Annotated in this window: 53 protein-coding genes and 1 tRNA gene (2 of these 54 only partly in view); 7 read left to right on the forward strand and 47 right to left on the reverse strand. The window is 71.8% G+C overall.

The window, feature by feature from the left end; translation table 11 throughout:
* The 5 genes from carA to pyrR form a co-directional block, all read right to left on the reverse strand.
* Positions 1–1088: the 5' portion of a glutamine-hydrolyzing carbamoyl-phosphate synthase small subunit gene (gene carA, locus AC4BDD_RS04185; protein WP_490691654.1), read on the reverse strand. It extends 70 nt beyond the left edge of the window; the window shows 1088 of its 1158 coding nt (coding positions 1–1088); the start codon lies at positions 1086–1088; its stop codon lies beyond the left edge, outside the window.
* On the reverse strand, positions 1088–1672 hold the full coding sequence (locus AC4BDD_RS04190) for a PH-like domain-containing protein (protein WP_490689604.1): 585 nt from the start codon (positions 1670–1672) through the stop codon (positions 1088–1090). Before AC4BDD_RS04190 ends, carA begins: the two co-directional genes overlap by 1 nt.
* Positions 1669–2970: a dihydroorotase gene (locus AC4BDD_RS04195; protein ID WP_490689605.1), complete on the reverse strand. Its 1302-nt coding sequence runs from the start codon at positions 2968–2970 to the stop codon at positions 1669–1671. Before AC4BDD_RS04195 ends, AC4BDD_RS04190 begins: the two co-directional genes overlap by 4 nt.
* A 2-nt stretch (positions 2971–2972) precedes the next feature.
* Positions 2973–3977 (reverse strand): aspartate carbamoyltransferase catalytic subunit, encoded by a 1005-nt coding sequence (locus AC4BDD_RS04200; RefSeq protein WP_490689606.1) that lies wholly within the window; start codon positions 3975–3977, stop codon positions 2973–2975.
* A 163-nt stretch (positions 3978–4140) separates the two neighbouring features.
* Positions 4141–4746 (reverse strand): bifunctional pyr operon transcriptional regulator/uracil phosphoribosyltransferase PyrR, encoded by a 606-nt coding sequence (gene pyrR / locus AC4BDD_RS04205; protein WP_490689607.1) that lies wholly within the window; start codon positions 4744–4746, stop codon positions 4141–4143.
* A gap of 221 nt (positions 4747–4967) precedes the next feature.
* Between pyrR and bldD the strand changes: the two genes are divergently transcribed.
* Positions 4968–5468, forward strand: coding sequence for a transcriptional regulator BldD (gene bldD / locus AC4BDD_RS04210; RefSeq protein WP_135337455.1), 501 nt, complete (start codon positions 4968–4970; stop codon positions 5466–5468).
* Positions 5469–5579: 111 nt separating this feature from the next.
* Here the strand turns inward: bldD and nusB are convergent, their stop codons facing one another.
* The 15 genes from nusB to rpsD form a co-directional block, all read right to left on the reverse strand.
* The gene (gene nusB, locus AC4BDD_RS04215; RefSeq protein WP_490689608.1) at positions 5580–6011 is read right to left on the reverse strand and encodes a transcription antitermination factor NusB; all 432 of its coding nucleotides are present in this window, start codon (positions 6009–6011) and stop codon (positions 5580–5582) included.
* A 2-nt stretch (positions 6012–6013) separates the two neighbouring features.
* Entirely contained in the window at positions 6014–6580 is a 567-nt protein-coding gene (gene efp, locus AC4BDD_RS04220) for an elongation factor P (RefSeq protein ID WP_352389971.1), read from the reverse strand.
* A 46-nt stretch (positions 6581–6626) separates the two neighbouring features.
* Complete coding sequence (locus AC4BDD_RS04225) at positions 6627–7748, reverse strand: aminopeptidase P family protein (RefSeq protein WP_490689609.1); 1122 nt, start codon at positions 7746–7748, stop codon at positions 6627–6629.
* 126 nt (positions 7749–7874) lie between these two features.
* A complete protein-coding gene (locus tag AC4BDD_RS04230) occupies positions 7875–8780 on the reverse strand; it encodes a Pro-rich N-terminal domain-containing protein (RefSeq protein ID WP_490689610.1) in 906 nt (301 codons plus the stop codon).
* A 216-nt stretch (positions 8781–8996) separates the two neighbouring features.
* Entirely contained in the window at positions 8997–9434 is a 438-nt protein-coding gene (gene aroQ, locus AC4BDD_RS04235) for a type II 3-dehydroquinate dehydratase (protein WP_490689611.1), read from the reverse strand.
* Positions 9431–10519 carry a 3-dehydroquinate synthase gene (gene aroB / locus AC4BDD_RS04240; protein ID WP_490689612.1) on the reverse strand — a complete coding sequence of 363 codons (1089 nt, stop codon included), beginning with the start codon at positions 10517–10519 and terminating at the stop codon, positions 9431–9433. The genes aroQ and aroB overlap by 4 nt, the downstream gene beginning before the upstream one ends.
* Positions 10516–11040 carry a shikimate kinase gene (locus AC4BDD_RS04245; protein ID WP_490689613.1) on the reverse strand — a complete coding sequence of 175 codons (525 nt, stop codon included), beginning with the start codon at positions 11038–11040 and terminating at the stop codon, positions 10516–10518. The genes aroB and AC4BDD_RS04245 overlap by 4 nt, the downstream gene beginning before the upstream one ends.
* Complete coding sequence (aroC, locus tag AC4BDD_RS04250) at positions 11037–12221, reverse strand: chorismate synthase (RefSeq protein WP_490689614.1); 1185 nt, start codon at positions 12219–12221, stop codon at positions 11037–11039. Before aroC ends, AC4BDD_RS04245 begins: the two co-directional genes overlap by 4 nt.
* 169 nt (positions 12222–12390) lie before the next feature.
* Entirely contained in the window at positions 12391–13227 is an 837-nt protein-coding gene (locus AC4BDD_RS04255; protein WP_490689615.1) for a shikimate dehydrogenase, read from the reverse strand.
* Between the two features lie 12 nt (positions 13228–13239).
* Positions 13240–15111 carry an endolytic transglycosylase MltG gene (gene mltG / locus AC4BDD_RS04260; protein ID WP_490689616.1) on the reverse strand — a complete coding sequence of 624 codons (1872 nt, stop codon included), beginning with the start codon at positions 15109–15111 and terminating at the stop codon, positions 13240–13242.
* Between the two features lie 98 nt (positions 15112–15209).
* Positions 15210–15680: a Holliday junction resolvase RuvX gene (gene ruvX / locus AC4BDD_RS04265; RefSeq protein ID WP_490689617.1), complete on the reverse strand. Its 471-nt coding sequence runs from the start codon at positions 15678–15680 to the stop codon at positions 15210–15212.
* Positions 15677–18361 carry an alanine--tRNA ligase gene (gene alaS, locus AC4BDD_RS04270; protein ID WP_490689618.1) on the reverse strand — a complete coding sequence of 895 codons (2685 nt, stop codon included), beginning with the start codon at positions 18359–18361 and terminating at the stop codon, positions 15677–15679. The genes ruvX and alaS overlap by 4 nt, the downstream gene beginning before the upstream one ends.
* Positions 18361–18696: a DUF6167 family protein gene (locus AC4BDD_RS04275; RefSeq protein WP_490689619.1), complete on the reverse strand. Its 336-nt coding sequence runs from the start codon at positions 18694–18696 to the stop codon at positions 18361–18363. Before AC4BDD_RS04275 ends, alaS begins: the two co-directional genes overlap by 1 nt.
* 7 nt (positions 18697–18703) lie before the next feature.
* Positions 18704–19147 (reverse strand): DUF948 domain-containing protein, encoded by a 444-nt coding sequence (locus AC4BDD_RS04280; RefSeq protein WP_490689620.1) that lies wholly within the window; start codon positions 19145–19147, stop codon positions 18704–18706.
* Between the two features lie 204 nt (positions 19148–19351).
* Positions 19352–19963, reverse strand: coding sequence for a 30S ribosomal protein S4 (rpsD, locus tag AC4BDD_RS04285; protein ID WP_197991176.1), 612 nt, complete (start codon positions 19961–19963; stop codon positions 19352–19354).
* A gap of 193 nt (positions 19964–20156) precedes the next feature.
* Here rpsD and AC4BDD_RS04290 point away from each other — a divergent pair, with 193 nt between their 5' ends.
* On the forward strand, positions 20157–20873 hold the full coding sequence (locus tag AC4BDD_RS04290; RefSeq protein WP_490689621.1) for a DUF2470 domain-containing protein: 717 nt from the start codon (positions 20157–20159) through the stop codon (positions 20871–20873).
* A 22-nt stretch (positions 20874–20895) separates the two neighbouring features.
* Here AC4BDD_RS04290 and AC4BDD_RS04295 read toward each other — a convergent pair whose 3' ends face one another.
* The 4 genes from AC4BDD_RS04295 to AC4BDD_RS04310 all read right to left on the reverse strand — a co-directional run bounded on the left by AC4BDD_RS04295 (position 20896) and on the right by AC4BDD_RS04310 (position 25302).
* Positions 20896–22329 carry a replication-associated recombination protein A gene (locus AC4BDD_RS04295; protein ID WP_490689622.1) on the reverse strand — a complete coding sequence of 478 codons (1434 nt, stop codon included), beginning with the start codon at positions 22327–22329 and terminating at the stop codon, positions 20896–20898.
* A 49-nt stretch (positions 22330–22378) separates the two neighbouring features.
* Positions 22379–23002: a vitamin K epoxide reductase family protein gene (locus AC4BDD_RS04300; RefSeq protein WP_490691655.1), complete on the reverse strand. Its 624-nt coding sequence runs from the start codon at positions 23000–23002 to the stop codon at positions 22379–22381.
* A gap of 310 nt (positions 23003–23312) precedes the next feature.
* The gene (gene hisS, locus AC4BDD_RS04305) at positions 23313–24575 is read right to left on the reverse strand and encodes a histidine--tRNA ligase (RefSeq protein ID WP_490689623.1); all 1263 of its coding nucleotides are present in this window, start codon (positions 24573–24575) and stop codon (positions 23313–23315) included.
* Positions 24576–24585: 10 nt separating this feature from the next.
* The gene (locus AC4BDD_RS04310; RefSeq protein ID WP_490689624.1) at positions 24586–25302 is read right to left on the reverse strand and encodes an MBL fold metallo-hydrolase; all 717 of its coding nucleotides are present in this window, start codon (positions 25300–25302) and stop codon (positions 24586–24588) included.
* A 163-nt stretch (positions 25303–25465) separates the two neighbouring features.
* Between AC4BDD_RS04310 and AC4BDD_RS04315 the strand changes: the two genes are divergently transcribed.
* Both AC4BDD_RS04315 and AC4BDD_RS04320 read left to right on the forward strand, forming a co-directional pair.
* The gene (locus tag AC4BDD_RS04315) at positions 25466–26239 is read left to right on the forward strand and encodes a peptidylprolyl isomerase (protein WP_490691656.1); all 774 of its coding nucleotides are present in this window, start codon (positions 25466–25468) and stop codon (positions 26237–26239) included.
* A 188-nt stretch (positions 26240–26427) separates the two neighbouring features.
* Positions 26428–27657: a DUF349 domain-containing protein gene (locus AC4BDD_RS04320; RefSeq protein WP_490689625.1), complete on the forward strand. Its 1230-nt coding sequence runs from the start codon at positions 26428–26430 to the stop codon at positions 27655–27657.
* A 31-nt stretch (positions 27658–27688) separates the two neighbouring features.
* On the opposite strand, the gene AC4BDD_RS04325 is transcribed toward AC4BDD_RS04320, so the two are convergent.
* From AC4BDD_RS04325 to pgsA, 18 genes are all read right to left on the reverse strand, one after another.
* The gene (locus tag AC4BDD_RS04325; protein WP_490689626.1) at positions 27689–28876 is read right to left on the reverse strand and encodes a caspase family protein; all 1188 of its coding nucleotides are present in this window, start codon (positions 28874–28876) and stop codon (positions 27689–27691) included.
* A complete protein-coding gene (locus AC4BDD_RS04330; protein WP_490689627.1) occupies positions 28860–29249 on the reverse strand; it encodes an effector-associated constant component EACC1 in 390 nt (129 codons plus the stop codon). The genes AC4BDD_RS04325 and AC4BDD_RS04330 overlap by 17 nt, the downstream gene beginning before the upstream one ends.
* On the reverse strand, positions 29242–30561 hold the full coding sequence (locus AC4BDD_RS04335; protein WP_490689628.1) for a serine/threonine-protein kinase: 1320 nt from the start codon (positions 30559–30561) through the stop codon (positions 29242–29244). Before AC4BDD_RS04335 ends, AC4BDD_RS04330 begins: the two co-directional genes overlap by 8 nt.
* Before the next feature lie 23 nt (positions 30562–30584).
* Positions 30585–33083: a RelA/SpoT family protein gene (locus AC4BDD_RS04340; RefSeq protein WP_490689629.1), complete on the reverse strand. Its 2499-nt coding sequence runs from the start codon at positions 33081–33083 to the stop codon at positions 30585–30587.
* A gap of 286 nt (positions 33084–33369) precedes the next feature.
* The gene (locus AC4BDD_RS04345) at positions 33370–33924 is read right to left on the reverse strand and encodes an adenine phosphoribosyltransferase (protein ID WP_490689630.1); all 555 of its coding nucleotides are present in this window, start codon (positions 33922–33924) and stop codon (positions 33370–33372) included.
* Positions 33921–35078 (reverse strand): protein translocase subunit SecF, encoded by a 1158-nt coding sequence (gene secF, locus AC4BDD_RS04350; protein WP_490689631.1) that lies wholly within the window; start codon positions 35076–35078, stop codon positions 33921–33923. Before secF ends, AC4BDD_RS04345 begins: the two co-directional genes overlap by 4 nt.
* Before the next feature lies 1 nt (position 35079).
* Entirely contained in the window at positions 35080–36888 is a 1809-nt protein-coding gene (gene secD, locus AC4BDD_RS04355) for a protein translocase subunit SecD (RefSeq protein ID WP_490689632.1), read from the reverse strand.
* A gap of 147 nt (positions 36889–37035) precedes the next feature.
* Entirely contained in the window at positions 37036–37512 is a 477-nt protein-coding gene (yajC, locus tag AC4BDD_RS04360) for a preprotein translocase subunit YajC (protein WP_490689633.1), read from the reverse strand.
* Positions 37513–37687: 175 nt separating this feature from the next.
* Entirely contained in the window at positions 37688–38755 is a 1068-nt protein-coding gene (gene ruvB / locus AC4BDD_RS04365; protein WP_490689634.1) for a Holliday junction branch migration DNA helicase RuvB, read from the reverse strand.
* A 46-nt stretch (positions 38756–38801) separates the two neighbouring features.
* On the reverse strand, positions 38802–39428 hold the full coding sequence (gene ruvA, locus AC4BDD_RS04370; protein WP_490689635.1) for a Holliday junction branch migration protein RuvA: 627 nt from the start codon (positions 39426–39428) through the stop codon (positions 38802–38804).
* On the reverse strand, positions 39425–39997 hold the full coding sequence (gene ruvC, locus AC4BDD_RS04375) for a crossover junction endodeoxyribonuclease RuvC (RefSeq protein ID WP_490689636.1): 573 nt from the start codon (positions 39995–39997) through the stop codon (positions 39425–39427). The genes ruvA and ruvC overlap by 4 nt, the downstream gene beginning before the upstream one ends.
* A gap of 103 nt (positions 39998–40100) precedes the next feature.
* Positions 40101–40850, reverse strand: coding sequence for a YebC/PmpR family DNA-binding transcriptional regulator (locus tag AC4BDD_RS04380; protein ID WP_490689637.1), 750 nt, complete (start codon positions 40848–40850; stop codon positions 40101–40103).
* 62 nt (positions 40851–40912) lie between these two features.
* Positions 40913–41503 carry a pyridoxal 5'-phosphate synthase glutaminase subunit PdxT gene (pdxT, locus tag AC4BDD_RS04385; protein ID WP_490689638.1) on the reverse strand — a complete coding sequence of 197 codons (591 nt, stop codon included), beginning with the start codon at positions 41501–41503 and terminating at the stop codon, positions 40913–40915.
* A gap of 121 nt (positions 41504–41624) precedes the next feature.
* Positions 41625–42473 carry a pyridoxal 5'-phosphate synthase lyase subunit PdxS gene (gene pdxS / locus AC4BDD_RS04390; protein ID WP_236239615.1) on the reverse strand — a complete coding sequence of 283 codons (849 nt, stop codon included), beginning with the start codon at positions 42471–42473 and terminating at the stop codon, positions 41625–41627.
* Positions 42474–42795: 322 nt separating this feature from the next.
* Positions 42796–43335: a hypothetical protein gene (locus AC4BDD_RS04395; protein WP_490689639.1), complete on the reverse strand. Its 540-nt coding sequence runs from the start codon at positions 43333–43335 to the stop codon at positions 42796–42798.
* 264 nt (positions 43336–43599) lie between these two features.
* The gene (locus AC4BDD_RS04400) at positions 43600–44859 is read right to left on the reverse strand and encodes a glycosyltransferase family 4 protein (protein WP_490689640.1); all 1260 of its coding nucleotides are present in this window, start codon (positions 44857–44859) and stop codon (positions 43600–43602) included.
* Entirely contained in the window at positions 44856–45791 is a 936-nt protein-coding gene (locus tag AC4BDD_RS04405; protein WP_490689641.1) for a phosphatidylinositol mannoside acyltransferase, read from the reverse strand. Before AC4BDD_RS04405 ends, AC4BDD_RS04400 begins: the two co-directional genes overlap by 4 nt.
* Positions 45788–46456: a phosphatidylinositol phosphate synthase gene (pgsA, locus tag AC4BDD_RS04410; protein WP_490689642.1), complete on the reverse strand. Its 669-nt coding sequence runs from the start codon at positions 46454–46456 to the stop codon at positions 45788–45790. The genes AC4BDD_RS04405 and pgsA overlap by 4 nt, the downstream gene beginning before the upstream one ends.
* 183 nt (positions 46457–46639) lie before the next feature.
* Here pgsA and AC4BDD_RS04415 point away from each other — a divergent pair, with 183 nt between their 5' ends.
* Complete coding sequence (locus tag AC4BDD_RS04415) at positions 46640–48847, forward strand: elongation factor G-like protein EF-G2 (protein ID WP_490689643.1); 2208 nt, start codon at positions 46640–46642, stop codon at positions 48845–48847.
* A gap of 135 nt (positions 48848–48982) precedes the next feature.
* Entirely contained in the window at positions 48983–50632 is a 1650-nt protein-coding gene (locus tag AC4BDD_RS04420) for an AbeC-like domain-containing protein (RefSeq protein WP_490689644.1), read from the forward strand.
* Between the two features lie 68 nt (positions 50633–50700).
* Here AC4BDD_RS04420 and AC4BDD_RS04425 read toward each other — a convergent pair whose 3' ends face one another.
* The 4 genes from AC4BDD_RS04425 to AC4BDD_RS04440 form a co-directional block, all read right to left on the reverse strand.
* On the reverse strand, positions 50701–51264 hold the full coding sequence (locus AC4BDD_RS04425) for an HIT family protein (RefSeq protein ID WP_490689645.1): 564 nt from the start codon (positions 51262–51264) through the stop codon (positions 50701–50703).
* A 76-nt stretch (positions 51265–51340) separates the two neighbouring features.
* Complete coding sequence (gene thrS, locus AC4BDD_RS04430; protein ID WP_490689646.1) at positions 51341–53320, reverse strand: threonine--tRNA ligase; 1980 nt, start codon at positions 53318–53320, stop codon at positions 51341–51343.
* Between the two features lie 176 nt (positions 53321–53496).
* Positions 53497–54696, reverse strand: coding sequence for a hypothetical protein (locus AC4BDD_RS04435; RefSeq protein WP_490689647.1), 1200 nt, complete (start codon positions 54694–54696; stop codon positions 53497–53499).
* Positions 54696–55271: a DUF4365 domain-containing protein gene (locus AC4BDD_RS04440; RefSeq protein ID WP_490689648.1), complete on the reverse strand. Its 576-nt coding sequence runs from the start codon at positions 55269–55271 to the stop codon at positions 54696–54698. Before AC4BDD_RS04440 ends, AC4BDD_RS04435 begins: the two co-directional genes overlap by 1 nt.
* 211 nt (positions 55272–55482) lie before the next feature.
* On the opposite strand from AC4BDD_RS04440, the gene AC4BDD_RS04445 reads away from it, so the two are divergent.
* Complete coding sequence (locus AC4BDD_RS04445; RefSeq protein WP_490689649.1) at positions 55483–56208, forward strand: 3'-5' exonuclease; 726 nt, start codon at positions 55483–55485, stop codon at positions 56206–56208.
* Positions 56209–56296: 88 nt separating this feature from the next.
* Here the strand turns inward: AC4BDD_RS04445 and AC4BDD_RS04450 are convergent.
* Positions 56297–56348, reverse strand: a tRNA-Val gene (locus AC4BDD_RS04450); it runs 20 nt beyond the window's last position.

Below are 56348 nucleotides of genomic sequence, written 5' to 3' on the forward strand. Positions count from 1 at the left end.
GCGGCTTCGGGGTGGTACTGGACGCTGAATGCGGGGACGTCGAGGCACTGCAGACCCTCGACCACGTCGTCGTTGAGGCAGACGTGGGAGACCTCGGCGCGCCCGTAGGGGGTGTCGGTGGGGCCGTCGAGCGGGGCGTCGACGGCGAAGCCGTGGTTGTGCGCGGTGATCTCGACCTTGCCGGTGGTGCGGTCCTGCACCGGCTGGTTGATGCCGCGGTGGCCGTACTTGAGCTTGTAGGTGCCGAAGCCCAGCGCGCGGCCGAGGATCTGGTTGCCGAAGCAGATGCCGAAGAGCGGGGTCTTCCGTTCCAGCACGCCTCGCATCACGGAGACCGGGTGGTCGGCGGTGGCCGGGTCACCGGGGCCGTTGGAGAAGAACACACCGTCGGGCTGGACCGCGTACACATCCTCGATGGTCGCGGAGGCCGGCAGCACGTGCACCTCGATGCCGCGCTCGGCCATCCGGCGCGGGGTCATGCCCTTGATGCCGAGGTCGATCGCCGCCACGGTGAACCGCTTGGTGCCGATCGCCGGGACCACGTAGCCCTCGGTGGTGGCGACCTGGCCGCTGAGATCGGCGCCCTTCATCTGCGGGGACGCCTGGACCCTGGCCAGCAGCGCCGCGTCATCGGCGATCGCCGGGCCGGAGAAGATGCCGACCCGCATGGCGCCGCGCTCGCGCAGATGGCGGGTGAGGGCGCGGGTGTCGATGCCGCTGATGCCGACGACGCCCTGGGCGGCCAGCTCATCGTCGAGGGAGCGGCGCGAGCGCCAGTTGGACGGCACCCGGGCGGGGTCGCGGACGACGTAGCCGGAGACCCAGATCCGCTGGGACTCGGGGTCCTCGTCGTTGACGCCGGTGTTGCCGACGTGCGGGGCGGTCATGACGACCACCTGGCGGTGGTAGGAGGGGTCGGTGAGGGTCTCCTGGTAGCCGGTCATGCCGGTGGAGAACACCGCCTCGCCGAAGGTCTCCCCCACGGCCCCGTAGGCACGGCCACGGAAGATGCGACCGTCCTCCAGGACGAGTACGGCGGGGGGCACCGTCGTCCTCTTCGAGGGGCTCCCGAGTTGAGAGGTGGTCATCATGCGCCTTCCTGGTCGTGCCGGCCGGCGACCGCGCTGTCGCCGGTGAAAGAGGTGAGGGCGTCCACCCAGGCCGCGTGCTCGGCGGCGCGGTCGGAGCGGAAGCCGGAGTCGATGAGACGGTCGCCGTGGAGCCAGGTGATCACCAGCAGGCCGTCCTCGGCGAGGACCTTGCCCGCGATGCCCTTGTCCAGCCTGGCGCCGCGCAGCGCCTCGGCGGGGATGTGGAAGTCCTGCGCGCCGGGCCGGACGACGACGATGCCGCCTTGGTCCGTCAGGGTGAGCTCGGCGCGGCTGCGGGTGCCGAGACCGTGCGCGACGATCCGGTCCAGCCACTGCCCGGCGGTGGTGGAGCCGTGGTAGCGGCCGGTCAGCCGCAGCCGGGCGGCGCCGGGTTCGGCGGGGGCCTGCGGCAGCTCGGGCAGGTCGCCCTGGAGCGTCCCGCGCCACTTCCAGCCCTCGCGCATCAGCCAGTAGACGAGGCCGACGAGGAGGGCCAGGCCGACGACCCAGCCGATCCGCGCGGCCCAGTCGGTGACCTGCTGGGACTCCTGTGCCGCCGACAGATGGTTCAAAGGTGTCACGTCAGCTTCCCGTCTACGACCGTGGCCCGGCCCCGCAGGAAGGTGTGCGTCACCCGGCCCGGCAGCTCACGGTCCCGGTAGGGGGTGTTCCGGCTGCGCGAGGCGAACTCCGCGGGGTTCACCACACCACGGTATGCCGGATCGAGCAGGGTGAGGTTGGCGGGCTCCCCGACGGCGATCGGGCGGCCGTGCCCGGAGAGGCGGCCGATCACGGCGGGCCGGAAGGACATCCGGTCGGCGACCTGCGCCCAGTCGATGAGACCGGTGTCGACCATGGTGTGCTGGACCACCGACAGGGCGGTCTCCAGGCCCACCATGCCCATGGCGGCGGCGCCCCACTCGCAGTCCTTGTCCTCGTGCGGGTGCGGTGCGTGGTCGGTGGCGACGCAGTCGATGGTGCCGTCGGCGAGCGCCTCGCGCAGGGCCATCACGTCGGCCTCGGTGCGCAGCGGCGGGTTGACCTTGTAGACCGGGTCGTAGGAGCGGACCAGCTCGTCGGTGAGGAGCAGGTGGTGCGGGGTGACCTCGGCGGTGACGTCCCAGCCCTTGGACTTCGCCCAGCGGACGATCTCGACGGAGCCGGCGGTGGACAGGTGGCAGATGTGCACCCGGGAGCCGACGTGCGCGGCGAGCAGCACGTCGCGGGCGATGATCGACTCCTCGGCGACGGCGGGCCAGCCGGCCAGGCCCAGCTCGGCGGAGACGATGCCCTCGTTCATCTGGGCGCCCTCGGTGAGCCGGGGCTCCTGGGCGTGCTGGGCGATGACGCCGTCGAACGCCTTCACGTACTCCAGGGCCCGGCGCATGATCACGGCGTCGTCGACGCACTTGCCGTCATCGGAGAAGACCCGGACGCCGGCGGCGGACTCGTGCATCGCGCCCAGCTCGGCGAGCTTCTTGCCTTCCAGGCCGACGGTGACCGCGCCGACCGGCTGGACGTCGCAGTAGCCGGACTCCTTGCCGAGCCGCCAGACCTGCTCGACGACGCCGGCGGTGTCGGCGACGGGGAAGGTGTTGGCCATGGCGTGCACGGCGGTGTAGCCGCCGACGGCGGCGGCCTGGGTGCCGGTCAGGACGGTCTCGGAGTCCTCGCGGCCGGGCTCGCGCAGGTGGGTGTGGAGGTCGACCAGGCCGGGCAGCAGGATCCGGCCCCGGGCGTCGATGACGGTGGCGCCCTCGGGGGCGTTGAGGTCCGGTCCGACGGCGACGATGGTCTCGCCGTCGATGAGCACGTCCTGCGGGTCGCCGCCGAGGACCTTCGCGCCACGGAGCAGAGTCTTCACGGTGGTCTCGGACATGGTTACTTGCTCTCCTCGGTGGTCACGGGGGTGGCGGCGGGGGCGGCGGCCGGGGTCTCGGCGGGGCCGTCGAGTACGGCGCCGCCGAGCAGCAGGTACAGCACGGCCATCCGGATGGAGACGCCGTTGGCGACCTGCTCGACGGCGGTGCAGCGCGGGGAGTCGGCGACCTCGGCGGTGATCTCCATGCCGCGGTTCATCGGTCCGGGGTGCATGACGATCGCGTGCTCGGGCATCTTGGCCATCCGCTGGCCGTCCAGGCCGTAGCGGCGGGCGTACTCGCGCTCGGTGGGGAAGAAGGCGGCGTTCATCCGCTCGCGCTGGACGCGGAGCATCATCACCGCGTCGGACTTGGCGAGCACCGCGTCCAGGTCGTAAGAGACCTCGCAGGGCCAGGTCTCGACGCCGATGGGCACCAGGGTGGGCGGGGCGACCAGGGTCACCTCGGCGCCGAGGGTGTTCAGCAGGAGCACGTTGGAGCGGGCGACCCGGCTGTGCAGGACGTCGCCGACGATGGTGATGCGGCGGCCGGACAGGTCGTGGCCGACCCCGCCGGCCAGGTGCCGGCGCATGGTGAAGGCGTCGAGCAGGGCCTGGGTGGGGTGCTCGTGGGTGCCGTCGCCGGCGTTGACCACGGAGCCGCCGATCCAGCCGGAGGTGGCGAGCCGGTGCGGGGCGCCGGAGTCGTGGTGCCGGATGACGACGGCGTCGGCGCCCATCGCCTCCAGGGTCAGCGCGGTGTCCTTCAGGGATTCGCCCTTGGAGACCGAGGAGCCCTTGGCGGAGAAGTTGATGACGTCGGCGGAGAGCCGCTTGGCGGCGGCCTCGAAGGAGATGCGGGTGCGGGTCGAGTCCTCGAAGAAGAGGTTGACGACGGTGCGGCCGCGCAGGGTGGGCAGCTTCTTGATCGGCCGGTCCGCGACCCGGGCCAGCTCCTCGGCGGTGTCGAGGATCAGGACGGCGTCGTCGCGGGTGAGATCGGCGGCCGAGATGAGATGACGCTTCATCCGGTTACTCCGTGTTTGTGGCGGGTGGGCTGGTGTCACCAGCCGGCGGCAGTCCCCTGGGCCCGGCGGCCGGGGTGCGGGCCCCGGCGAAGCCGGGGAAGTGCCCCAGGGGGTGGCAGGCGCGGGCACGGTTCCGGGCGCCCCGGTCCGTGCGGGAGGGGCGCTACTGGTCGCCGGAAGGGGAGGTCTCGCGCAGGCCCAGGAGCACGCTGTCGCGGCCGTCCTCCTCGGTGAGCTGCACCTTGACCGTCTCCCGCAGCGACGTGGGGAGGTTCTTGCCGACGTAGTCGGCGCGGATCGGGAGTTCGCGGTGGCCGCGGTCGACCAGGACCGCGAGCTGGACCGCACGGGGGCGGCCGATGTCGTTCAGCGCGTCGAGCGCGGCGCGGATGGTGCGGCCGGAGAAGAGCACGTCGTCGACGAGGATGACCACGCGGCCTTCGATCCCGTCGGCCGGGATGTCGGTGTGGGCCAGCGCTCGGGCCGGGCGGAGCCGCAGGTCGTCGCGGTACATGGTGATGTCGAGAGATCCGACCGGGATCTCTCGGCCGGTGATCTCCGCCAGCTTGGCGGCCAGCCGCCGGGCGATGAAGACGCCACGGGTGGGGATGCCCAGGAGCACCACGTCCTCGGCGCCCTTGGCGCGCTCGACGATCTCATGGGCGATGCGGGTGAGTACCCGGGCGATGTCCGGGCCCTCCAGGACAGGTCGGGCCGCACTGGCCTGCTCTGCCGCTGCCGCCTGGGCTTGCGTGCTGTTTGCGTCCATACGAAACGGACCTCCTTCTCCGCCTCACGGGACGGACCTTAAAGGACGTCGGAATTGCGCCATTCACAGTAGCAGGGTCAACCTCGAAGGCCGTCATCACCCCTGACGGCGGACGCTGAGGTTCATTCGGCTTGACGAATGGAGATTACGCTGCGTAACCTCACAGTGAGTAACAGCCACGCGGCGGAGCCGCATGATTGATACAGCGTCCGGGGAGCTTTATGTCCAGCGAATACGCCAAACAGCTCGGGGCCAAGCTCCGCGCCATCCGCACCCAGCAGGGCCTCTCCCTCCACGGCGTCGAGGAGAAGTCCCAGGGCCGGTGGAAGGCCGTGGTGGTGGGCTCCTACGAGCGCGGCGACCGTGCCGTGACCGTGCAGCGGCTCGCCGAGCTGGCGGACTTCTACGGCGTTCCGGTGCAGGAACTGCTGCCGGGCACCACGCCTGGAGGGGCCGCCGAGCCGCCGCCGAAGCTGGTGCTGGACCTTGAGCGTCTGGCCCACGTGCCGGCCGAGAAGGCGGGTCCGCTGCAGCGGTATGCGGCGACCATCCAGAGCCAGCGCGGTGATTACAACGGCAAGGTGCTGTCGATCCGGCAGGACGACCTGCGCACGTTGGCCGTGATCTACGACCAGTCGCCCTCGGTACTGACCGAGCAGCTGATCAGCTGGGGCGTGCTCGGCGCGGACGCGCGTCGCGCCGTCCAGCACGAGGACGTCTAGCGTCCACTTCACCCATTTCCACCTGCGGATCCCTTCTGCAGAAACGTGCCGCCGGGGGCGGTGGAACCCTTTCGGGTCCACCGCCCCCGGCGGTTTTCCGTTCCCTGTGGACTACTGCTCGCGGCGCAGTCCCGGCTTCAGCTCCTTGAGCCGGCCCAGAAGGCCGTTGACGAAGGCCGGGGAGTCGTCGGTGGAGAACTCCTTGGCGAGCTGCACCGCCTCGTCGATCACCACCGCGTCCGGGGTCCCGTCCTCCCAGATCAGCTCGTAGGCGCCGAGCCGCAGGAGGTTCCGGTCCACCACCGGCATCCGGTCCAGCGTCCAGCCCACCGCGTAGGTGGCGATCAGCTCGTCGATCCGGGCCGCGTGCTCGGCGTACCCCTCGACCAGCTGCATCGTGTATTCGCTCACCGGTGGCTGGCGGGTGTCGGTCCGGGAGTGCCGGACCCAGTCCGCCAGGACCGTCAGGACGTCGGCACCGCGCTGGTCGCCTTCGAAGAGGATCTGGAAGGCGCGCTTGCGGGCCGTGTTACGGGCAGCCACGGTTAGCTGTTCACCCGGCCGAGGTAGTCGCTGGTGCGAGTGTCGACCTTGATCTTCTCACCGGTGGTGATGAAGAGCGGGACCTGGATCTGGTGACCGGTCTCCAGGATGGCGGGCTTGGTGCCACCGGTGGAGCGGTCGCCCTGGACGCCCGGCTCGGTCTCCTGGATGGTCAGCTCGACGGCGGCCGGCAGCTCGACGAAGAGCACCTCGCCCTCGTGCTGCGCGACGGTGGCGGTGAAGCCCTCGATGAGGAAGTTGGCGGCGTCGCCGACGGCCTTCCGGTCGACCATGAGCTGGTCGTAGGTCTCCATGTCCATGAAGACGAAGTACTCGCCGTCCATGTACGAGAACTGCATGTCGCGCTTGTCGACGGTGGCCGTCTCGACCTTGACGCCGGCGTTGAAGGTCTTGTCGACGACCTTGCCGGAGAGCACGTTCTTGAGCTTGGTGCGCACGAAGGCCGGGCCCTTGCCGGGCTTGACGTGCTGGAACTCGACGACAGACCAGAGCTGGCCGCCTTCGAGCTTGAGCACCAGGCCGTTCTTGAGGTCGTTCGTGGAAGCCACGGTTGAGGAATCTCCTGGACTGACGTGGACGACCCCGGGGCACGCGCTACAGCGCGAGCAGCTCCTTGGTCGTGATGGTGAGTAGCTCTGGTCCGCCGTCCGCCTCGGAGCGCACGACGAGCGTGTCATCGATCCGGACTCCGCCCCGTCCCGGGAGGTGGACCCCCGGTTCGACGGTGACCGACACGCAAGCGTCCAGTTTACCCATGGCTGAGGGGCCAAGCCGAGGGTCCTCGTCGTTTTCCAGGCCGACGCCGTGCCCGGTCCGCGTGCCGCAGCCCGACCCGTAGCCCGCGGCGTCCAGCACATGGCGCGCCGCCCGGTCCACGTCCCGGTAGGCGGCGCCGGGGGTGAGTGCCTCGCGCCCGGCCCGCTGAGCGGCGAAGACCAGCTCGTAGAGCTCGATCTGCCAGTCGGCGGGCGTGGTGCCGACGACGAAGGTGCGGCCGACCTCGCAGCGGTAGCCCCGGTAGCCGGCTCCGAGCCCGATGCACAGGAAATCGCCTTCCTCGACACGCCGGTTGCTGGGGGTGTGGCCGCGCCGGCCGGCGTTCGGCCCGGCGCCGACCACGGTGGGGAAGGCCGGGCCGTCGGCCCCGTGGTCGATCAGCCGGCGCTCCAGCTCCAGCGCCAGATGGCGTTCGGTGCGGCCCACCAGGATCGATTCGAGCAGCTCACCGAGGGCCTGGTCGGCGATCTCCGCGGCGATCCGCAGACAGGAGATCTCCTCCTCGTCCTTGATCATCCGCTGCTGTTCCACGGCCCGTCCCAGGTCGGCCAGGCGCAGCCGGGGGGCGGCCACCCCCAGCGCCCGGTGCCGGGCGACGCTGAGCTGGTGCTCCTCCACCGCCAGCGAGTCCGCCCCGGCGGCCTGGGCCAGGCCGGCCGCGGTGACGGCGGCGTCGGCGTCGGTGTCCTCCGCGCCCAGGGCCATCACCCGCAGCGCCTCGTCGGCGCGCTCGACACCGGGCTCCCCCACCGGCTCCCCGGGGCACACCAGGACGTCCCTGGAATCCGCGGCGGGCCCGACCAGCAGCGCCGCGCCGAGGGGCGCGGCGCCGCTGAGATATCGCACATTCGCGGGGTGGGTGACGAGCGCGGCCTCGACACCCGACACCGCGCACCGCTCACGGAGCAGGGCACGTCGGGTCGCGTACACCTCGGACATGTCCCCGAGGGTACGTAAGCGGAGGCGCGGCGGCCGGTTGAGCGGGGCCGGATGGGCGGTCCTCGGCCAGGGCGGGCGCCCGCGGGGTGCCCCCTCGGCTCGCTCGCTCGCGGTGAACGCGGGCGCCTACCAGGTGGGCGGGCTGGCCAGGGAGCGGGCGACCACGTCGTCCAGCACCCGGGCGGTGGTCTCCACGTCGTAGCCGGAGTTGTCGATGATCGGCAGCCCCGATCCGTACCAGCCGGCCATCCGGCCGTGGATCCGGGCGACCTCCTCGTCACTGAGCCGGCGGTTCCCGCTGCGGGCGGCGTTCCGCTCCAGGACGATCTCCAGGCCGGGGAGGATGACCACCGGCAGCAGCCCGGGCCCCACATGCCGCTTCCAGCCGCCGAGGCCGACCACCGGGCGGTCGGGGAAGACGGCGTCGTCGAGGATGCAGGAGATGCCGTTGGCGAGGAAGTTGCGGGCGGCGAAGCCGCAGGTACGGCGGGCGAGGCGGTACTGCGCCTCGGAGTTGTCGTTCCAGCCGGACTGGGGGTTGGCGAATCCCGAGCGCACCCATTCCCGGACGTCGTCCAGGCTGATGTGCGCGGTCGGGACGCGGCGGCGGTCGGCCCAGTGGCGGGCGACGGTGGTCTTCCCGGCACCGGCCGGCCCGATCAGCAGCACCGCGACGGCCGCCTGGGAGGCATCGGCCACCGGGGCGCCGGCGGCGGGGTGGGGCGGCATCTGCACCGGCCCGCCGGGCGGCAGCTGGACGTGCCCGGTGGCCATCGAGGTGTCGACCGACGGCGCCCCGGTGTGATGGACCGGCGGGACGGCGTGCTGGGCCGGCGGGACGGGGGCCGCGCCCGGCTGGACCGGCGGGACGGCGTGCTGGGCCGGCGGGACGGGCGCCTGCCCGGGCGGCGCCGGCACGGGCTGGGCGGTGGGCGGCGCCGGATGGTGGCTCGCCTCGTGTGGCCAGCCGGCACCGGGTTGCTGCCCGGGCCCGTGGGGCGGTGGCAGCGGGGCTCCCACTGCGTGCTGCATCCGGTGGCACTCCGTCTCGTGCGGGACTTCTACAGGCAGGGTGGGTGCCCGGCCACGGCCGTGGCCGGTCCTGACGAACCGTACCCCCGACCACCTCCGGCGGACTTCCGTCCGGAAGACGCCCCAGGGGCCGCACCCGGCTTCCGGCCGCCTGCCACTGTATACGGCATGGGCCCGGGCGAGCTGAGAGCAGCCCCTCGATGCGGACGGCCGCCGTCAGTCGGACGGTTCGGCGGCCAGGGCGTGCAGCGCCAGCCGGTAGGAGCCGATCCCGAATCCCGCGATGGTGCCGCTGGCGACGGCGGCGATGACGGAGGTGTGGCGGAACTCCTCCCGCGCGTGCGGGTTGGAGATGTGCACCTCGATCAGCGGCGCGGTGCGCTGCGCGGCGGCGTCCCGCATGGCGTACGAGTAGTGCGTGAAGGCACCGGGGTTGATCACGACCGGGATCCGGCCGTCCGCCGCCTCGTGCAGCCAGCGGACGATCTCGCCCTCGTCGTTGGTCTCGCGGACCTCGACCTCCAGGCCGAGCTCCTTGCCGAGCGCGGTGCACTCCTGGACCAGTCCGGCGTAGGACGTGGCGCCGTAGACGTCCGGCTCGCGGCTGCCCAGGCGGCCGAGGTTCGGCCCGTTGAGGACGAGCACCCGCCTCATGCGGAGACCTCCCCGTACGCCGCGAGCAGCACCGCCGGGTCGGGGCCCTCCAGGACGGTCGGCTTGGCCAGCCCGTCCAGGACGATGAAGCGAAGCAGATCGCCGCGCGACTTCTTGTCGACCTTCATGGTCTCCAGCAGCCTGGGCCACTGGTCGCCGCGGTAGGTCAGCGGCAGGCCCACGGAGCCCAGGACGGCGCGGTGCCGGTCGGCGGTGGCGTCGTCCAACCGGCCCGCCAGCCGCCCGAGTTCGGCGGCGAAGACCATGCCGATGGAGACCGCGGCGCCGTGCCGCCACTTGTAGCGCTCGTTCTTCTCGATGGCGTGCGCCAGGGTGTGGCCGTAGTTGAGGATCTCGCGCAGCCCCGACTCCTTGAGGTCGGAGGAGACCACCTCGGCCTTGACCCGGATGGAGCGCTCGATCAGCTCGGCGGTGTGCGGCCCGGCGGGCGTCCGGGCGGCCTCCGGGTCGGCCTCGATCAGATCCAGGATCACCGGGTCGGCGATGAACCCGGCCTTGATGATCTCGGCGAGGCCGCTGACGTACTCGTTGACCGGCAGCGACTCCAGGGCGGCCAGGTCGCACAGCACCCCGGCGGGCGGGTGGAAGGCACCGACGAGGTTCTTGCCCTCGGCGGTGTTGATGCCGGTCTTGCCGCCGACCGCCGCGTCCACCATGGCCAGCACGGTGGTGGGCACGGCGATCCAGCGCACTCCGCGCAGCCAGGTCGCGGCGACGAAGCCGGCGACGTCGGTGGTGGCGCCGCCGCCGACGCCGATGATCACGTCGCTGCGGGTGAAGCCGGTCTGGCCCAGCGCCTTCCAGCAGTAGGCGGCGACCTCGACGGTCTTGGCCTCCTCGGCGTTGGGCAGCTGGATCGCGATGGCCTCGTAGCCCTGCTCGGCGAGGTCCTGACGGACCGCCTCACCGGTCTCGGCCAGCGCCTCCGGGTGCAGCACGGCGACGCGCTTGGCCGCCGTCCCGATAAGACCGGGCAGCTCACCGAGGAGCTGACGGCCGATCAGCACCTCGTACGGGTCCGAGCCCGCGCTCCCGCCGACCTGGACACGGGTGACATCACTCATGCGTTCTTCAGCTCCAGTGCGTCGAGGACGGCTTCGGCGACGTCCTCGGGGGTACGGCCGTCGGTCACGACGACGGCACGGGCCACTTCGGTGTAGAGCGGGCGGCGCTGCTCCATCAGCTCGCGCCAGCGCTGCCGCGGGTTGACCGCCAGCAGCGGGCGCGGGGCGTTGAGGCCGACACGCTTCATCGCCTCGCCGACGCCCACGTCGAGGAAGACGACAGGCAGCCCGGTGAGCAGCTCGCGCGTGCCGGGGTCCAGGATGGCGCCGCCGCCGAGGGCCAGCACGCCCGGGTGGCCGGCGACGGCGGTGCGCACCGCCTCCCGCTCCAGCTCGCGGAAGTACGCCTCGCCCTCGTCGAGGAAGATCTCGGAGATCTCACGGCCCTGGGCGGCGACGATGTCGGCGTCGGTGTCCCGGTAGCCGACCCCGAGACGCGCCGCCAGCAGCTCCCCCACGGTCGACTTGCCGACCCCCATCGGGCCCACCAGGACCGCGACGGGGCCGCTCACCGCGCTCACCGAATGGCCAGGTTGTCGAGGAAGCTCTGTACGTTGCGGCGGGTCTCGGTGACGCTGTCACCGCCGAACTTCTCGGCGACCGCGTCGGCCAGCACCAGCGCCACCATGGCCTCGGCGACGATGCCCGCGGCCGGGACGGCGCACACGTCGGAGCGCTGGTGGTGGGCCTGCGCCGCCTCGCCGGTGGTGACGTCGATGGTGGCCAGCGCGCGCGGGACGGTGGCGATGGGCTTCATCGCGGCCCGCACCCGGAGCAGCTCTCCGGTACTCAGGCCGCCCTCGGTGCCGCCGGCGCGGCCCGAGGAGCGCCGGATCCCGTCCTCGGTGGAGACGATCTCGTCGTGGGCCTTGGAGCCGGGGACGCGGGCGAGGTCGAAGCCGTCACCGACCTCGACGCCCTTGATGGCCTGGATGCCCATCAGCGCGCCGGCCAGCCGGGCGTCCAGCCTCCGGTCCCAGTGCACATGGGAGCCGAGCCCCACCGGCACGCCGTAGGCCAGCACCTCGACCACGCCGCCGAGGGTGTCGCCGTCCTTGTGGGCCTGGTCGATCTCGGCGACCATCGCCTTGCTCGCGTCCGCGTCCAGGCAGCGCACCGGGTCGGCGTCGAGCCGCTCGACGTCGGAGGGCTTGGGGTAGACGCCGTACGGGGCCTTGGCGGCGGCCAGCTCCACCACATGGGAGACGATCTCGATGCCCGCGGTCTCCTTGAGGTAGGAGGCGGCGACCGCGCCCAGGGCGACGCGGGCGGCGGTCTCCCGGGCGCTGGCGCGCTCCAGGATCGGCCGGGCTTCGTCGAATCCGTACTTCTGCATACCGGCCAGGTCGGCGTGGCCGGGGCGCGGGCGGGTCAGCGGGGCGTTCCGCGCCAGCCCGGCGAGGGTCTCCTCGTCGACCGGGTCGGCGGCCATGACCTGCTCCCACTTGGGCCACTCGGTGTTGCCCACCATGATCGCGACGGGGGAGCCGAGGGTGAGGCCGTGCCGGACGCCGCCGAGGAAGGTGACCTCGTCACGCTCGAACTTCATCCGGGCCCCGCGGCCATAGCCGAGCCGTCGCCTGGCAAGGGCGTCCGCCACCATGTCGGTGGTGATCGGCACACCGGCGGGAAGCCCCTCCAGCGTCGCCACCAGTGCGGGGCCGTGCGACTCCCCCGCGGTCAGCCAGCGCAACCTGCTCAACGGTGCTCCTCTTGCTCGCGCCTTACGCGTACGCGGCGCGGCCGGGGTGCGCGGCCCTGGCCCGCCACCTCTGATCCTCCCACGCCCGCGGGACCGCGCCGGACGCGGTCTCAGCTGGTGGACCGGTTGTCCATGGACTGTCGTGCTTGAGGACCCGGGGCGGACAGCCCTAAGCCGCGCGGGCCGCCAGGGCGAGTTCGCCGGCCGCGCGCATCGCCGCGAGCGGCGCGGGCGAGCGGCCGGTCATCTGCTCGACCTGGAGCACGGCCTGGTGCACCAGGAGGTCCAGGCCGCTCACGACGGCGCCGCCGCGGGCCGACCAGGCGGCGGCCAGCGGGGTCGGCCACGGGTCGTAGAGCACGTCGAAGAGCGCGCCCGGGTGGTGCGGGACGTCCCCGGCCAGGCCATCGGTGGCGCCGGCCGGGGTGGTGGCGATGACCAGCGGGGCGGTGAACGCCTGGGCGGCGTCCGCCCAGTCGGCGGTCCGCACCTCCACGCCCAGCCGCTCGCCCCACTGCCGCATCTCGGCCGCGCGGGCGGCGCTGCGGACGTAGGCGGTGACCGGGCCGGCGCAGATCCGGGAGAGCGCGGCGAGCGCGGAGGAGGCGGTGGCGCCGGCGCCGAGGATGGCCGCGCTGTCGACCGTGCGGACTCCGCGTTCACGCAGGGCGGCCACCATGCCGGGGATATCGGTGTTGTCGCCGGTCCGGCGGCCGTCGTCGGTGAAGACGACGGTGTTCACCGCCTCCACGGCCGCCGCGGTGTCGCTGATCTCGTCCAGCAGCGGTATGACCGCCCGCTTCAGCGGCATGGTGAGGGACAGCCCGGCCCACACCCGGGGGTCGAGCCCGGTGATGAAGTCGGGCAGCGCCGCCTCGTCGACGTCGAAGCGGTTGTACGTCCAGTCGGTCAGGCCGAGCTCCGCGTAGGCGGCCCGGTGCAGCACCGGGGAGAGGGAGTGGGCGATCGGCGAACCGAGGACCGCCGCCCGGTGGGTGTACGTCATCTGACCGCTCCCTCAGCCCTTCTTCTGGTTCCTGTACTGGTCGTACAGCTCCTGGAACTCGGCGTAGGTCTTGGTGAACTTCGTCGTCTTGCTGTCCAGCGAGATGAAGTAGTACCAGCCGTCGTGGGTGGGGTTCTGGACGGCTTCCAGGGCCTCCGCGCCGGGGTTGCCGATCGGTCCCGGCGGCAGCCCCTTGTAGAAGTACGTGTTGTACGGGTGATCGTAGTTCTTGATCTCGTCCAGGCCGATGTCGGTCTTGCTCTGGTTCTTGATGTAGTTGTACGTCGAGTCGAACTGGAGCTTGCCGAAGGTCTGGGAGTTGTCGGGCTTGAGGCGGTTGTAGACCACCTCGGCCATCTTCCGGTACTCGTCGTGGGTGACGCCCTCGGCCTGCACCAGGCTGGCGACGGTGACCAGTTGCAGCGGCGAGTCCAGACCCAGCTCCTTGGCCTTGGCGTCCAGGTCGTACTTCGCGTACTTGGCGTTGGCGGTCTTCACCATCTCGCGCAGCACGTCGGCCGGCTTGGCGTTCTTGCCGACGCTGTAGCGGGACGGGTAGAGGAAGCCCTCCAGCGGATCGTTTATCTGCGGGTTGTCGTCGGCCCAGTCGGGCAGTCCGAGGTTCTTGGCCTCGCGCTTGGCGACGCCCGCGGTGGTGCCCGCCTTGAGCCCGATCTTCTCGTCGATCGCGGCGTAGACCTGCGCGTTGCGCATTCCTTCGTGGATGATCAGGGCGTTCATGCTGGCCCCGCCGGTCATCATCTCCACGGCCGCCGCGGCGGACATCTCGCGGTGCAGGGTGTAGGAGCCCGGCTGGATGGACTTGCCGCTCGCGTTGACGGCGTCGACGAAGGCGGCGCTCGACTTCACCACGCCCTCGCGCTGGAGGATGTTGCCGATCTCGGACCCGGGCGCGGCAGGCGGGATCTCGACCTGGACCTCGCCGAAGCCCTCGCCCGCGTAGTCGGCGGGCGTGCCGAAGTGGTCCTGCCAGAACTGGTAGCCGAAGTAGCCGCCGCCACCGATGAGGCCGACCAGCACCACGGCCACGATCAGGCAGGCCAGACCGCTGCGGCGCTTGGGTTTGTTGTTGCGGCGCTCGCGGCCGCCGCGGCCGGGCTCCTCCGGCTCGTCGTAGCCGTCGGGGTCCTCGTCCAGGGCCAGTGGCCTAAGGGCGCCGGAGGGCCGCTCGGCCTCGGGCGCCTCGGGCTCGGCGGCCACGGCGTGGGCCGTGCCCGGCTCGGCCGCCGCGGCCGGTGCCGGGTGGGCCTCCGGCCCGGTGGCCGCCATGGCGGCCTGGTGCGCCGGGTCGGCGTAGCCGTCCGCCGGCCCGCCCTGGGAGTGGTGACGCGCGTAGGGCGGCTCGGGCGGCGGGTAGGCGTCCGGGGTGGCGTAGAAGTCCGGCTGGCCTCCGGTGTACGGGTCGGTGGGCCGTCCGTACGGGTCGGCGGGGTCCAGGCCGCCGTAGCCGGGGTCCCAGCCCGCGCCGCCGTCGCCGTAGTGCGCCTGGGCGGCCTGCCCGTGCGGCATGCCGTCGCCGTACGGTGCCTGCGGCTGCTGCGCGTACCCGGCCTGCTCGCCGGTCCACTGCTGGTGGTCCTGCTGCTGGTGCTGGTGCGGGTATTCCTGCTGGTAGGGGTCGGGGTGTCCCTGGCTGCCGTAAGGATCCTGCAGCGGGTGCCGGCCGGTCTGGTACCCGGCCGCCGACTGCGGATAGGGCTGCTGGGCGAGCGGGTCGTGGGCGTACGGCTCGTGACCGGCCCCGGCCTGCTGCCCGTCCCATGCCTGGCCTCCGTAGAGCCCCTCCTGCCCGAAGTCGGGCGAGGAGGGGGAATCCCCGGGATGCCACGGTTGGGAGCCGGAGCCCCGGCCATACTCAGTCATCGATCCCCTAGTGCCGCGAGGCGGCAGCCGGGGTGCGTGCGTTCGTGGGCGCGGGCGGTGCGGCTGCCTTGGACGCGCGGAACGTTACCGTATCGCGATCAGATGACCACTTCGACGCCCTCGCCGGGCGGCTCGCCGGACACCCGTTCGGTCTCCAGGGCGTTCTGCAGGATCACCACCGCGGCCGCCTGATCGATCGAGGCCCGGCCCTTCTTGGCGCTGACGCCGGAAGCCCGCATTCCCTGCGTCGCCGTGACGGTCGTCATACGCTCGTCCACCAGCCGCACCGGAACGGGCGCCACCCGTTTGGCCAGGGCCTGGGCGAAGGCGCGGACCTTGGCCGCGGCCGGGCCCTCCCGCCCGCTGAGCGAGCGGGGCAGCCCGACCACCACCTCGATGGGCTCGTACTCCTCGACGATCGCCGTCAGCCGCCGCTGGGCGGCCGGGACGTCACGTCCCGGCACGGTCTCCACGGGGGTGGCGAGGATCCCGTCGGGGTCGCACGAGGCGACCCCGATCCGGGCGTCCCCGACGTCGACGGCGATCCGCCTGCCGCGTCGCCAGCTCATGCCTGCTCGGCCACCAGGCGCTCGACGGCCTCGATGGCCTCGCCGACGGCCTGCGGGTTCTGGCCGCCGCCCTGGGCGACGTCCGGCTTGCCGCCGCCACCGCCGCCGAGCGTCTTGGCGGCGGTGCGGACCAGGTCACCGGCCTTGAGACCGCGTGTCCGGGCGGCCTCGTTGGTGGCGATGACCGTCAGCGGGCGGCCGTTGGCCGTGGTGAACAGGGCGACGACGGCCGGCCGGTCGCCGGCCCCCGACATTTGATCCAGTCGGCCGCGGACGTCGAGGACCAGCTTGCGCAGGTCGTCGGCGCCGGTGCCGTCCGGCACCTGGCCGGTGACCAGGGCCACGCCGCGGACGTCCTTGGCGCCCTCGGCGAGTCCGGCGGCCGCGGCCAGCACCTTCTCGGCCCGGAACTTCTCGATCTCCTTCTCGGCGTCCTTGAGCTTGGCGAGCATGGCGGCGACGCGGTCGGGCAGCTCCTCGGGACGGCCCTTGACCAGCTCGGTGAGCTGGGCGACGACCGTGTGCTCCTTGGCCAGGAAGTTGTAGGCGTCCACGCCGACCAGGGCCTCGATGCGGCGCACCCCGGAGCCGATCGACGACTCGCCGAGCAGCTTCACCAGGCCCAGCTGGGCGGTGTTGTTGACGTGCGTGCCGCCGCACAGCTCCTTGGAGAAGTCGCCGATGGTGACCACCCGGACGCGCTCGCCGTACTTCTCGCCGAACTCGGCGATGGCGCCCTGCTTCTTGGCGTCGTCCAGGCTCATGACCTCGGCCTCGACGTCCAGTTCGCGGGAGAGCACCTCGTTGATCTTCTGCTCGACGTCGGTGAGGACCGTGCCGGGCACGGCGCTCGGCGAGCCGAAGTCGAAGCGGAAGCGGCCGGGCGAGTTCTCCGAACCGGCCTGGGCGGCGGTCGGGCCGAGCGCGTCGCGCAGCGCCTGGTGGGTCAGGTGGGTGGCGCTGTGGGCGCGGGCGATGGCCCGGCGGCGGCCGGCGTCGATGGCGGCGTAGGCGGAGGAGCCCACGGTCACCTCGCCGACCTGCACGACGCCCTTGTGGACGTGCACGCCCGGGACGGGCTTCTGGACGTCGCGGATCTCGATCACGGCACCGGAGTCGAGCTTGATCCGGCCGGTGTCGCCGATCTGGCCGCCGCCCTCGGCGTAGAAGGGGGTGCGGTCCAGGATGACCTCGACCTCGTCGCCCTCGCTGGCGGCCGGAGAGGGGAGACCGTCGACGAGCAGGCCGACGACGGTCGACTCGCCCTCGGTGAGGGCGTAGCCGGTGAAGTCGGTGGCGCCGGACCGGTCGGCGACCTCGCGGTAGGCGGAGAGGTCGGCGTGGCCGGTCTTCTTGGCCTTGGCGTCGGCCTTGGCCCGCTCCCGCTGCTCCTTCATCAGGCGGCGGAAGCCGTCCTCGTCCACGGACAGGCCCTGCTCGGCGGCCATCTCCAGGGTGAGGTCGATCGGGAAGCCCCAGGTGTCGTGGAGCAGGAACGCCTTGTCGCCGGCGAGCACCGTGCCGCCGGTGGCCTTGGTCTCGGTGACGGCGGTGTCGAGGATGTTGGTGCCGGCCTTGAGGGTCTTGAGGAAGGCGGCCTCCTCGGCGAGCGCGACGGTCTCGATGCGCTTGCGGTCGGTGATCAGCTCCGGGTACTGCTCGCCCATGGTGGAGATGACGGTGTCGACCAGGGTGCCGACCACCGGCTCGGTGGCGCCCAGCAGACGCATGTTGCGGATGGCGCGGCGCATGATGCGGCGCAGCACATAGCCGCGGCCCTCGTTGCCGGGGGTGACGCCGTCGCCGATGAGCATCACGGAGGTGCGGATGTGGTCGGCGACCACGCGCAGCGAGACGTCGGAGGCGTCCTCGGCGCCGTACCGGACACCGGTGAGCTCGGTGGCCTTGTCCATGACGACGCGCAGGGTGTCGGTCTCGTACATGTTCCGCACGCCTTGGAGGATCATCGCGAGGCGTTCGAGGCCGAGACCGGTGTCGATGTTCTTGCTGGGCAGGTCGCCCAGGATCGGGAAGTCCTCCTTGCCGGAGCCCGCACCGCGCTCGTACTGCATGAAGACCAGGTTCCAGATCTCCACGTACCGCTCGTCGTTGACCGCCGGGCCGCCCTCTTCGCCGAACTCGGGGCCGCGGTCGTAGTTGATCTCGGAGCAGGGTCCGCAGGGGCCGGGGACGCCCATGGACCAGAAGTTGGGGCCCATCCCCAGGCGCTGGATGCGCTCGGCGGGCACGCCGATGACGTCACGCCAGATGCGCTCGGCCTCGTCGTCCTCCTGGTAGACGGTGATCCACAGCTTCTCCGGCTCCAGGCCGTATCCGCCGTCGGCGACCGGGGTGGTCAGCAGCTCCCAGGCGAGCTTGATGGCGCCTTCTTTGAAGTAGTCGCCGAAGGAGAAGTTGCCGCACATCTGGAAGAACGTGCCGTGCCGGGTGGTCTTGCCGACCTCTTCGATGTCCGGCGTACGCACGCACTTCTGGACGCTGGTGGCGCGCGGGAAGGGCGGCTTGACCTCGCCGAGGAAGTACGGCTTGAAGGGGACCATGCCCGCGGGGACCAGGAGCAGCGTCGGGTCGTCCGCGATGAGCGACGCCGACGGCACGACGGTGTGCCCGCGCTCTTCGAAGAAGCGCAGCCAGCGGCGGCGGATTTCAGCCGACTCCATCAGTGGTCCTCTTTTCCGGTGGTGCGGTGGTGGGTGGGATAGGTCTGGGAGAGCCGGCCGCGGCCACGCGGGCCGGGCAGCTCAGGAGTCCGCGGGCCGGGGGCGGGCGGTGCGCTCAGCCCCAGGGCGTCCCGGAGTGCCGCCTCGCGGTCGGCCATGCCCTCACGGACGTCGAGCGCGAAGAGCTTGACCCGCCGGCCCGCCAGCACCGCGCGGTCGGCGGCCTGGGCCGCCAGACTCTCCGGGGTGAGCTGGTTGAGCTTGCGGTTGACCTTGGTGGTGGCCCAGACGCCGGCTGCGACGCCGGTGCTGAACCAGAAGGTGCGGCGGAACATCCGACTCTCAGCCCTTCGATGCACGGTTGCGGCGGCCGCCCCGGCGGGCGGACGGCAGGGTCTTGCCGACGATGACGGTGCGGCGGGTCTCCGGCTCGGGCTCCGGCGCCTTCTTGCCGATGGCGCGGCGCACGCCGTATCCGAACGCGGCGACCTTGACCAGCGGGCCGCCGAACGCGGAGGACACGGTGGAGGAGAGCGCGGAGGCGTTCGCGGTGACCTCCTGGACGTCCGCGGCGATCGAATCCACCCGGGCGAGCTGGGTGTTGGCGGAGCGCACGGTCGCCGACGCCTCGCTGAGCAGCGGGACGGCCTGTTCGGTCACGTCCGCGACCAGCTTGGTGGTCGCCTTGAGCGTCTGCGCGAGCCGGACCAGCGCAAGCGCCAGGAACGACACGAGAATCGCCCAGAAGACGGCCACGAGAATCCCGGCCACCTCTCCACCGGACACGTTGCACCGCTCCTTGCAGATCGTCGTCGCAGGTCATCGATTGGCAGGTATCGACCTTATCGCGCAACGACTGTGCGCCCGTAACCGATAACCCTCCGGTCCACGCCCCAGGGACCAGGGACGCGGACGGCCCGCGGGCCCCGCCCCGACCAAAGGTCGGAGGGAGCCCGCGGGCCGGAACGCGGGGAAGTACCTGCCGCTGGATCAGCGGGCGTAGTACTCGACGACGAGCTGCTCGTCGCAGATCACCGGGATCTCCTTGCGCTGCGGGTCACGGTCCAGGCGGAACGCCAGGGCCTTGAGGTTGACCTGCAGGTAGCGCGGGGTCTCGCCGTCGAGGGCGTAGCCACCCTCACGCGCGACCTGGAAGGGGTGCTTCTCGCGGCTGCGCTCGCGGACCATCACCACGTCGTCGGGACGGACGCGGAAGGACGGCTTGTCGACCTTGCGACCGTTGACCTCGATGTGGCCGTGCACGACCATCTGGCGGGCCTGGTAGATCGTGCGGGCGATGCCCGAACGCAGGACGAGCGCGTCCAGACGGCGCTCAAGCTCGATGATCAGCGCCTCGCCGGTCTTGCCTTCGACCTTCCGAGCGCGGTCGTAGGCGCGCGCCATCTGGCGCTCGCTGATGTCGTACTGGGCACGCAGACGCTGCTTCTCGAGCAGACGGACCTTGTAGTCACTGTTCTGCTTGCGGCCACGGCCGTGCTCACCCGGCGGGTAGGGGCGGGCCTCGAAGTACTTGACGGCCTTCGGGGTCAGCGCGATGCCGAGCGCACGCGACTTCTTGACCTTGGGACGCGACTGGTTCACGTGGAACGAACCTCCATGTAAGTTAGGTGAGCCTTACCTTAGTCGAGGAGAACGCATGATTCGACCTGGGATCCCCCTGCCCAGCGCTGGTCAGAGCGCCAAGAAGGGTCAGCCGCGTCCCGTGGAAGGCGCCCCCCGGCCCACAGCGGCGGAGCGCATACGTACTCTCGTGGCTTGCAAGGCTACGGCGTCCTTGACGATTCCCGGAATCGAGCACAGAGGCGAGCTGGGGGCCGACGAGCCCGCCGCACGCGCCCTCACCCCCGCGGGAGACCTGCTATTGCTGGTCTCCGGGGCCTCCGCGGCCGCCCGGGCGGCCGCCCACGCCCAGGATGATGAACTGGTTTGCGTGATGGAAATCACGGACGTCGCCCCGGTCTCGGTGGTCCGGCGGGTCCGCGCACACGCCTCGATCGCCGGCTGGCTGACCCCGGTGCCGCCCTCGCAGCGCGCGAAAAGCGCCCTGCTGCTCTCCGAGCACCACCCGGTGGGCGAACTGCTGGAGATCGACGGCGGCGACGCCCGCCGGCCGGCCTGGACCCTGCTGCGGGTGGAGGTCGGCGAGGCGTACGTGGACGATCTGTGGGGCGCGCAGGAGGTGGACCCGGACGAGCTGGCGGCCGCCGAGCCCGACCCGCTGGCGCCATACGAGGCCGAGCTGCTCCAGCATCTGCACGCGGCCCACGCCGACCAGGTGCGCGACCTGTGCACGCTGCTCGGCGACCGGGCCTGCGCAGCCGCCGGCGCCACGGCGGTGCCGGTGGCGCTGGACCGATTCGGGCTGCGCGTCCGCTACGCCACCGCGGACGGCCGGTGCTTCGACGCCCGCTTCGACTTCTCGGAGCCGGTGGCCGACATCGTGGGACTGCGGCGGGCGATGCACACCCTCTTCGAGGCGGCGACGCGCTGACCGGCGGCGGCCGTCCGCCCGGTCAGGACGGCTCCGCCTGCTCCGGCCGCCCCGCCTGCTCCGGCCGCTCACCGCGCAGCCGCAGCCGCACCCGCTCGACGACGTCGGCGTACCGCGCCTCGGCGCCGTAGCGGGTGGGGGTGTAGTACCGCTTGCCGTGCAGGGCGTCCGGGGCGTACTGCTGGGCCGCGATGCCGCCGGGCAGATCGTGCGGATAGAGGTAGCCCTGGGCGTGGCCGAGCTTCTTGGCCCCCTGGTAGTGGCCGTCCCGCAGATGCGGCGGGACCGGCCCTGCGAGCCCCTTGCGGACGTCCTCCAGGGCCGCGCCGATGGCCGTGGTGGCGGAGTTGGACTTGGGCGCCAGCGCCAGCGCGATGGTGGCGTGGCTGAGGGTGAGCGCCGCCTCCGGGAACCCGATCAGCGCGACGGCCTGGGCGGCCGCCACCGCCGTCGGCAGGGCGGTGGGGTCGGCCAGGCCGATGTCCTCGCTCGCGGAGATCATCAGCCGCCGGGCGATGAACCGCGGGTCCTCCCCCGCCTCGATCATCCGGGCCAGGTAGTGCAGCGCCGCGTCCACGTCCGAGCCGCGGATGGACTTGATCAGCGCGCTGGCGACGTCGTAGTGCTGGTCGCCGTCCCGGTCGTACTTCACTGCGGCCCGGTCGACCGCCTCCTCCAGGGTGCTGAGGGTGATCTCCGCCTCGCCCTTGGCTATCGCCGATCCGGCGCCGGCCTCCAGCGCGGTGAGCGCCCGCCGGGCGTCCCCGCCGGCGATGCGCAGCAGATGCGCCTCGGCGTCCTCGGGCAGCGTCACGGCTCCGCCAAGCCCCCGCTCCTCGGTGAGCGCCCGGCGCAGCAGCCCGCGCAGGTCCTCGTCGGTCAGCGGCTCCAGGGTGAGCAGCAGCGAGCGGGAGAGCAGCGGGGAGATGATCGAGAAGTACGGGTTCTCGGTGGTGGCGGCGATGAGGGTGACCCAGCGGTTCTCCACCGCGGGCAGCAGCGAGTCCTGCTGGGCCTTGCTGAAGCGGTGGATCTCGTCGAGGAAGAGGACGGTGTCCCGGCCGTACGCCCCGGAGGAGCGGCGGGCGCCGTCGATGACCGCCCGCACCTCCTTCACCCCGGCGGTGATGGCGGACAGCTCGACGAACCGCTTGTCGGTGGCCTGGCTGACCACGTAGGCGAGGGTGGTCTTGCCGATGCCGGGCGGCCCCCAGAGGATCACCGAGGAGGGGCCCACCCGTCGCCCACCACCACCCTTATAGGAAGCTTCGCCTCCCTCTTGCGGCCCCTCGGCGCCTCCCACGAGTCTGCGCAGCGGGGACCCGGGCCGCAGCAGGTGCTGCTGGCCCACGACCTCGTCGAGGGTGCGCGGACGCATCCGCACGGCCAGCGGGCTGCTGGCCGGGTCCTTCTCCTGGCGGTCCTCGGCGGCCGCCGTGAACAGGTCTGGCTCCACTCCGGAAGCGTATGTCAGCGCACTGACATCGCGGTGGCCGCGCGGATCGTCAGGCGGCCCACAGGTCGCTGCCCCAGCGGGTGAGGATCAGCATGCCGATGCTCCCGACCCACACCGCCGGCACGACCCAGTGGAACTCCAGCAGGCCGCGCTTGAGGCCGTCCGGCGCGGGCAGGAAGCCGTGCTTGAGGTTGAAGCCGGTGACGTAGCAGAACATCACGATCGTGGCGACCCAGGCCAGGGAGCACCACAGGCACAGCGCACCGATCTCGTACAGCGACTGGTACTGGAGCCAGGTGCAGAAGCCGACGCCGAAGAGGCAGCCGGCGTTGAAGGTCAGCCAGTACCAGCGCGGGAAGCGGGCCCCGGCCAGCAGTGACATGCCGACGCAGATCACGATCCCGTAGGCGACCAGGCCCAGCATCGGGTTCGGGAAGCCGAAGGCCTCCGCCTGCTCGCTCTTCATGATGCTGCCGCAGGAGACGATCGGGTTGATGCTGCACCCCGGCGTGAAGGTCGGGTCCTCCAGCAGCTTGATCTTGTCGAGGGTGATGACCCAGGAAGCGAGGAGTCCCAGCGCGCCGGTGATCACCAGCAGGAGCGCGAAGACGCGACCGCTCCCGACGGCGCCCCCGGCGCCGTCCTGTGTCTGCTCCGTGTCCACGCCGTCCATCACTGTCGTCGCCATATCCCGTTTTCCGTCACTGCCGGAGCCGCGCGGCCGAACCGCATGTCGGTTGCTGTCGCCCTGAGGGGCAGGGCCATTGTGCCCCAACCAAGGCCGTGTGCGGCCGGTATGGGGAGCCTCCGCCATACTGCCGTGCCCGTCGTTCGGTGGACATAAGACCCGGCGGGAAGTGGGGATCCGGGGCCGGAACCGCCCGGCCGGATGACCGGCGGGTGCGGGGTTGACGACCGGGGCCGTGGAGAGCGCGAGGGCCCGTACCGCCGCGGCGGTACGGGCCCTCGCGATGCCGGTCCGGTCAGCCGAGCTTCGCCCGGAGCTCGCCGACGATGCCGTCGAGCGCGACCGAGGTCTGCTCGCCGGACTCCAGGTCCTTGAGCTGGACCACGCCCTCGGCGAGATCCCGCTCTCCGGCGATCACCGCGAAGCGGGCGCCGGAGCGGTTGGCGCCCTTCATCGCGCCCTTGAGTCCGCGGCCCCCGTAGGCGAAGTCCGTCGCGACGCCGGCCCGGCGCAGCTCGGTGACGACGCCGAACAGGGTCCGCCGGGCCTCCTCGCCGAGCGGCACCGCGTAGACGCTGGTCGTCGCCGGCAGGTCCAGGGTGATGCCCTCGGCGGCCAGGGCCAGCACGGTGCGGTCCACGCCGAGCGCCCAGCCGACCGACGGCAGGGCGGGGCCGCCGATCATCTCGGACAGCCCGTCGTAGCGGCCGCCGCCGCCGACCGCGGACTGCGAGCCGAGGCCGTCGTGGACGAACTCGAAGGTGGTGCGGGTGTAGTAGTCCAGCCCGCGGACCAGCTTGGGGTCGTCCTCGAAGGCGACGCCGGCCGCGGTCAGCAGCTCGCGCACCTGCTCGTGGTAGCTCTTGCACGCCTCGCACAGGTGGTCGCGGAGCATCGGCGCCCCGGTCAGCTGCTTCTGCACCGACTCGCGCTTGTCGTCCAGGACGCGCAGCGGGTTGATGTCGACACGGCGCCGGGTGTCCTCGTCGAGGTCGAGGCCGCGCAGGAAGTCCTGGAGGGCGGCGCGGTAGGCCGGGCGGCACTCCTGGTCGCCCAGCGAGTTCAGCAGCAGCCGGAAGTTCTTCAGCCCCAGCGAACGGTAGGCGTCCACGGCCAGGATGATCAGCTCGGCGTCGAGCGCCGGGTCCTCGGCTCCGATGGCCTCCGCGCCGACCTGCGAGAAGTGGCGGTAGCGGCCCTTCTGCGGGCGCTCGTAGCGGTAGTACGAGCCGGAGTACCAGAGCTTGACCGGGAGGTTCCCGGCCTTGTGCAGATTGGCCTCCAGAGCGGCGCGCAGCACCGAGGCGGTGCCCTCCGGGCGCAGCGCGAGCTGGTCGCCGCCCTTGGTGGTGAGGGTGTACATCTCCTTGGTCACGATGTCGGTGGACTCGCCGACACCGCGGGCGAACAGCTCGACGTTCTCGAAGCCGGGGGTCTCGATGTAGCCGTAGCCGGAGCGCTTGAGGGGCGCCGCGATGGCCTCGCGTACCGCCAGGAAGGTGGCGGAATCCGGCGGGATCAGGTCATAGGTGCCCTTGGGGGCCTGGAAGGTACTCACGAAGGTCTTGTCACATTCCTCGTCGCGGGGCGGCGGTCTGGGCGCCGCCTCCGAGGCCGGCGGCCACCTCCCGCAGGAACGGGTTGGTGGCGCGCTCGCGGCCGATGCTGGTCTGGGGGCCGTGGCCGGACAGCACCACGGTCGAGTCGTCGAGCGGCAGGCACACACGGGCCAGCGACGCGAGCATCTCGTCCATGTCACCGCCGGGCAGGTCGGTGCGTCCGATGGAGCCGGCGAAGAGCAGGTCGCCCGAGAAGAAGACGGACGGGATGTCCGCCTGCTCGGGCAGCCGGAAGGTCACCGACCCCTTGGTATGGCCGGGCGCGTGCGCGACGGTCAGCTCCAGGCCCGCGAGCTCCAGCCGGCTGCCGTCGGTCAGCTCCCGCACGTCATCCGGTTCGCCGACGGTCAGCTCGCCCAGCAGCGGCATCCCGATGGAACGGCCGAGCGCCTTCCCCGGGTCGCTCATCATGTACCGGTCCGCGGGGTGGATCCACGCCGGGACGTCATGGGCTCCGCACACCGGCACCACCGAGGCGACATGGTCGATGTGGCCGTGGGTGAGGACGACGGCGACGGGCTTGAGCCGATGCTTGGCGATGGTCTCCTCGACGCCCTGGGCCGCCTGGTGGCCCGGGTCGATGATCACGCACTCCTCGCCGGCGGCGGGGGCGACCAGATAGCAGTTGGTCCCCCAGGCCCCGGCGGGGAACCCGGCAATGAGCACGATGGCCCTCTCACAGTCGTCGGCAGCGGTATTTCGGCAGTTCCAGAGCCTACCGGCGGAGGTCCGCGCACAGCGAACCCGTATACGGTACGGCCAGGCGATCGACGTACACGCTCGGACGCACGGACACAGACGGATGGCGCAGACGTGGAGGGGCGACCCGGTGGTCAGTAACGAGCAGCGGCGACGGCAGCTGGCGCGGGAGAAGTTCGAACGGCAGCAGCAGCGCCGGGAGGCGGCGCGGCGCAAGGCCCGTCGCCGCAGCGCGGTCATCGCGTCCGGTGTGGCCCTGGCGCTGGCGGCCGGTACCGCGGCGGTCGTCGCCGGCGCGCTGAACGACGACGACGGGTCGGCGACCGCGGCGCCGAGCCCCTCGGCGCCGGCCGAGCCGTCGATGAGCATCGACCGCAAGGCGACGTACACGATGTCCCTGAAGACGGATCAGGGGAAGATCACCGTCGCCATGGACGCGGCCAAGACCCCGCACACGGTCAACTCGTTCAAGCACCTGGCGGACAAGGGCTTCTTCAACGGCACCAAGTGCCACCGGCTGAGCGCCACCAACCCCTTCGTCCTGCAGTGCGGCGACCCGGAGGGCACCGGCATGGGCGGCCCCGGGTACACGATCCCGGACGAGAACCTCGGCGCCCTCGGCAAGCCCGACCCGAAGCGGAAGACGGTCAAGTACCGCGCGGGGACCGTGGCCATGGCGAACACCGGTGCCCCCGACACCGGCGGCAGCCAGTTCTTCATCGTCTACCGCGACAGCGAGCTGCCCCCCGCCTACACGCCCTTCGGCACGATCGACAAGGCCGGTCTCCAGGCCGTGCGGAAGGTCGCCGAGGGGGGCCTGAGGCCCTTCGATCCCAAGGACCCGAAGAACGGCGCCCCGAAGAAGGCCGTCACCATCGCCAAGGCCACCGTCGCGAAGGGCTGACGGGAGGGACTGGGCGAAGGACCGGGAGCGGGACTGGCGAGAAGGACCGATTTCGGTCGCGCTGGATGCGGACAGCCAGCGGGCCGGTCGCCTATGTTGGCGTTGTGCAGGGCGATTGCCCGCCGGAAGACACTGTGGACGATGCCCGTGGGCCGCGCGCCCGCCCGGCATCATGTTGAGGAGGCGCTGTGAGCAGCGACCCATGGGGCCGCGTCGATGAGACGGGGACCGTGTACGTGCGTACGGCAGACGGCGAGCAGGTCGTCGGGTCGTGGCAGGCGGGCTCTCCCGAGGAGGCCCTTGCCTACTTCGAGCGCAAGTACGAGGGCCTGGTCGTCGAGATCGGCCTCCTGGAGCGCCGGGTCAAGACCACCGACCTGTCGACCAAGGACGCGATGACCGCGATCGAGCATCTGCGCCAGCAGGTCGTCGAGCACCACGCGGTCGGTGACCTGGACGCGCTGGCCAAGCGGCTCGACAAGCTCGTCGCCGAGGTCGAATCGCGCCGCGAGGAGCGCAAGGCCGCCAAGGCGAAGCAGTCCGAGGAAGCCCGGCTGGCCAAGGAGAAGCTGGTCGCCGAGGCCGAGGAGCTGGCGGACAGCGACCAGTGGCGGGTGGCCGGCGAGCGGCTGCGCGCGCTGGTCGACACCTGGAAGGGCCTGCCGCGGCTGGACCGCAAGTCCGACGACGAGCTGTGGCACCGCTTCTCGCATGCCCGCTCGGCGTTCTCCAAGCGCCGCAAGGCGCACTTCGCCTCGCTGGACGCGCAGCGGGAGGATGCCCGCAAGGTCAAGGAGAAGCTGGTCGCCGAGGCCGAGGCGCTCTCCGGCTCCACGGACTGGGGGCCCACCGCCGCCCGGTACCGGGAGCTGATGGCGGACTGGAAGGCGGCGGGCCGGGCGCAGCGGGAGGCGGAGGACGAGCTGTGGAACCGCTTCCGCGGGGCGCAGGACGTCTTCTTCCAGGCGCGCGGCGAGGTGTTCGCGGAGCGCGACGCCGAGCAGCGGGAGAACCTGACCCGCAAGGAGGAGCTGGCCACGGAGGCGGAGAAGTTGCTTCCGGTCTCGGATCTGAAGGCGGCCCGGGCGGCGTTCCGCGGGATCAACGAGCGGTGGGAGGCCATCGGCCATGTGCCGCGTGACGCCCGGCCGCGGATCGAGGGCCGGATGCACGCGGTGGAGCGGGCCATCCAGGAGGCCGAGGAGGCCGAGTGGCGGCGGACCAACCCTGAGGCGCGGGCGCGTGCCCAGGGGCTGACCGGTCAGCTGCAGGACGCGGTCGACAAGCTGCGCGGGCAGATCGACGCGGCACGCGCGGCGGGGAACAACGCCAAGGCGGACAAGCTGGCCAAGGAGCTGGAGGGCCGGCAGGCGCTGCTGGACCAGGCGCTCAAGGGCCTGGAGGAGTTCGGCGGCTGACGAACCGGCTGACGATCCGGCGGGAAATCCGCTAGGCGCCGTGCGAGAGCGGCCTCGGTACGACGGTGGTGACATCGGGTACCGGGGCCGCTCCGGCGTTCTCCATCAGGTGCAGCGCGTGCCGCAGCACCTCGCAGGCCTGGATGTGGTTCCCGGACTCCTGGAGCAGTTCGGCGAGCCGGCGGCAGACCAGGACCGCCTCCGGGCCGGTGGACGCGCGCGTCTGGTGGAAGGCCTGTTCCAGCACCTCGATCGCCTCGCGGGTCTGCCCGGTGTCGGCGAGCAGCTCCGCCAGCTCCAGCTGTACGGCGAAGGTGGAGCCGTCGCCCTGGGGCGCCCGCTCCTGGAGGGCGAGCCGCAGCACCGGCAGCGCGTCCCCGTGCCGTCCCACCGAGCGGAGCAGCCTGGCCAGGCGCAGCCCGGTGGCGACCAGGGCGGCGCGCACATCGGAGTCGAGGACCGGGCCGGCCGGCGCGCGCCCGGTGGCACGGGCCCGGTTGCGGGCGATGGGCAGCCGCCCGCTGTCGTTCTCCTGGCAGCGCTGCGGCAGTGGCCGGTTCTTGGATCTGAGCCGCTCTCCGAGGACCCGGTAGCAGGTGTCGAGGTCGATGAGCTCGGGGCCGCCGGGGACGCCGAAGCGCAGGATGTGCAGCAGCTCGCCGGTGAACGCCGTGTGCCGCTCCCCGTCCGGGGCCAGCGCCACCCGGTCGCGCGGCGAGGCGGTGAGGACGTACGCCCCGCCGACGGCGACATGTGCGCTGAGGGCGTCGCCGTCGGCGCTCAGCGTGCGGGCGGCGCGGCCGCTGAAGCAGCAGTCGAGGATGAGGACGCGGTGGCGGGCCCGGGAGGCGCGGATGGCGGCGCGCAGGTGTTCGTACGCGACGGCGGTGTAGCCGGTGTTCTCGCGGGACCCGGCGAGCGCGAGGTACAGGTCGGCGGAGTCGGTGTCGCGCAGGCCGTGACCGGCGAAGTACACCAGCAGGGTGTCGGTGGCCTCGGCCCCGGCCCGGTGCACCGGGTCCAGCATCGCGGAGGGGTCCTGCGGGTCGCGGACCTGGGCGCAGTGCTCCTCGGGCAGCCCCCACAGCATGGTGTCGCGCAGCGCCTCGGCGAGGTCGCGGACATTGGCGGCGACGGCGGGCAGCTGCTCCAGGTGCTGGTACGCGGCAGTGCCGATGAGGACGGCGCGGGACGCGGCGGGGTCAGGCAGCCGGGTCATCGCCGCCGTTGCCCTCGGCACGGTGCGCGGCGAGCAGGTCGACGATCCGGCGTACGGCCTCGGCGTCGGCGGCCATGCCGGCCGGGATCTCCACCTCGATGTCGTCGCGGCGCAGGGTGAGGGCGGGCCGGGCGCGGCGGGCGTCGCGCCACTGGAGCAGGGAGACCGCGAGCGCGCCGCCGGACAGGGTGGAGTCGACGGCCAGTTGCAGGATGTCGAACCCGGTGCCCATGTGGCCGGGCAGGGGCCGGCCGTCGCCGGTAATCCGTCCGGTGACCAGCCGGTCGAGCGCTTCGTCCGCGCGCAACCAGCCCAGCAGCGACCGGAGTTCGCTCTCCCCGGCGGTGATCACGTCCACCTCGAACTCAGCCATCTCCCCCGTGCCTCTCCCGCTCGGTCCGAGCGCTCACCTTCGACAGCAGCGCCAGCGCCTCGCCGCCCGCGCCGAGGCGGGCCAGGCACACGGCCTGCCAGTACTGACTCGCCAGTGTCGTGGGGTCCTCCGCGCCCAGGGCCTTGTTGCACACCTGGGTGACGGTGGCCAGGATCTGCACCGCCTCCTGCACCTCGCCGCGCTGGACGAGGTTGACCGCCTCGCGCAGTCGGGTCCGGGCGCTGGCGACGGACATCGTGCTCATCACCAGCCGCCGGGTGGCGTCGCTCAGGGACACCCCCGGCCTGGGCGCGGGCGTCACGTCACCGGCGAACGGGGTGTCGAGGGGTGTGGCGGAGCCGGCCGGCATCGGGTCGTGGTCCAGGTATTCGGGGTGCGAGGACTCGGGCGCCGGCAGGGGGCGGAGCGCGGTGTCGACGGCCCGCCGGCGGACCCGGTCGCGCAGCAGCGAGGCCAGGGCGGAGGCGGCGCCGGGCGGCGGCCGGAAGGGGTCCTCCTCCTCGACCAGGGGTAACCGTGCGTCCGGGTCCGGGCCGGCGAGCCGGTCGACGAGCTCCGCGAGGTCGGCGGGGAGGTCCGGTCGGCGCTCCCGCAGGCTCGGTACGCCGCCGTCCACGGCGCGTTCCACCAGCACCCCGAGGTCGGACGCGTTGCCGAGCGGGGGTTCGCCGGTGAGCATCCAGTACAGGCACAGGCCCAGGGCGTAGAAGTCGGAAGCCTCGGTCGGCCGGTCGCCGCGGATGAGCTCCGGGGCCATGTACTGCGGCGTGCCCACGAGCGCCTCACGACTGGTGATGGCGGTGTCGCCGCGCAGCCGGGCGAGCCCGAAGTCCTGGAGGACCACGCGTCCGGCCAGGGTGACGTGCACGTTGGAGGGCTTCACGTCCCGGTGCAGGACGCCCGCCGTGTGGGCGGCCCGCAACGCCAGGAGCATCTGCGCTCCGATGTGCCGCGCGATCGCGGGGTCCAGCGGGCCCGCCTCGGTGACCAGCCGGTGCAGATCGAGCCCGTCCAGCAGCTCCATGACCAGGTACGGGGTGCCCTCGTGGACGCCGAAGTCATGGATGGTCACCACCGAGGGGTGCATGATCCGGGCGAGCCCGCGGGCCTCCCGGCGGAAGCGCTCCGGCAGTATGCCGCTCCCCGTGAAGTCCGTCGCGGCCGAAAGGATCTTGATCGCGACCCGGCGCTCCAGGGCGCAGTCCCTCGCTTCGTGGACCGCGCCCATGCCGCCCCTGCCGATCAGCCGTAACAGCCGGTACCGGCCGTCCAGGAAGTCCTGGCCCGCCATCCCCCACCCCCGCGGTGTGCGACTCAGCGCTGGCGTGCCGAGGTTACGCGATAGACGTCGTACACGCCCTCCACTCCGCGCACCGCCTTGAGCACATGGCCCAGGTGCTTGGGATCGCCCATCTCGAAGGTGAAGCGCGAGGTGGCCACCCGGTCCCGGGAGGTCTGCACGGCGGCGGAGAGGATGTTGACGTGCTGGTCGGACAGCACCCGGGTGACGTCGGAGAGCAGCCGGGAGCGGTCCAGCGCCTCGACCTGGATGGCGACCAGGAAGACCGAGGACTGGGTGGGCGCCCATTCGACCTCGAGGATGCGCTCGGGCTGCTGGGAGAGCGAGTCGACGTTGACGCAGTCGGCGCGGTGCACCGAGACGCCGCTGCCGCGGGTGACGAAGCCGATGATGGGGTCGCCGGGCACGGGGGTGCAGCAGCGGGCGAGCTTGACCCAGACGTCCTCCACGCCCTTGACGACGACGCCCGGGTCGGCGCTGGAGCGGCGCTTGGTACGGCTGCGGATCGGCGGCGCGGTCTCGGCGATGTCCTCGTTGGCGGCTTCCTCGCCGCCGAGGGCCTGCACCAGCTTCTGCACCACGCTCTGCGCCGAGACATGTCCCTCGCCGATCGCGGCGTAGAGGGAGGAGATGTCCGGGTAGCGCATCTCGTGGGCGAGGGTGACCAGCGAGTCACCGGTCAGGATGCGCTGGATCGGCAGGTTCTGCTTGCGCATGGCCCGCACGATGGCGTCCTTGCCCTGCTCGATCGCCTCGTCACGGCGCTCCTTGGAGAACCAGGCGCGGATCTTGTTGCGGGCGCGCGGGGACTTGACGAAGCCCAGCCAGTCACGGGACGGTCCGGCACCGGACGCCTTGGAGGTGAAGACCTCCACCAGGTCGCCGTTGTCCAGGGTCGACTCCAGCGGCACCAGCCGCCCGTTGACCCGGGCCCCTATGGTGCGGTGGCCGACCTCGGTGTGCACGGCGTAGGCGAAGTCGACCGGGGTCGCCCCGGCCGGCAGCGCTATGACGTCGCCCTTGGGCGTGAAGACGAAGACCTCGTTGCGGGAGAGGTCGAAGCGCAGCGACTCCAGGAACTCGCCGGGGTCCTCGGTCTCCTTCTGCCAGTCCAGGAGCTGCCGCAGCCACGCCATGTCGTTGACCGCGTCGTCCTTGCCGGCCTTCCCCCGGGGCACGTCGGTGCGCACCTTGGAGGCGCCCGCGACGGCCTCCTGCTTGTACTTCCAGTGCGCGGCGATGCCGTACTCCGCGCGCCGGTGCATGTCGAAGGTGCGGATCTGGAGTTCGACCGGCTTGCCGCTGGGCCCTATCACCGTGGTGTGCAGCGACTGGTACATGTTGAACTTGGGCATGGCGATGTAGTCCTTGAACCGCCCCGGCACCGGGTTCCACCGCGCGTGGATGGTGCCCAGTGCCGCGTAGCAGTCACGGACGGTGTCGACCAGGACCCGGATGCCCACCAGGTCGTAGATCTCGGCGAAGTCGCGGCCCCGCACGATCATCTTCTGGTACACGGAGTAGTAGTGCTTGGGGCGGCCGGTGACGGTCGCCTTGATGCGCGCGGCGCGCAGATCGGCCTGCACCTGGTCGGTGACGACGGCCAGGTACTCGTCCCGCTTGGGCGCCCGCTCGGCGACCAGCCGCACGATCTCGTCGTACATCTTGGGGTAGAGGATCGCGAAGGCGAGGTCCTCCAGCTCCCACTTGATGGTGTTCATGCCCAGCCGGTGCGCCAGCGGGGCGTAGATCTCCAGGGTCTCGCGGGCCTTCTTCTCCTGCTTCTCCCGCTTGAGGTAGCGCATGGTGCGCATGTTGTGCAGACGGTCGGCGAGCTTGATGACCAGCACCCGCGGGTCCTTCGCCATGGCGACGACCATCTTGCGGACGGTCTCGGCCTGGGCGGCCTCGCCGAACTTCACCTTGTCCAGCTTGGTGACGCCGTCGACGAGCAGCGCGACCTGGTCGCCGAAGTCGCGGCGGAGGGTGTCCAGGCCGTACTCGGTGTCCTCGACGGTGTCGTGCAGCAGTCCCGCCATCAAGGTGGCCGGATCCATACCCAGCTCGGCCAGGATGGTGGTCACCGCGAGGGGGTGGGTGATGTAAGGGTCGCCGCTCTTGCGCTTCTGGCCGCGGTGCCAGCGCTCGGCGACCTGGTAGGCGCGCTCGATCTGGCGCAGGGTGGAGGCGTCCGCCTTGGGGTCGTTGCCCCGGACGATGCGCAGCAGCGGCTCCAGCACCGGGTTGTACGGGCTGACGCGCTGCACGCCGAGGCGGGCGAGCCGGGCCCGGACCCGGTTGGAGGAGCCGGCGCGCGGGGCGGTGCCCGAGGCGGGCCGTCCGGAGGCGGAGGGCGGGGTCGCGCTCTTGGTGGCCGGCTCCGGCGACGGTTTCGCCGCACGGCCGGACTCCGCCTCGCGGCGGTGAGCGGGCGCGTCCGCGCTCCCCGGGGCGTCGGCGGCGGTCGGCTCGTCGAGGTGCGCGGCGGTCAGTGGCTGGGCCTCGTCTGGCAAGAGCACTCCTCACTGGGCCCTCCCGGCCGGTGGCGGGCAAGGAGGGAGGTGACCTGACCCTCAAAGGGGTCGGGATGCCATGGTATCGATCCCGCCACATGCGGCGCTCCGCGACCACCTGGCCCGGACTGCGCACCCGGCACCGAGCGGGCGCCCGGGGCCGGTGTGCGGCAGGTACGCCACAGGGCGGGAGCCCGGTGTTTTCCGGGTTCCCGCCCTGTGGGCGATCAGACCGTTCGGCGGGTGATCGCCGGTCATTCGGTGATCAGAGCCGGATCCGCGGTTCTCAGACCGTGATCAGTGCCTCCAGCGGGGCGTCCTTCAGCTCGGTCTCCAGCCGGCGGCGGCCGTCGAGGAAGCCGAGCTCCATCAGCACGGCGAGCCCGGCGACCTGGCCGCCGGCCCGGCGGATCAGCTGGAGCGAGGCCTCGGCGGTGCCGCCGGTGGCGAGCACGTCGTCGATGACCAGGACGCGGTCGCCGGGGGCGAGCGCGTCGGCGTGGATCTCGATCTCCGCGGTGCCGTACTCCAGGTCGTAACGCTGGCCGAGCGTGGCGCCCGGCAGCTTGCCGGCCTTGCGGACCGGTACGAAGCCCAGGCCGGCCCGGACCGCGACCGGCGCGGCCAGTATGAAGCCGCGGGCCTCCAGGCCGACGACCTTGTCGGCGCGGTGCTTGACGCACAGGTCGACCAGCGCGTCGGTCAGCGCGCCGAACGCCTGGGCATCCGCGAGCAGCGGGGTGATGTCCTTGAACATCACGCCCGGCTTGGGGTAGTCCGGCACGTCCACGATCCGGCTGAGCAGCAGCTCACGCAGCTCCTCGCTGCCCACCGCGCTCATCGGCGCTTGCCCGAGGGCCGGCCGCGTCCGCGGTTGCGGGAGGCGGGCTGACGGCGCTGGCCGACGACTCCGGCGGTGGCGGCGTCCTCGTCGTCCGCGCCCTCCGGGTCGTCGTCGGGATCGTCGGCCTCGTCGGCCTGGCCCCCCGCGTCCTGCTCGGTGGCGGAGTCCGCCTTGGCCGAGGCCGAGGCGCGCTTGGCGCGCACCCGCTTGGCCAGGGCCTTCATCTCCGGGTCGCGCTCCTTGAGATCGGCCACCAGCGGGGTGGCGATGAAGATCGAGGAGTACGCACCGGCGGCGAGACCGACGAACAGCGCCAGCGAGATGTCGTTGAGCATGCCCGCGCCGAGCAGACCGCCGCCGATGAACAGCAGCGCGCCGACCGGGAGCAGCGCCACGACCGTGGTGTTGATGGACCGCACCAGGGTGCTGTTGAGGCTGCGGTTGGCGACCTCGCTGTAGGTCCAGCGGCTCTGCTTGGTGAGGTCCTTCGACGCTTCCTTGAGACCGTCGAAGACGACGACGGTGTCGTAGAGCGAGTAACCGAGGATGGTCAGCAGACCGATGACGGTGCCGGGGGTGACCTCGAAGCCGACCAGCGCGTAGACACCGACGGTGATGGTGAGGTCATGGATCAGCGCGATGAGGGCCGCCAGCGCCATGCGCCATTCGAAGGCCATGGCGAGGTAGATCACCACCAGGACCATGAAGATCGCCAGGCCCTTCCATGCCTTGTTGGCGATCTCCTCACCCCAGCTCGGGCCGACCAGCTGCGTGTCGATCTTGTTGATCGGCACGTCGAGCTTCTCGGCGAGCTCCTTCTGGACCGGCGCGGCCTCCTTGGTGTCCAGGTCGCTGATCTGGATCCGCAGCTTGCCGCTGCCCAGCTTCTGGACGACGGCGGTGTGCCCGCCGGACGCCGCCTCCGCGGTCTCCCGGGCCTCCGAGGTGGAGATGCTGGTGTTGGGCGGCGTGGTGAAGACCGCGCCGCCGGAGAACTCGATGCCCATGTTGAGGCCGCGCACCGCCAGGCCGACGATGGCCGTGATGGTGATCAGGATCGAGATGCCGTACCAGATCTTCCGCTTGCCGACGAAGTCGTAGCCGACCTCGCCTCGGTAGAGCCTGGCGCCGAGGTTTCCGAGCTTGGACATCTCACGCCTCCTTCGGGTCGACGGGGGCGGAGGGACGACGCCGGTCACGGCGCAGCGGCGGCTTGGCCCCCAGGCGCTTGGGGTCCAGGCCGGACCAGGGGTGACCGCCGGCGAAGAACTTCTTCCTGGCCAGGATCGTCATCAGCGGCTTGGTGAAGAAGAAGACCACCACGACGTCGAGCAGCGTGGTCAGACCGAGCGTGAAGGCGAAGCCCTGGACCTTGCCGACGGTGACGACGAAGAGCACCGCGGCGGCGAGGAAGGACACGAAGTCGGACACCAGGATGGTGCGCCGGGCCCGCGGCCAGGCGCGCTCCACCGAGGGGCGCAGCGTGCGGCCCTCGCGGATCTCGTCCCGGATGCGCTCGAAGTAGACGATGAACGAGTCCGCGGTGATACCGATGGCGACGATGGCGCCGCAGACGGCGGGCAGGTTCAGCGCGAAGCCGATACCCGGGCCGAGCAGGACCATGATCGTGTAGGTGAGGGCCGCGGAGACCGCGAGGCTCGCCAGGGCGACCAGCGCCAGGCCGCGGTAGTACACCACGAGGTAGAGCACGACCAGGGCGAGGCCGATGGCGCCGGCGATCAGACCGGCCCGCAGCTGCTCGCTGCCGAGCGCCGCGGAGACGGTGGTCTGGTCGACGATGTCGAAGGTCAGCGGCAGGGCGCCGTAGGACAGCACGTTGGCCAGGTCCTTGGTCTCCTGCTGGGTGAAGCGGCCGGAGATGGTGGCGTTGTTGCTGATCGTCTCCGTGACCCGGGGGTCGGAGACGACCTGGCCGTCGAGGACGATGGCGAAGCGGTTCTGGCCCTCGGGCAGCTTGGCGAGCTCGCTGGTGACATCGGCGAAACGCTTCGAGCCGCCGCCGGTGAAGTCGAGCTTGACGATCCAGCCGCCGCCCTGCGGGTCGTAGACCGAAGAGGCGTCGTCGACGTCAGTGCCCTCGACCTTGACCGGGCCCAGCAGGAACTTGCGAGGGTCCTTCTTCGACTCCGCGCAGGAGACGATCGGGTCCTCGTTCCGCGCCGCGGCGGCCTTCTCGCCGGCGAGGGCGCGGGCCTTGTCGGTGGTGCAGTCCAGCGCCGCGAACTGCTTGGCGATGTCCTCCTGGGACGGCTTCGACGGCTCCTGCTTCTTGCCGTCCTTCGCCGCCTTCGGCTTGTCGGAGGCCGTGGGCGTGGCACCCGGCTTGGGCGTCTCGTCGGCCTTCAGGCCCTCGCTGACCGGACGGCCCTGGGTGGTGGCGGTGGGCGTGGGCGTGGCGGTCGCCTTGCCCTTGTCGGCCCCAGCCGCCTTGTCGCCCTGCTTGTCCTTGTCCGCGGCGTCGCGGCCCTTGTCAGCGCCCTTGTCCGCGCCCTTGTCCTTGTCAGGGCCACCGGGCGGTGTGGTCGGGGTGCCCGGGGCGTCCTGAAGCACCGGGCGGAAGAACAGCTGGGCGGTCGTCCCGACCTGCTTCCGCGCCTGGTCCGCGTTGGTCCCCTTGGGGATGTTCACGATGATGTGCTTGGAGCCCTGCGTCTGGACCTCGGCCTCGGACACACCCAGACCGTTGACCCGCCGGTCGATGATGTTGACCGCGGTCTGCATGTTGTCCGAGTTGATCGCGTTGGGCTTGCCGGGCTGGTTCTTGGCCTCCAGCGTGAAGCTGGTGCCGCCCGCGAGGTCGATGCCCAACCGCGGTGTGGTGTGACCGGAGAGGAACATTCCCCCGGTGAGTGCCACGATGGCGATCAGGATCACGACCAGGGCGCGCCCGGGCCTGCCCTGGGTCCCAGAGGACCTGCGACCCTTCTTCGGTGCTGCCACCTTCTCGTATCTCCCTGTCCAACCGCCCGCGTCAGCTTCAGCCGGGCGGCCACGAAGTGTTGTGGGGACGGGCCCCCGCCGGAGCCTAGACCGTCCGGGAGCCGTGACGCACCGAGCGGGGGTGCGACACGGCTCCGGGAGCGGGACTTACTTCGCGTCGGCGTCGCCCTTGCCGTCCTGAGGCTGGGCCTGCTCGGCGTCCGCCTTCGACAGGTCGGTCTTCTTGACCTCGTCCTCGACCTCGTCCGCGACGGAGTCCTCGGCGCCGGTCAGCGAGGAGGCGTCGTCGGGGACGACGGGAGTGTCGGCGTCGGTGTCCTGGTCGGTGGCGGCGTCGGGGTCGATGCCGTGCACGATGCGGTTGTACTCGTCGTCGTCGAGGACGGCACCCACCGCGTTCTTGGCGTAGAAGGCGTGCACACCCGGAGCGACCTCGAGGAGGACCGCGTCGTCGTGGACCTCCTTGACCGTGGCGTACATGCCGCCGATGGTCCGGACGCCGGAGCCGGGCTGCATCTGCTCACGCATCTGCACCGCCTGGCGCTGCTTGTTCTTGGCCGACCGGGTCATCAGGAACATGGCCCCGATGAGCACGATGAACGGCAGGAGAGTCACGATATTCACGGGACGGAATTTCCTTCGCACGACCGCGGGGGTGCGGCCTGATCTACGGGGGTGGGCATGCCGCACAGTGAAGGACGGCATCGGCGGAGTCTAAGCGAGCCCGCGCTCAAGGAACAACGCCCAGCATGGCACCGCAGTTCCTGGCCGGACCAGTCTCCGCGCCGCCACGGATCAGTCACGCTTCGAACAGACCGGTCTGCCCGGCGCCGCCGGAGCCCTGCTGGGGCGGGGTCAGGCCGAGGTGCGCCCAGGCGGCGGGGGTGGCCACCCGCCCGCGCGGCGTACGGGCCAGCAGCCCCTCGCGGACCAGGAACGGCTCGGCCACCTCCTCGACCGTCTCGCGCTCCTCCCCCACGGCCACGGCCAGCGTGGACAGGCCGACCGGGCCGCCGCCGAACAGCTTGAGCAGCGCGGTCAGCACCGCGCGGTCGAGCCGGTCCAGACCGCGGCCGTCGACGTCGTAGACGTCAAGGGCGCGGGCGGCGACCTCGCTGGTGATCACTCCGTCCGCCTTGACCTGGGCGTAGTCGCGCACCCGGCGCAGCAGGCGGTTGGCGATCCGCGGGGTGCCGCGGGACCGTCCGGCGATCTCGGCCGCACCCGGGGCCTCTATGACGAGGTCCAGCAGCCGGGCCGAGCGGTGGATGACCCGCTCCAGCTCGGGCGCGGTGTAGAACTCCATGTGGCCGGTGAAGCCGAAGCGGTCGCGCAGCGGCGGCGGCAGCAGGCCGGCCCGGGTGGTGGCGCCGACCAGGGTGAACGGCGGCAGCTCCAGCGGGATGGCGGTGGCGCCGGGGCCCTTGCCGACGATCACGTCGACCCGGAAGTCCTCCATCGCCATGTACAGCATCTCCTCGGCGGGCCGGGACATGCGGTGGATCTCGTCGAGGAAGAGGACCTCTCCTTCGGTGAGCGAGGAGAGGATCGCCGCGAGGTCGCCGGCGTGCTGGATGGCGGGGCCGGAGGTGATGCGGATCGGAGCGCCCATCTCGGCGGCGATGATCATCGACAGGGTGGTCTTGCCGAGCCCGGGCGCGCCGGAGAGCAGCACGTGGTCGGCGGTACCGCCACGCTGCCGGGCCGCCTTGAGGACCAGGTCGAGCTGCTCGCGCACCCGCTCCTGGCCGACGAACTCCCCCAGGTCCTTGGGGCGCAGCGCGGCCTCGATCGCCTGATCCTCGCCGTCGGCCGATGAGTCGACCAGTCGCTGATCGGTGCCGGCGTCGGTGTCGTCCCAGTTCATGGAGTGTCTTTCGATGCGCGGTGGGCGGGGGCGGAGGGGATGGGGGTCAGCGGGCGCGGTTGAGGCTCTGCAGGGCGGCCCGCAGCAGCTGGGACACCTGCGGCTCGCCGCCCGCGGCGGCCGCGGCCTCGGCCTGCGGGGTCACGGCGTCGACGGCCTCCTCGGCCTCCCGGCCGGCGTATCCGAGGCCGACCAGCGCGGCGGTGAGCTGCTCCCGCCAGCCGGGGACCCGGCCCGCGGCCGCGCCGGCCGCGGCGCGCCCGGTGCCGATGGGCTCGCCGAGCCGGTCCTTGAGCTCCAGCAGCAGCCGCTGGGCGCCCTTCTTGCCGATGCCGGGGACCGCGGTGAGCGCCTTCTCGTCCCCCGTGGACACCGCGAGCCGCAGGGCGTCCGGGGTGTGCACCGCCAGCATGGCCTGGGCGAGCCGGGGGCCGACGCCGCTGGCGGTCTGCAGCAGCTCGAAGACCTGCCGCTCGTCGTCGTCGGCGAAGCCGTAGAGCGTCAGGGAGTCCTCACGGACCACCAGGGAGGTGGCCAGCCGGGCCTGCTCCCCCAGCCGCAACCCGGAGAGGGTGTTGGGGGCGCACTGGACGGCCATGCCGATGCCGCCGACCTCGATGACGGCGGTGTCCGGGGCGAGGGCGGCCACCGGGCCGCTGACGAAGGCGATCATGTGGTGCCTCTCTGGGATGCCCCGTGCCTGAGGCCCAGGGAGCGTCGTACGGGCGCGGCGCGGTGGGCGTCGACCGCCTGCTGGAGGCGGTTGGTCGCCGGGGAGCGCCAGATGTGGCAGATGGCCAGTGCCAGGGCGTCGGCGGCGTCGGCCGGCTTGGGCGGGGCGTCCAGCCGCAGCAGCCTGGTCACCATCGCACCGACCTGCGCCTTGTCGGCCCGGCCGGAGCCGGTGACGGCGGCCTTGACCTCGCTGGGGGTGTGCAGGGTCACCGGCAGGCCGCGGCGGGCGGCGCAGAGCATGGCGACGGCGCTGGCCTGGGCGGTGCCCATCACGGTGCGCACATTGTGCTGGCTGAACACCCGCTCCACCGCGACGCATTCGGGCCGGTGGGTGTCGAGCCACTCCTCGATGCCCCGCTCTATCGCCACCAGGCGCTCCGGGGTGTCGTCGGTGGCGGGGGTCCGCACGACGCCGACGCCGAGCATGCTCAGCGGGCGGCCCGGCACGCCCTCGACGACGCCGATGCCACACCGGGTCAGCCCCGGGTCCACCCCCAGCACCCGCATGCCTCTCCTCCATGGTCGTGACCTGCGAGCAGGCTACCGAGTGCCACTGACAACACGAGGGCCGACGGGACGTGTGTCCCGCCGGCCCTCGCTGTGGCTGTGGTCAGCCGACCTTCTCCATGACCTCGTCGGAGACGTCGAAGTTGGCGAAGACGTTCTGCACGTCGTCGCTGTCCTCCAGCGCGTCGATCAGCTTGAAGATCTTGCGCGCCGCCTCCTCGTCCAGCTCGACCTGCATGGTCGGGACGAAGTTGGCGTCGGCCGAGTCGTAGTCGATGCCGGCCTCCTGGAGGGCGGTGCGCACCGCGACCAGGTCGGTGGCCTCGCTGATGACCTCGAAGGTCTCACCGAGGTCGTTGACCTCCTCGGCACCCGCGTCCAGCACCGCGCCCAGCACGTCGTCCTCGGTCAGCTCGCCCTTGGGGACGATCACGACGCCCTTGCGGTTGAAGAGGTACGAGACCGAGCCCGGGTCGGCCATCGAGCCACCGTTGCGGGTCATGGCGACGCGGACGTCGGAGGCGGCACGGTTGCGGTTGTCGGTGAGGCACTCGATGAGCACCGCGACACCGTTGGGGCCGTAACCCTCGTACATGATCGTCTCGTAGTCGGCGCCGCCCGCCTCGAGACCGGCACCGCGCTTGATGGCGGAGTCGATGTTCTTGTTGGGGACCGACTGCTTCTTCGCCTTCTGGACGGCGTCGAAGAGGGTCGGGTTGCCCTCCAGGTCGGCGCCACCCATGCGGGCCGCGACCTCGACGTTCTTGATGAGCTTCGCGAAGAGCTTGCCGCGCTTGGCGTCAATCACGGCCTTCTTGTGCTTCGTCGTAGCCCATTTAGAGTGGCCGGACATCCGCCTGTCTCCTTCGCGTAACTCTCTTTGGAACGAACGTCTGCGATCCTACCGGGATCTGCTCAGGCTGCGGCCCGCACCATGTCCACGAAAAGCCCGTGCACCCGGTGGTCGCCGGTGAGCTCCGGGTGGAAGGACGTGGCCAGGACGTTCCCCTGGCGGACCGCGACGGTGTGGCCGTCGTAGGTGGCCAGCACCTCGACGTCGCCGCCGACCGACTCCACCCACGGCGCGCGGATGAAGACACCCTCGACCGGGCCGCCTTCGATACCCGCGACGTCGATCGCGGCCTCGAAGGACTCGTTCTGCCGCCCGAAGGCGTTACGGCGCACGATCATGTCCACGCCGCCGATGGTCTCCTGGTCCTCCCGCGCGTCCAGGAGCTTGTCCGCGACCATGATCATACCGGCGCAGGTGCCGTAGACCGGCAGGCCGGATCGGACCCGCTCGCGCAGCGGCTCCAGCAGACCGAAGATCGTGGCGAGCTTGGACATGGTGGTGGACTCGCCGCCGGGTATCACCAGACCGTCGATCTCGGCGAGTTCTTCGGGCCGGCGGACCGGACGCGCCAGGGCGTCTGCCGCGGCCAGCGCGACCAGATGCTCTCGGACGTCGCCCTGGAGGGCGAGGACGCCGATGGTGGGAGTGGACACGGGGTGGAACCTCTCGAACGGATCGAAGCTGTGGCAGTCCGGAAACCGGGACAGCGGTGGACGGCCCGCGGCCTTGAGCCGGGGGCCGTCCGGAGCCAAGGCGCCGCGCGGACGCCTTGGCTCACCAGCCGCGGTTGGCGTAGCGCTCGGCCTCGGGGAGGGTGTCGCAGTTGATGCCGACCATGGCCTCGCCCAGGTTGCGGGAGGCGTCCGCGATGATCTTCGGGTCGTCGTAGAAGGTGGTGGCCTTCACGATCGCGGCGGCACGCTTGGCCGGGTCGCCGGACTTGAAGATGCCGGAGCCGACGAAGACGCCCTCGGCGCCGAGCTGGCGCATCAGCGCGGCGTCGGCCGGGGTGGCCACGCCACCGGCGGAGAACAGCACGACCGGCAGCTTGCCGAGCTCGGCGACCTCCTTGACCAGCTCGTACGGGGCGCGCAGCTCCTTGGCCGCGGCGTACAGCTCGTTGTTGTCGAAGCCGCGCAGCTTGGCGATCTCGTTCTTGATCTGGCGCAGGTGGCGGACGGCCTCCACGACGTTGCCGGTACCGGCCTCGCCCTTGGAGCGGATCATCGCCGCACCCTCGGCGATCCGGCGCAGGGCCTCGCCCAGGTTGGTGGCACCGCAGACGAAGGGGGTGGTGAAGGCCCACTTGTCGGAGTGGTTGACCTCGTCGGCCGGGGTGAGCACCTCGGACTCGTCGATGTAGTCCACGCCGAGGGACTGGAGGACCTGGGCCTCGACGAAGTGGCCGATGCGGGACTTGGCCATGACCGGGATCGAGACGGCGTTGATGATGCCCTCGATCATGTCCGGGTCGGACATCCGGGCCACGCCGCCGTCCTTGCGGATGTCGGCCGGCACCCGCTCCAGCGCCATGACGGCGACGGCGCCCGCGTCCTCGGCGATCTTCGCCTGCTCCGGGGTGACGACGTCCATGATCACGCCGCCCTTGAGCTGCTCGGCCATGCCGCGCTTGACGCGCGCGGTGCCGGTCGCGGCAGCCTCGTCGGGGCGGGGCGTGGTGGGAAGCGTGCTGGACACGGTTTGACCTCACTTGATGACGAAAAAGAGCGCTGAGCGCCGGGCGTCGCTGTCACCCGGACGAGCCAATCGTAGGCTCGTTCGAGGCCCGCTCCTCGATCGCCAACCGGTCCAGGTCGCAGGCGCGACTGTTACACGACAGACAAAACCGTTCGGGAGCCTGCCGCGACAAGGGCCAATCCGGGGCCGGTGGCTCGTGCCCGGGCATCGGCGCAGCTCAGCAACGAGGCCACCACCCGCCAGGTGGTCAGGCCACGCGCTCCACCAAAGCGGCGGGCGGCTCGTCGTCCATCTCGAAGGCCATCGGGAACGGCGCGTGGCCGGCCAGCCGGAACAACCGCACCGTGCGGTGCCTGCGCAGCGCGCGCGCCGAGCGCACCGCGTCGTTGTGGAACCGCCGGGCCATCGGCACCCGGCGCACCGCCTCGGCCAGCTCCCCCAGCGCGCTGTCGCCGCCCGGTTCCTGCTGCACCGCCTCGACCTGCGCCGACTCCTCGAACACCGCCCGCAGGGTCTGGCTCAGTTCGCTCTCGGCGACCTCCCGGTGGTCCTCCTCTGCCTGCCGGGCGGCGTGCGCGGCCTCGTAGAGCACGATCGAGGCCGCGGGATCCAGCACCCCGGCGGTGGCCAGCTCCTGGGTGACGGAGGCGCGGCGCAGCAGCTGGGCGTCGAGTGCCGCCTTCGCCGCGTCCAGACGGCTGTGCAGCCGGTCCAGGCGGCCCGCCGTCCAACTCAGATAGACGGCGACGAGGACGAGGGCGACCGCGATCCAGATCAGAGTGCTCACGGCCCGTAACGGTATCTCCCCTGGACTGCGACCGGACCGCGCCCCCGAGCGCGCGCATGGCCGACATCCCGACCGGTACCGCGCTCAGTGCACCCACCGGCGGAAGGGGGCGTACCGGGGCACTCCCCGCAGAACGGTGAACCAAACGGACGTCCACCCCGCGATCAGGCCGCGGGGTTCACCGTTTGAGGAGATGCCCCGGTGGGCCCCCGACCCCCCACGACGGCAGGCACAAGCGACCGACCGCAGGCCCACGCGCCAGCGCTAATCGCGGGCCATCCCCCACCGCGTACGGGGCCGGCTGCGCTCATCCGCGGCCACCGAGGCCGCCCCGTCGGTCACCGTCTCGTACACCGCGAGGATGTCCGCCCCGACCGTGGACCAGTCGAAGCGGCGCACATGCCGGCTGCCGCGCTCGCTGAGCTCGGCACGGCGCTCCGGGTCGCCGAGCAGCCGCAGCACGGCGGCGGCCAGCGCGTCGGCGTCCTCGTTGGCGAACAGCTCGCCCGCCGCGCCACCGTCCAGGACCTGGACGAAGGCGTCCAGATCACTGGCGAGCACGGGCGCGCCGGCCGACATGGCCTCGACCAGGATGATGCCGAAGCTCTCGCCGCCGGTGTTGGGCGCCACATAGACATCGACGCTGCGCAGCAGCCGCGCCTTGTCCTCGTCGCTGACCATGCCCAGGAACTCCACCCGGCCGCGCATCTCGGGCGGCAGGCTCGCCACCGCCTCCTGCTCGTCGCCGCGGCCGGCGACCAGCAGCCGGGTGTCGGGCCGCTCGGCCAGGATGCGCGGCAGGGCGCGCATCAGCACCGGGAGGCCCTTGCGCGGCTCGTCGATGCGCCCGATGAAGCCAAGAGTCGGGCCCGCCACCCCATCGAGCACGGCACCCGCCGCCCCATCGTGCGCGGCCCCCGCCAGGGCGCGCCCCGCCCCGGCGACCTGCTCGCCGCGCGCCTCCGGCGACTGCCACTCCTTCCGGGGCTCGGCGCGGGCGAAGAAGTCGACGTCCACGCCGTTGGGGATGACCACCGCGTCCCCGCCCAGGTGCTCGACGAGGGTGCGCCGGGCGTACTCGCTCACCGCGATCCGCGCCCTGATCTTCTCCAGCGCGGGCTGCAGGATCGGATAGGCCGCGATCATGGCGCGGGAGCGCGGGTTGGAGGTGTGGAAGGTGGCCACGATCGGCCCCTGGGCGGCCCAGCAGGAGAGCAGACCGAGCGAGGGGGACGCGGGCTCGTGGATGTGGATGACGTCGAAGGCCCCGTCGTGCAGCCAGCGGCGCACCCGGGCGGCGGAGAGGAAACCGAAGTTGAGCCGCGCCACCGAGCCGTTGTACGGCACCGGGACGGCGCGGCCGGCGGAGACGACGTACGGCGGCAGCGGTGTCCCGTCGTCCGCCGGGGCGAGCACGGACACCTCGTGACCGCGCCGGATCAGGTGCTCGGCCAGGTCGCGGATGTGGAACTGGACGCCGCCGGGGACGTCCCAGGAGTACGGGCAGACGATCCCGATCCTCACGCTTTCTCCGTTCCGTCGGCTGCCGGGGCCGGGTTCCGCGAGCCGTCGGGGTCGAGGTCCGCGAGCCACAGCCGTTGGAGCATGTGCCAGTCCTGCGGGTGGTCCGCGATCCCGGAGGCGAAGGCGTCGGCCAGCTCCTGGGTCATGGCCGCGACCTTCTCGGCCCGGGTGCCGTCCTCCGGCACCTCGATCGGCGGGTGGACGCGCCCCCGCATGATCGGGGTGTCGTCGTACCAGAGGGTGACCGGCAGCAGCAGGGCGCCGGTCTGCGCGGCCAGCCGGGCCGGGCCCGCGGGCATCTTGGCCGCCTCGCCGAAGAACGTCACCTCCACGCCGGAGGCGGACAGATCGCGGTCGGCGACCAGGCACACCAGGCCGCCCGCGCGCAGCCGCCGGGCCAGGGTGCCGAAGGCGCTGCCGCCGGTGTGCGGCAGCACCTCCATGCCCAGGCCCTGCCGGTAGGCGACGAACCGGTCGTAGAGCGTCTCGGGCTTGAGGCGCTCGGCGACGGTGGCGAAGGGCACCCCCAGCTTGGTGGTGACCCACGCCCCGGCCAGGTCGTAGTTGCCCATGTGCGGCAGCGCCAGGATGACGCCCCGGCCGGCGGCCAGCCCGTCCACCAGGTGGTGCACGTCGGCGGGGTCGAATCCGTCCTTCATCCGCTGCCGGCTCCAGGCGGGCAGCCGGAAGGACTCCATCCAGTACCGCATGTAGGAGCGCATGCCCGCCCGCGAGAGCTCGGCGAGCCGCTCGGGCGAGGCTTCGGGTACGACCCGGGCGAGATTGGCCTCCAGGCGCAGCACGCCCTTGCCGCGCCGCTTCCACACCTGGTCGGCGATGCGCTGCCCGAGCGCCGCGGCCACCGGTTCGGGGAGTCTCTTGACCGTCCCCCAGCCCAGCCCGTACAGCGCGTCGGTCAGCCGCTCCTTCACCGCGCGTCGCCCCCGTGGACCGCCGGCCGCACCTCGGCATCGGCTTCGGCCGCCTCGCGGCGGACGGTGATCACCCGCTGCACCAGGGTGACGAAGCTGCCGGCGGCCACGATCCACAGGGCGATCGGGAGCAGGATGTCGATGTGCGGTACCCCGAACTTGTGCAGTCCGGCGAAACCGCAGGCCACCAGCGAGATGACCAGCCGCTCGGCCCGCTCTACCAGGCCGTTGACGTTCACCGGGAGCCCGATGGACTCGCCGCGCGCCTTGGTGTACGAGACGACCTGGCCGCTGGCGAGGCAGAAGATGCTCACCGCGCACAGCACGTTGTCGTCGCCGTTACCCGCGTACCACAGCGCCAGTCCGCCGAAGATCGCGCCGTCCGCGACCCGGTCGAGGGTGGAGTCCAAAAAGGCGCCCCAGCGGCTGGAGCGGCCCAGCTGGCGGGCCATGTTTCCGTCGACGAGATCGGAGAACACGAACAGCGTGATGGTGACCGTGCCCCAGAAGAACTCGCCCTGGGGGTAGAAGACCAGCGCACCCGTGATCACACCGCCGGTCCCGACGAGGGTCACCGCGTCGGGGCTGACGCCGAGGCGGATGAGCAGGGCGGCGAACGGTGTGAGAACACGCGTGAAGAAAGCACGCGCGTACTTGTTCAGCATGGCCTTCCCGGAGGGTCGTATCGGGCCGCGTGGTCATGCGGCCACCGGCTGGCCCATCGTAGTCACGCGCGCGGAGCACCATGCGAACGCATCACGATACGCCCGGGTGTGCGCCATATGGACGACTGGTGACGTCGGTGGAAAGCTCGAAGTACCGCAGGTGTCGACCGGGAGGCGAGACACATGGGCGTCAAGACGAGTACGCACCCAGGGGCCGCCGGAGGTGCAGTGGCGGCCGACCGGCCCAGCTCCGTGAGGAACGTGGTGCTGGTCGGCCACAGCGGCTCCGGAAAGACCACACTGGTGGAGGCCCTCGCACAGGCCACCGGCGCGGTGAACCGGGCCGGCCGGGTCGAGGACGGCGGCTCCATCTCCGACTACGACGAGATCGAGCACCGGCAGCAGCGCTCCGTACAGCTGTCCCTGATCCCCGTCGAATGGGACGGGATCAAGATCAATCTTCTGGACACCCCGGGCTACGCCGACTTCGTCGGAGAGCTGAGGGCCGGTCTGCGAGCGGCGGACGCGGCCCTCTTCGTCGTCTCGGCCGCCCAGGACTCCACCGGCATCGCCGGTGCCACCCGCATGGTGTGGGACGAGTGCGCGGCCGTCGGCATGCCGCGCGCGATCGTGGTGACCCACCTGGAAGCGACCCGGGCGGGCTTTACGGAGATGACCGAGATATGCCGGGAGGCGTTCGGCGGCGACGATCCGGACGCCGTGCTCCCGCTGTATCTGCCCCTGCACGGTGAGCCGGGCCCGGACGGTCACGCCCCGGTCACCGGGCTGATCGGACTGCTCAGCCAGCGCGTCTTCGACTACGCGCCCGGAGTGCGCAGCGAGTCGGCGCCCACCGGCGAGCACGAACCGCTCATCGCCGAGGCCCGCGGCAGGCTCATCGAGGGGATCATCGCCGAGAGCGAGGACGAGACCCTGATGGACCGCTACCTGGGCGGCGAGGAGATCGACGTCAAGACGCTCGTGGAGGACCTGGAGAAGGCCGTCGCGCGCGGCACCTTCCATCCGGTGCTGGCCGCCGCGCCCGCCACCGACGGGGCCAAGCAGGGACTGGGCACGGTGGAGCTGCTGGAGCTGATCACCGGCGGCTTCCCCACCCCGCTGGAGCACCCGGCCCCCGCCGTCACCACCCCCGAGGGCCGGCCCTGCCCGCCGCTGGACTGCGACCCGGACGGGCCGCTGGCCGCCGAGGTGGTGAAGACCTCCTCCGACCCGTACGTCGGCCGGATCTCCCTGGTGCGGGTCTTCTCCGGCACACTGCGCCCCGACGAGACCGTCCATGTCTCCGGCCACGGCCTGGAGGACCGCGGTCATGAGGACCACGACGTCGACGAGCGGGTCGGCGCCCTGTCCGCCCCCTTCGGTAAACAGCAGCACACCGTGCCGCACGCCATCGCCGGCGACCTGGCCTGCGTCGCCAAGCTGACCCGGGCGGAGACCGGGGACACCCTCTCCGCCAAGGACCGGCCGCTGCTGATGGAGCCGTGGGTGATGCCCGACCCGCTGCTGCCGGTCGCCATCCGGGCGCACAGCAAACCGGACGAGGACAAGCTCTCCCAGGGCCTGGCCCGGCTGGTCGCCGAGGACCCGACGATGCGCCTGGAGCAGAACCAGGACACCCACCAGGTGGTGCTCTGGTGCCTGGGCGAGGCTCACCAGGACGTGGCGCTGGAGCGGCTGCGCACCCGGTACGGCGTGCAGGTCGACATCGTGCCGCACAAGGTCTCGCTGCGTGAGACGTTCGGCGGCGCGGCGAGCGGCCGCGGACGGCACGTCAAACAGTCCGGTGGCCATGGCCAGTTCGCCATCTGCGAGATCGAGGTGGAGCCGCTGCCGGGCGGCTCGGGCATCGAGTTCGTGGACAAGGTGGTCGGCGGCGCCGTGCCGCGCCAGTTCATCCCGTCGGTGGAGAAGGGCGTACGCGCCCAGGCCGCGCGCGGTGTCGCCGCCGGATATCCGCTGGTCGACGTGCGGGTGACGCTGCTGGACGGCAAGGCGCACTCGGTGGACTCCTCGGACGCCGCCTTCCAGACGGCCGGCGCGCTGGCGTTGCGCGAGGCCGCCGCCGGCGCCCGGATCCATCTGCTGGAGCCGGTGGCGGAGGTGCGGGTGCTGGTCTCCGACACCTACGTCGGCGCGGTGATGAGCGATCTGTCCGGACGCCGTGGCCGGGTGGTGGGGACCGAGCAGGCCGGCGGGGGCCTGACCCTGATCCGCGCCGAGGTCCCGGAGATCGAGATCGGCCGGTACGCGATCGATCTCCGCTCGATCTCGCACGGCACCGGCCGCTTCAGCCGCGCGTACGTCCGCCACGAGCCGATGCCGCAGCAGCTCGCGGAGCGCGTCAGGTCCGCTTCGGACGGCTCCGGCTGACCTGGCACGCCCGCCGGGGCGCCGCCCGCCCAACTCACCCTGGGCGGGCGGCTTCCGATGCCCCGGCGACAGGCGGTGCCCTCCACGGATACCCTGAGACCGCAGCTCAAGCGGCGTGCGGCATTGGGGGCGTTGGTGACGGACGGATTCGATTTCAGTCCCGGGGCGCAGGTCCCGCTCTCGGGGGCGGCGGGGCAGACCGCGGCGACCCAGGCGCTCGCCTCGGCGGCGTACCGGGACAGCCCGGTGGCCAAGCTGCTGGACGCCAACTCCGAGTGGACGAAGTCGGAGGTCAAGGCTCCGCGGTTCTCGCTCTTCGAGCCCAATCTCGGTGAGGCGTTCGCCCGCGCCGTCCAGGTGCGGATGCTCGGCGGCGGACGCGGGCAGCTGATCCAGTCCTTCGGCACCGAGCCGCAGACGGTCGTCGAGCACTGCCTCGCCGCCAATCGCATCCGCAAGCAGCGGGACGCCCGGCTCACCGTGCTCATGGTGGTGTTCGGACTGCTGTTCCTGCCCGGTGTGCTGCTGTGGCTCGGCGGCTTCCAGCTGCGCCGCACCATCGCCGGCGCGCAGGACAAGCGGGTCGGCGCGGCGGGCATCGCGCTGCTGGTGGTGCTCGCCGGACTGGCGGTCATCTTCATGATCAAGCTGCCGTTCAGCGGCTTCTGGTCGCTGTATCTGCGCGCCATGCTGGTGGCCCCGGTGATCGGCTGGTGGCTGGCGAAGCAGATCAGCGAGCGGACCGCGAAGGATCTGCGCGGGCGCTGGGAGGCACTGCTGTCCGGCGGCGGCATCGGCGCCAAGGTCCCCGAGGCGGTGCCCAGCGCGCCCGGCGGGGCCGCCGAGCAGCTGCGCAAGAGCCTGGAGAAGCTCACCGCCGAGCAGTACAGCAACGTCGTCTTCTACGCGGGCGGCAAGGGGATACTCGGCATGGGCACCCGCTGGGGCAGCTGGCAGCTCGCCGAGGACCTCGTCCCGGTCGAGCCGGGCATGGAGATCAACCCCTTCCGCAGCTGGGACGTCATAAAGGCGATCCACGACCGGCTGGCGCTGCTGGAGCGCGGCGCCCTGCACACCGGCGGCTTCCCCGCCCCTTCGGTGCGGCACTGGGTGGTCTCGCCGATCGGCGAGGGTGCCGCGTCGGTGGCGCGCGGCGGCACCACCGAGGCCGAGGGCTTCCAGATAAAGGGCGTCGAGCTCCAGCGGATCTGCGACCAGCAGCAGTTCGGCGCCGGGGACCGGCACTACCTGGGCGTGCAGTTCGTGCTCTGGGACGGGCAGCTGGTGATCACCATGCTCACCACGGTGACCTACCTCCACAACACCCTGCGGATCGAGGTCACCGGACACGCGCTCGGCCCGGTGCACCCGCTGTTCACCACCAAGCCGACGCCCCCGTCGAAGACGGTCAGCAAGACCATCAAGTTCTGGGAGACCAAGTCCGTCCCGCTGCCGCTGGTGGACGCCAAGGAGGTGGTGCGGCTGGCCGCACGCGCCCCCTTCACCTGGTATCCGCCGCTGCTGGACTACCTCGGCGGCAAGCTCACCCTGCCCGAGCCGTTCGGCCTCCGGCACGCCTGGGCGGACAAGCCGTGGCGGCACCGCTTCATGGCGGACGACGCGCTGCGCGCCGCCACCCCCGTCCTGCGCGTGGTGCACGAGGCCGCGATCCGGGTGCTCAAGGAGAACGGCGTCGACACCGAGAAGTTCGGTCAGCGCGCGCTGGTGCTCAGCGGCCAGGTCCAGGACCCGACCCCGAAGAAGGCGGACGAGTACAGCGCGTAGCTCCGCGCCTGGCCGCCACTGGGTGTCCGGTGGGTCTTTGCGGCGTAGCCACGGAGACCCACCGGAAGCTAGCCCTGCTGCGGCCAGGCGGCGGCGAGCATCCGCCGGGTGTCGGCCAGCAACTGAGGCAGCACCTTGGTGTGGCCCACGACCGGCATGAAGTTGGTGTCCCCGCCCCAGCGGGGGACGACGTGCTGGTGCAGGTGGGCGGCGATGCCGGCGCCCGCCGCGGCGCCCTGGTTGAGCCCGATGTTGAAGCCGTGCGCACCGGACGCGGTACGCAGCGCGACCATCGCGGCCTTGGTGAACTCCGCCAGCTCGACGGTCTCGTCGGCGTTCAGCTCGGTGTAGTCGGCGACATGGCGGAACGGGACGACCATGAGGTGCCCGCCGTTGTAGGGGTAAAGGTTGAGCACCGCGTAGACGTGCGAGCCACGGGCGATGATCAGCCCGTCCTCGTCGGACTTCTCCGGGATGCCGCAGAACGGGCAGCCGTCCCCGGCCCCCGGCCCGGTCGGCTTGTTCTCCCCCTGGATGTACGCCATCCGGTGGGGGGTCCACAGACGCTGGAAGGCGTCCTGGGTACCGACTCCGATCTGCTGCTCCGGCTCACTCGTCATGCGGGCCAGCATATGGCGTACGGGCAGAGGAACGGGCCCCGGGGAGCGGCTGAGGCTCCCCGGGGCCCGGCGGACGAGTTGCTGCCGATCAGACCTGGACGCGGTCCTCGACGGCCTTGACGATCTCGGCGAGGGCCTCGTCGACGGGGATGCCGTTCTTCTGCGAGCCGTCGCGGTAGCGGAAGCTGACCGCGCCGTTCGCCACATCCTCGTCACCGGCGATGACCATGAACGGGATCTTGCCGCGCTGCGCGTTGCGGATCTTCTTCTGCATGCGGTCGGAGGAGGCGTCGACCTCCATCCGCAGCCCCTTGGCCTTCGCCTGGGCGGCGAACTCCTGCAGGTACGGCACGTGCGCGTCGCCGATCGGGATGCCGACCGCCTGGACCGGGGCCAGCCACGCCGGGAAGGCGCCCGCGTAGTGCTCCAGCAGGACGGCGAAGAAGCGCTCGATGGAGCCGAACAGCGCGCGGTGGATCATGACCGGGCGCTGCCGCGAGCCGTCCGCCGCGGTGTACTCCAGGTTGAAGCGCTTCGGCTGCTGGAAGTCGACCTGGAGGGTCGACATCTGCCAGGTGCGGCCGATCGCGTCCTTCGCCTGCACGGAGATCTTCGGACCGTAGTAGGCCGCGCCGCCCGGGTCCATGACCAGCTCAAGCCCCTGCTTCTCGGCGGCCTGGCGCAGCGTCTCGGTGGCCTCCTCCCACTCCTGCGGCTCGCCGATGAACTTCGGGGAGTCGTCGCGGGTGGACAGCTCCAGGTAGAAGTCGCTCAGGCCGTAGTCGCGGAGCAGGTTCAGGACGAAGGTGAGGAGGTTGTCCAGCTCCTCGCCCATCTGCTCCTTGGTGCAGTAGATGTGCGAGTCGTCCTGGGTGAAGCCGCGGGCGCGAGTCAGACCGTGGACCACGCCGGACTTCTCGTAGCGGTAGACCGTGCCGAACTCGAAGAGCCGCAGGGGAAGTTCCCGGTAGGACCGCCCGCGCGCCCTGAAGATCAGGTTGTGCATCGGGCAGTTCATGGCCTTGAGGTAGTAGTCCTGCCCCTCGAACTCCATGGGCGGGAACATCGACTCCGCGTAGTGCGGCAGGTGGCCGGAGGTCTCGAAGAGGTTGGCCTTGGTGATGTGCGGGGTGTTGACGAACTCGTAGTCCCCGAGCTCGTGCTGCTTGCGCGAGTAGTCCTCCATGACCCGGCGGATCACACCGCCCTTGGGGTGGAAGACCGCCAGGCCCGAGCCGAGCTCCTCCGGGATGGAGAACAGGTCGAGCTCGGCGCCCAGCTTGCGGTGGTCCCGCTTCTCCGCCTCGGCGAGGAAGTCCAGGTGCGCCTTGAGCTCGTCCTTCGACGGCCAGGCGGTGCCGTAGATGCGCTGGAGCATCGGGTTCTTCTCGCTGCCGCGCCAATACGCGCCGGCGCTGCGCATCAGCTTGAAGGCCGGGATGAGACGGGTGCTGGGCAGGTGCGGACCGCGGCACAGGTCCTTCCAGCACAGCTCGCCGGTCTTGGCGTCGAGGTTGTCGTAGATGGTCAGCTCGCCCGCGCCGACCTCCGCGGAGGCGCCCTCGGCGGCGTCGGCAGCCGAGCCCTTGAGCCCGATCAGCTCCAGCTTGTACGGCTCGTTCGCCAGCTCCTCGCGGGCCGCCTCGTCGGTCACCGCGCGGCGGGAGAACTTCTGCCCGCGCTTCTGGATCTCCTGCATCTTCTTCTCGATGCGCTTGAGATCCTCCGGGTGGAAGGGGGTCTCGACGTCGAAGTCGTAGTAGAAGCCGTCGCGGATGGGCGGGCCGATGCCGAGCTTCGCCTCGGGGAACAGCTCCTGCACGGCCTGGGCCATGACGTGCGCGGTGGAGTGCCGCAGGATGTCCAGGCCGTCCGGGCTGGAGATCTCGACCGGCTCCACGACGTCGCCGTCGGCGAGCGCGTACTCCAGGTCCTTGAGCTGCCCGGCCACCCGAGCGGCGATCACCGAGCGCTCACCGCCGAAGAGGTCCGCCGCCGTGGTGCCCGTGGTCACCACGCGCTCTTCCCGCTCGGAATCGCGTTGGATGATCACACGGACGTCTGACACCGGTCTCTCCTGACTGATGGATGCGTCGCGGCCGAATTGCCGCGCAGCGTGAATCGTACCGAGCCGGGGGCCCTCACCGCGAAACGGTTGTTCCGGGAATCCGCCGGGCTGCCGGGCCACCGCCGCCCGCCCTGCAGATCCTGCTCTACCTGCTCGGCCAGCGCCGCCGTCCCGGTTCAGCCGCCGCCGCACGCCTCCTCGAAGAAGTCCAGGTTCTCCTGGAGCGCCTTGACCAGCCGGTCCCGCTCCGCCTCGTCGACCTGGACCGGGGCGACCCCGCGGGCTCCGGTGAGGCGGCGGAAGCCGCCCCGGCTCTCCAGCCGTCCGCTGACCCGGATCGGCAGCCCCACCAGGTGCGCGTGTCCGGCGATGCGGTAGTCGTCCTCGTCCAGCGCGATCCTCAGCTGGCCCACGTCGGCACCGGCCAGGACCCGCAGCCGGACCGTGCCCGGCCCGCCGGGGGCCGAGCGGCGCAGCCGGACCACCGCTCCGGTGACCCGCACCGGCACGGAGGGCTCGTCGCGCACGTAGCGGGCGCCGGCCTCGCGCAGCGCGGGCAGGTCGCCGGGGGAGAACTCGACCGGTTCGGGGCGGGCGCCGAACCCGTCCGGCGGGCCTGCGGCCGGTGACCACTCCAGCGCCACCCGGGCCCCTTCGGTGCCGCGCACCAGGGCCACCAGCGCCTCGGTCAGCTCGCGGCTGACGCCCGCCCGTACCGCCGCGTCGAATGCCTCCATGCCGCCGGTGGCGCGCTGGTAGTCCACCGCGTCGCGGGCCGCGTGCAGGGCGCGCAGCAGGGTGGCGGTGCCGGCCCGGCCCTGGTCGACGGGGACGAACACGGTGAGCGCCCGGCCGCCGGGCGCGGCGGCGGGGCCGACCGGGCCGACCGGGCCGACGAGGACACGGTCGAGTGCGCTCTCGGCAGCCCGCCGGTGCCGGGCGCCGTGGTAGCCCACGCGCTCGTGGGTGGCCAGGGCACCGGCGAGCAGCATGGCGCGGGCCGCGGCGCGCAGCCGCTCCTGCTCGACCCAGGCGTCGGCCCCGGCGGCGGACTCGGGCACGTCCCGCCACCACCGGATCTCGTCGCTGGGCACCGCGAGCCCGATGAGCACGTCGCGGGCGGAGGGCGCGGCGCTGCGGGCCAGCGCGGTGAGCGCCTCGGCGAGCAGGTCGTCGCTGTCGGGGAAGTCCCGGCGCTCGGGGACCAGCAGGCTGGTGCCGCCGGTGAGCGGGCCGGGCGGGGTCCAGCGCCCGTAGCGGCCCGGGGCGCCGCCGCGCCGCTGCCAGCCGTGCCGGGCGAGGAGCGCGCCGAGGACGCCGGGGTCCACCTGGTCGGGGGGCGGGGTGGTCGTGGGCTCGTCGTTCGGCCGGTGCATCAGGGTCTCCCTCCCGCCCCGACTCGCGTCATGATCTCGCAGAGCGCCCGGTCGTCGAAGACGCGTGAGGTCGGGATCCGCACGGTGGTCCGGCGGCGCCCGGTGACCGGGTGGCCCGCCAGGTTGGTCCAGTAGCAGCAGTGCCGCAGCGCGAGGCGGTCGTGGCCGGCCAGCAGCCAGTCCTCCTGGCGCCGGGGGACGATCATCACCACCAGGATCTTGTGCACCGACACCGGGCTGCGGGCGAGTTTGACCAGGTGGTCGTTGTCGAGGGTGAACGCGAAGGTGGGGCCCGGCGGGTGCGGGGTGAGCTGGTAGGTGCATTTGAGCTGCACCTTGATGGTGACTTCGTCGTCGACGGTGTGGCCGCGGGCGCTGTGGCTGACATGCCAGTCGATGCCGTTGTCGGGAAAGGGCTGGGCCAGCGAGCAGCCGGCGGCCGCGGCGACCGCGTGCAGATAGCCCACCTGGAGGGTCTCCATGCAGGCGGTGGTGGCGAGTTGGCCGCGGAGCGGGACGATCCGCTCCGGCGGGAGGGTTACCGGCGTGACCGGGTCGGGCTGCGCGAGCGCCATGTCCCTGATGCCTTCCGGGTGTTGCCGTTTCGCCGTCGCTGTGCGGGTCCTTCCCTGGGGGATGCCGGTCCGCACACCTGTGTTGTCTCCGTATCAGATGCTTTGCAAACGATGCCCGATCCGGACGGTTCGAGCGCGCCGCTCCTCGGGTATCACCTGGTCGGGCGGGGTTGAAGGTGCCATCTGTCAAGCGAGCACGAGGAGTTGTGACATGCCGTGCTGGTTCGAGGGGCCGCTCGCCGCCTTTGACACGGAGACCACCGGAGTGGATGTCGAGACCGACCGGATCGTCTCGGCGGCCCTGGTCGTGCAGCGGATGCCGGGCGGAGTGCCCGAGGTGTTCCGCTGGCTGGTGAGCCCGGGGGTGCCGGTACCGGCGGCGGCCACCGCGATTCACGGGCTGACCGAGGAGCGGTTGCAGCGCCATGGCCGGTGGCCGGCGCCGGTGATGGAGGAGGTGGCCCGCGGCCTGGCCGAGCAGTCGGCGCGCGGCACGCCGCTGGCGGTGATGAACGCGCCATTCGATCTGACGCTGCTGGACCGGGAGTTGCGGCGGCACCGCAATTCCTCGCTCGCGACCTACCTGTCCACCTCATCGCTGTGCGTGCTGGATCCGCGGGTGCTCGACAAGCACCTGGACCGCTACCGCAAGGGCCGCCGCACGCTGGCCGACCTGTGTGCGCACTACTCGGTGGAGCTGACCGGGGCACATGAGGCGGCGGCGGACGCGATGGCGGCGCTGGAGGTGGTGCGGGCGATAGGCCGCCGGTTCGCGGCCCGGCTGGAGGGGTTGTCGCCGGCCGAACTGCACACCCGGCAGGCGATCTGGTACGCGGCGCAGGCGCGTGGCCTCCAGGCGTGGTTCGCGCGCAACGGGTCGGAGGAGACCTGCGATCCGGCGTGGCCGCTCCGCCCGGAGCTGCCGGCCGCCGCGTGACCTGACGCCGATCGCCGCCGGATCCTGGCGCTTTGCGCGTACAACGCCCGAGGCCGGGCCGCCTGCTGGCGGCCCGGCCTCGTCGGGGTGGGCGATACTGGGATCGAACCAGTGACCTCTTCGGTGTGAACGAAGCGCTC

Source organism: Streptomyces sp. JLBT605, assembly GCF_058215555.1.

Coding starts and splice junctions, on each gene's coding strand:
- AC4BDD_RS04195 (WP_490689605.1), bottom strand. CDS start 2,970: ATGTCCGAGACCACCGTGAAGACTCTGCTCCGTGGCGCGAAGGTCCTC.
- AC4BDD_RS04200 (WP_490689606.1), bottom strand. CDS start 3,977: ATGAAGCGTCATCTCATCTCGGCCGCCGATCTCACCCGCGACGACGCC.
- pyrR (WP_490689607.1), bottom strand. CDS start 4,746: ATGGACGCAAACAGCACGCAAGCCCAGGCGGCAGCGGCAGAGCAGGCC.
- bldD (WP_135337455.1), top strand. CDS start 4,968: ATGTCCAGCGAATACGCCAAACAGCTCGGGGCCAAGCTCCGCGCCATC.
- AC4BDD_RS04225 (WP_490689609.1), bottom strand. CDS start 7,748: ATGTCCGAGGTGTACGCGACCCGACGTGCCCTGCTCCGTGAGCGGTGC.
- AC4BDD_RS04230 (WP_490689610.1), bottom strand. CDS start 8,780: ATGCAGCACGCAGTGGGAGCCCCGCTGCCACCGCCCCACGGGCCCGGG.
- aroQ (WP_490689611.1), bottom strand. CDS start 9,434: ATGAGGCGGGTGCTCGTCCTCAACGGGCCGAACCTCGGCCGCCTGGGC.
- aroB (WP_490689612.1), bottom strand. CDS start 10,519: ATGAGTGATGTCACCCGTGTCCAGGTCGGCGGGAGCGCGGGCTCGGAC.
- AC4BDD_RS04255 (WP_490689615.1), bottom strand. CDS start 13,227: ATGACGTACACCCACCGGGCGGCGGTCCTCGGTTCGCCGATCGCCCAC.
- mltG (WP_490689616.1), bottom strand. CDS start 15,111: ATGACTGAGTATGGCCGGGGCTCCGGCTCCCAACCGTGGCATCCCGGG.
- ruvX (WP_490689617.1), bottom strand. CDS start 15,680: ATGAGCTGGCGACGCGGCAGGCGGATCGCCGTCGACGTCGGGGACGCC.
- alaS (WP_490689618.1), bottom strand. CDS start 18,361: ATGGAGTCGGCTGAAATCCGCCGCCGCTGGCTGCGCTTCTTCGAAGAG.
- AC4BDD_RS04275 (WP_490689619.1), bottom strand. CDS start 18,696: ATGTTCCGCCGCACCTTCTGGTTCAGCACCGGCGTCGCAGCCGGCGTC.
- AC4BDD_RS04300 (WP_490691655.1), bottom strand. CDS start 23,002: ATGGACGGCGTGGACACGGAGCAGACACAGGACGGCGCCGGGGGCGCC.
- AC4BDD_RS04325 (WP_490689626.1), bottom strand. CDS start 28,876: ATGACCCGGCTGCCTGACCCCGCCGCGTCCCGCGCCGTCCTCATCGGC.
- AC4BDD_RS04330 (WP_490689627.1), bottom strand. CDS start 29,249: ATGGCTGAGTTCGAGGTGGACGTGATCACCGCCGGGGAGAGCGAACTC.
- AC4BDD_RS04335 (WP_490689628.1), bottom strand. CDS start 30,561: ATGGCGGGCCAGGACTTCCTGGACGGCCGGTACCGGCTGTTACGGCTG.
- AC4BDD_RS04345 (WP_490689630.1), bottom strand. CDS start 33,924: ATGAGCGCGGTGGGCAGCGAGGAGCTGCGTGAGCTGCTGCTCAGCCGG.
- secF (WP_490689631.1), bottom strand. CDS start 35,078: ATGTCCAAGCTCGGAAACCTCGGCGCCAGGCTCTACCGAGGCGAGGTC.
- ruvB (WP_490689634.1), bottom strand. CDS start 38,755: ATGAACTGGGACGACACCGACGCCGGCACCGATCAGCGACTGGTCGAC.
- ruvA (WP_490689635.1), bottom strand. CDS start 39,428: ATGATCGCCTTCGTCAGCGGCCCGGTGGCCGCCCTCGCCCCGGACACC.
- ruvC (WP_490689636.1), bottom strand. CDS start 39,997: ATGCGGGTGCTGGGGGTGGACCCGGGGCTGACCCGGTGTGGCATCGGC.
- AC4BDD_RS04380 (WP_490689637.1), bottom strand. CDS start 40,850: ATGTCCGGCCACTCTAAATGGGCTACGACGAAGCACAAGAAGGCCGTG.
- pdxS (WP_236239615.1), bottom strand. CDS start 42,473: ATGGCCGAGCAGCTCAAGGGCGGCGTGATCATGGACGTCGTCACCCCG.
- pgsA (WP_490689642.1), bottom strand. CDS start 46,456: ATGCTGAACAAGTACGCGCGTGCTTTCTTCACGCGTGTTCTCACACCG.
- AC4BDD_RS04415 (WP_490689643.1), top strand. CDS start 46,640: ATGGGCGTCAAGACGAGTACGCACCCAGGGGCCGCCGGAGGTGCAGTG.
- AC4BDD_RS04425 (WP_490689645.1), bottom strand. CDS start 51,264: ATGCTGGCCCGCATGACGAGTGAGCCGGAGCAGCAGATCGGAGTCGGT.
- AC4BDD_RS04435 (WP_490689647.1), bottom strand. CDS start 54,696: ATGCACCGGCCGAACGACGAGCCCACGACCACCCCGCCCCCCGACCAG.
- AC4BDD_RS04440 (WP_490689648.1), bottom strand. CDS start 55,271: ATGGCGCTCGCGCAGCCCGACCCGGTCACGCCGGTAACCCTCCCGCCG.
- AC4BDD_RS04445 (WP_490689649.1), top strand. CDS start 55,483: ATGCCGTGCTGGTTCGAGGGGCCGCTCGCCGCCTTTGACACGGAGACC.